Source organism: Sphingomonas sp. PP-F2F-G114-C0414 (assembly GCF_003688595.1).
Classification (GTDB): domain Bacteria; phylum Pseudomonadota; class Alphaproteobacteria; order Sphingomonadales; family Sphingomonadaceae; genus Sphingomonas.
Genome location: NZ_RCWT01000015.1, coordinates 113,853 through 168,420, shown reverse-complemented (window position 1 = coordinate 168,420; position 54,568 = coordinate 113,853). Strand labels below are relative to the sequence as shown.

Sequence of the window (54,568 nt, the reverse complement as noted above, 5' to 3'; positions counted from 1 at the left end):
CTTCAGAAGCCGTTGAGGCCGTCCGCTGCGGTGACACCCCTCTAGGGCCACCCCCCCACCCCGTCAAACACTATTTTACAGTTTTTGGTCGGTTTCCGGAAAAACGACGCCTGCACCCCCTGTGACGCTGGGCGGGGCCGTATCAGCCTCACCGGGGGTGCAACTTGGCCAACGCTATGCCTGCAAGGTTCTGGGCTCGACCGATATGCCGGATGCGTAGGCGCTCGAACCCAATCGATAGCTCCATGAACCTGGCCCGGTGTGCTTCGAGTTCGGTCGAGCGACACCGCGCCGTTCGATTGGCTTGGGTAACGACCAGCGTGGAATCGCCGAACAGCGTGATATCGCGGTCTCCGTTTCGTGCTGCGATCTCCAATGCATGGATGGCAGCCAGCCATTCGGCGTCGCTGTTACTGCCGTTACCGAGATCGTGCCGGTAGTGCGCTACCCCCTTCCGGACTACGGCGCATTCGATTGGGCCAGGGTTTGGCCGGCAACCGCCGTCGAAGAACAGCTTGATCGACCGCCCATATGTCATCAGGCCTTGGCTCGCATTTTTGCTGCCACCTCGTCTGACGCACGTCGCTTCCGGTGCGCCAGTGCTGCGCTAGCGGCGATCAGACAAAGACCCGCGAACGGTGAGCCGCGACGGATCGACCTCAGACCTCCGAGCGCCAGAAGCGATGCTGGTAACCCTGCCTGCATGCCGCTGAGATGGGCGGCGGCCAAGACCCCTACCCTGTCCGGTTCCTCGGGCTGAACAACTGGCTTCGGGTCGATGTCTGTCGCAACCGTATCCGCGACGGTCGCACCGCGCGTTCCCATCGGCGTAGCCCCTCCGGTCGTCGTGTCGCTCGTCGTTTGGTGCTCCAGTTCCGAATTCAGTTCTGCGCCGAGCAGGAAAACATAGGCCGAGAGCCACAGCCATGTGAGGAGCACGATGACCGCGCTCAGTGAGCCATAGGTCGCGCCGTAATTTCCAAAGCGCGAGACATAGACGCCGAACCCGATCGTCGCGCCCAGCCATATAACCGTTGCAGCCAGAGATCCGGGCGTCAGCCACGCCCACTTGGCTTTGTGACGATTGGGGCCGAACCGATACAAGCACGCCGCCGCCGTAACGCCTAGCGAAGCGAGCACGCCGTAACTGACGAGGCGGATCGCCAGCAGCAGGATTTCCGGCGCGCCAGGTATCAGGCTGTCGAGTAGCGCAAACGCCGCGGTCGACAGGGCGGCAACCAATGCCAGCATCACCGCCCCGCCAGTGATCGCGAAGGCCAGCAGGTTCAATACGATGAACCCCCGCGTTTCCTTCTCTTCATAGGCGATGTTGAGCGCGGTGACGATCGACGAGGCACCCTTGGTGCCGCCGTACAAGGCAATCCCCAGCGCGATGACGAGGCCGAAGCCCTTCTTGCCTTCAGACGTGCCGACGACGGTCGCCAGCTGATCGCCGATCACGCGGGCCGCATCATCGGGGAGGACGTTGAAAAGAGCACGGATGTTGGCGACGACGGTCGCGGTATCGGCAACCAAGCCATAGATCAGGACGACCGACGCCAGCAACGGAACGATCGCCGCGAACCCGTAGAACGCGGTCCCCGCGGCGATGAGCCCGATATTATCGTCCGCTGCCTCGGCCCAGGTCCGTTTCAGGACCTTCCACCATTCGCCTGCCGACATGGACCAAGGGCTAGTGGCAGTGTTCGGCAAAGCGGTCATATCGGCCAGAGTCTTGGTCCTCGGAAAACAGTCGTGTCGCGAGGATTGCCCCGCATCAGCCCAACGCCGCGGGTCGCGAAACGTGCCGCATGTTCGTACGCAATCCTCGTCTAGAGCTCGCGAAGCGCGCGTGCGGGGCGCGCGCCGAGAATTGGCCACGCGCCAATCAGTCCGATCGCCATCGTCAGCCCGGCGCCCCCGACCAGCGTCGCGAAGACCACTGCGTAGTCCGGAAGCCATTCGAACGTGAACAGCTGGGTCACGACATACCACGCGCCGCCGAGCCCCAGCAGCAAGGCAAGCAGCGACAGCACGATGCTCAAAAACGCGTATTCAAGCGCCTGAACCGCGAGCACCTGCAACCGCGTGGCGCCTAACGTTCGCAGGATCACGCCGTCGTAGGTGCGCGCCTCGCGTGCGGCCGCGATCGCACCGATCAGCACGGCGATACCGGCCAGGATCGCGACAGACGCCGCCGCGGTGATCGCCATCGCCATCTGCAAGACGATCGCGCGAACCTGTCCCAGCACACCGCGCACCTCGATCACCGAGACCGACGGGAAGCGGGGCAGCAGCGCACGCATCACCCTCGCCTCCTGCCCGGGCGCGAGATCGATCGTCGCCGCGAGATTGTGCGGAGCGTCCTCGATCGCGTTGGGCGAGAAGACCATCACGAAGTTGAAGCCAAGCGTATCCCAGCTGATCCGCCGGAACGATGCGATCGTCGCGGTTCGCTCTACCCCGAGCAACGTATAGCTGAGCGGATCGCCGATCTTCAGATCGAGCACCTTCGCCAGCCGCTCGTCGATCGAGACGAGCGGCGGCCCATCATAGCTTCTCGGCCACCAGCGGCCGGCAGTCAGTTCGCTCCCTTCAGGAAGGGTCTCGGAATAGGTCAGACCGCGCTCGCCGCGCAGTGCCCAGGCGCCCTCGGGCAACGTCTTCAGGTCGGCGACGCGCGTCGTGCCATAGCCGGTGATCGTGCCGCGCATCGCCGGCACCGTTCGGATCAGCGGGTGGGTGGCGACCGCTTCGACGACCCGGCGAAACTCGGCCTCGCGATCAGGCGGGACGTCGAGCGCGAACAACGCGGGCGCGCGCTGCGGCACGGTCCGCTCGATGTTCGCGTCGATGCTGGTGCGGATTCCGGCCAGCAGGACGAACAGCGTCAAGCCCAGACCGAGCGCGACGACCAACGTCCCGGTCCTCGCACCGGGGCGGTGCAGACCGGCGACCGCCAAGCGGAGTAACGGGCGCCGCGATCGAGGCAGCAGCGCTGCCCCGCGACGGATGCTCCATCCGAACAGCGCCAGGATCGCAAGTACGCCCGCCACCGCCGCGAGGAAGCCGGCGCTCAGACCGGGCTGTTCCGCGGTCAGCAGCGCAAGCGCGACGATCGCCGCACCGGCGCCGATCACCCAGGGCAGCGTCCGGCGGAGAGGTACACGACGCTCGCCGAGTAGCCCGCGCAGCAACCCGGCGGCTGGGATACGCCCCGCCTCGATCAAGGGCGGTGCGGTAAAGGCCAGCGCGATCAGCATGCCGTAGGCCGCAGCAAGCGCAAGCGGCGCAACCTGAACGGCGAACCGCGGCGCGACGGGCAGGACGTCGCCGGCAAGCCAGACGATCAGCGGCACGGTCAAGATACCCGCGACCAGCCCGGCGACGATCCCCATCGCCGCGACCACCGCGACTTGCAGGATATAGATCCGCGCGATGATCCCCGAGGTGGCGCCAAGCACCTTCAGCGCGGCGATGCTGCTGCGACGCGCGGTCAGGTAGGACGACACGCCGTTGCCGACGCCGATCCCGGCGATGACCAGCGCGGACAGGCCGACGAGCAGGAGGAACTGCCCCATGCGGTCGACGAAGCGTTCGGCGCCGGGTGCGGCGCGATCGCGCGTCTTGGTTTCCCATCCGGCGGTCGCGAACGCTGTCTTGAAGCGGTCGGTGGCGGTTTGCGGCGACGCGCCTTCGGGCAACCGGACGCGGTATTTGCTTTCGTACAGGCTGCCGGGCTGGACGAGGCCGGTCCGTGTGATCCCCCCGAGCGAGACGATCGCGACCGGACCGAGCGTAAAGCCCTCTCCCAGCCGGTCCGGCTCGCTCGTGACGATCCCACCGACGGTGAATTCTGCGGTGCCGAGCCTGACTCTGGCGCCAGGCGCTATCCCGAGGCGCTCCGCCAGCGCGGGCACGACGAGTACGGTCGTCGCGTCGAGCGGTCTTGCCGATCGGCCACCGCGCAAAGCCAGCGTGCCATAGAGTGGATAGGCGGTATCGACACCCTTGAGCTCGATCGGCACGCTGTTCGTACCGCGCACCGCCATCGCTTGCATCCGCACCGTCTCCGACACGGCACCAAGCCGCGCCATCGCCGCACGTTCGGCCGGCGTGGCGGCGCGCTGCGAGGCCGAGAATTCCACGTCACCGCCAAGGATCGCGCTTCCGCGGGAGGCGAGTTCGGTATCGATCGCCTGGGTCAGGCTGCCGATCGCGGCGAGCGCCCCGACGCCGAGGAACAGGCACGCGAGCAACAGCCGCAGCCCGCGAAACCGCAGGTCGAGTTCGCGTCGCGCAAGTCGCCACGCCAGCCGCCAGTCGTTCACCGCAAGTGGTCCGCGACGATACGCCCGTCGCCCATCTCGACGATCCGGTCGCAGCGCGCCGCGAGAGCGGGATCGTGCGTGATGACGATCAGCGTCGCGCCGGTCGCGGAACGGCGATCGAACAGCAGGTCCATGATCGACGCCCCGGTCGCGGTGTCGAGATTGCCGGTCGGTTCGTCGGCGAACACGATATCCGGACGTGGCCCGAGCGCGCGGGCGATCGCTACGCGCTGCTGCTCCCCGCCCGACAATTGGGTCGGGTAGTGGCCCATACGGTGTGACAGGCCGACGGCGGTCAGTTCGGCTTCCGCGCGCGCGAACGCGTCGGGCATGCCGGCCAGTTCCATCGGTACCGCGACGTTCTCCAGCGCGGTCATCGTCGGCAGGAGATGGAAGGCCTGGAGGACGATGCCGATCCGCCCGCGTCTCGCGCGCGACAACGCATCCTCGTCGAGCGCCCCGAAATCGAGCCCCGCGACCCGCACGCTGCCGCCGCTCGCCTGTTCGAGTCCGGACAGGATCGCCATCAGCGACGACTTGCCCGATCCCGACGGCCCGAGCAGCGCGATGCTGGTCCCGCGGGCGATATCGAGGTCGATGCCCTTCAAGATCGTCGTCGCCGCACTTGCTGCGCCGAGCGTCAGGGTGACATCGCGAATGGTGATCACCATGTCGTCTGCGGCATGATCGGGCACGGCGTCGTGCGCATTGTGAGTCATGGGTGGTTGGAGATCTTCAAATTGGAGCGAAATCGAAAAAGCAGGCGTCGGACACTGTATGGGGTCGGCGCGGTCCTTCTCCAAGTCGGGCTGCTCGCCGGATGCGATCGAAGCGACACGACACCCGCCCCCTCACCTCCCACCAATGCCGTCGCGCCAGCCGTCGCAACGCCAGCGCCGAAAGGTCCGCCGAAGTTGATCCTCGCCTTCGGGGACAGCCTGTACGCTGGGTACGGGCTCGATCGCGGACAGAGCCTGCCGGATGCGGTGCAGGCCCGGCTGCGGCGTGACGGGATCAATGCAACGATCGTCAACGCAGGCGTATCGGGGGATACGAGCGCGGCGGGGCGTCAGCGGTTCGCGTTCGCGCTCGACAACATGACGCGCAAACCCGATCTTGTGTTGATCGGGCTGGGCGGGAACGACGTGCTGCGCCAGATCTCGCCTGCCGAGACGCGGGCAAACATGACGGCGATGCTCGACGAAGCCAAGCGTCGCGGTATCCCGGTTATGCTCACCGGAATGATGGCGCCGCCCAATCTGGGCCCCGACTTCGCCAATCAGTTCAACACCATCTGGCCGGACTTGGCCAAGCGGTACGGTGTTACGCTCTATCCGTTCATTCTCGACGGGGTGATCGGAAATGCGCAGTTGATGCAGACCGATCATGTTCATCCCAATTCGGGCGGGGTCGCCAAGATCGCGGCAAAGGTCACGCCGGTGGTCGAGACTGCGCTCGGGAAGTCCAGTTAACCCTTACGTTTGAGTAGCGCCGTTCGCAGGCATTGGCAGACGATCTCTTCGCGCTGGTTGATCAGGCGGTGGGTGAAGGTGACGATGCCCGCCTCGGGACGCGACTTGCTCGGCTTAAGCTCTGTAACCTCCGTCTCGGCACGCATCGTGTCGCCGATGAAGACGGGTTTGGGGTGCACCAGCTTGTCGTAGCCGAGATTGGCGACGAGCGTGCCGAGCGTCGTCTCGCCGACCGACAGCCCGACCATCAGCGCGAAGGTGAAGGTGCCGTTGACCAGGATCTGCCCGAACTCGCTCGCCTTGGCGGCCTCGATATCGAGGTGGAGCGGCTGCGGGTTGTGGGTCATCGTCGAGAAAAGGAGGTTGTCCGTCTCGGTCACGGTGCGACGGATCTCGTGCTCGATCCGGTCGCCGATGCGCCAGTCGTCGAAATAACGGCCGGCCATCAGGAATCCTTCTCGATGCGGACGAGCATGGTGCCCTCGGTCACCTGCCCGCCCTCGATTGCGTTGAGGTCCGCGACGATGCCGTCGAACGGCGCGGTGAGGGAGTGCTCCATCTTCATCGCCTCCAGCGTGACGAGCTTCTGGCCCTTCGCGACGGTATCGCCCGCTGCGACGTCGACCGCGATGATGCGGCCCGGCATCGGTGACAGGATCGCACCGTCCGCTGCTCCGCCTGCGGCAACACCCGACGCACGCCAAGGCTTGAGCTGCCAAGTCTGGCCCGCTTCGGAGATCAGGACGTCTTCGAACGCCGACGTCGTTCCGGCCTGCCCGTCGAGATCGACCTCGACCGGTTCGCCGTCCAGCAGGAACGTCGCGCTCCGGCGGGGGGCGGCATTTAGGCGGAAGCCCGCGATCGGATCGGCGGATACCAGCGCGCCGGCAGCCTCGGATAATGCTTCCTCAGTCGGATGCGTCGGCGGCATGAGCGCGTCGCCTTCGCGGGCGATCAGACCGGTGTCGAGCGTGCCCGCCACGAAGTCGGGATGGTCGAGCGCCTCGACGAGGAACCCTGCGTTGGAGCGGACCGGCCAGACGACCGCGCCGTCGAGCGCATACGCCAAGGCTTCGCGGGCGGTCTCGCGGTCTTCGCCCCAGGCGATGACCTTGGCAATCATCGGGTCGTAGAAGGGCGAGATTTCCGCGCCCTGCTCTACCCCGGTATCGACGCGAGCGGTGGTGCCGAGGTCGAAGCGTTCGAGCGTTCCGATCGACGGCAGGAAGCCCTTGCCGGGATCTTCGGCATAAAGTCGCGCTTCCATTGCCCAGCCGTCGATCGCCAGTTCGTCCTGACGCTTGGGCAAGGGCTCGCCGGATGCGACGCGGAGTTGCCATTCGACCAAGTCCTGGCCGGTGATCTCTTCGGTGACCGGGTGCTCGACCTGGAGCCGCGTGTTCATTTCCATGAACCAGATGCGGTCGGCGCGGAGGCCTTCGCTGGCGTCGGCGATGAACTCGATCGTGCCGGCGCCGATGTAATCGACCGCCTTGGCGGCCTTGACCGCAGCAGCGCAGATCGCTTCGCGGGTGGCGGCGTCCATGCCCGGTGCGGGGGCTTCCTCGATCACCTTCTGGTGGCGGCGCTGGAGCGAGCAGTCGCGTTCGAACAAGTGGACGACGTTGCCGTGGCTGTCGCCGAAAACCTGCACCTCGATGTGGCGCGGCGAGAGGATGTATTTCTCGATCAGCACGTCGGTGTTGCCGAACGACGAGGCCGCCTCGCGCTGGCACGAGACGAGCGCATCGGCGAACTCGACGGCCGTATCGACGCGGCGCATGCCCTTACCGCCGCCGCCGGCGACCGCCTTGATGAGGACGGGGTAGCCGATCGCGTCCGCCTCGTCCTTGAGGCGTTTGGGGGATTGGTCCTCGCCGAGATAGCCGGGCGTGACGGGGACGCCGGCGGCGATCATGCGCTGTTTGGCGGCATCCTTCAGGCCCATCGCGCGGATGCTGTCGGGATTGGGACCGACCCAGATCAGGCCGGCGTCGAGCACGGCTTGGGCGAAGTCGGCGTTCTCCGAGAGGAAACCGTAGCCGGGGTGGATCGCCTCGGCGCCGGTCTGCTTCGCGGCGGCGATGATGCGGTCGCCGACGAGGTAGCTTTCGCGCGCCGGGGAGGCGCCGATGTGCACGGCTTCGTCGGCCTGGCGGACGTGGAGCGCGTTCGCGTCGGCGTCCGAATAGACCGCAATCGTGCGGATACCGAGCGCCCTTGCGGTGCGGATGATGCGGCAGGCGATCTCGCCGCGGTTGGCGATCAGGAGCGATTCGATCATCGGTTCAGCCGAGTGAAGTATAGAAAGTGTAGACGCCCACGCGATGTGCACTTCGCGTTCGAAACGGCGTCGCAAGCTTGCATATCGACGGTCTGGATCGGCTGTTTCAGCATGGCGATCCCGGCATAAGCCGATGCGGGCGATGTAGGACAGAGCATCTCAGTTCGCGCAGCCGGTGGTCCGCGAGGACCAGGTGATGTTGGCAATCTTCCAGCGGCCAGCGTCGCGAACCATGTCGAAATGGTCGGTGCCGCAGTGCGCGACCTTGCCGTCGATCGTGAAGACATAGGGCGACCAGACCATCGCGATATCGCCGTCGATGTCGACCGCGGGATCGGTCAGCCGTTCGGCGTAGCGTTCAGGGCCGGGCTTGATCATGGCGGCGAACGCTGGCCAGGCCATGCGGCGGACGGTGCGCGTGCCGTCGGGCTTTTCCTCGGCGACGGTGGCGCCGCCGTCGGCGCGGACCTGGGCGAGGATCGCCTGCCCGTCGCGGGCGGCGAGCGCGGCGAAGAGCGCGTCGATCGGGACCATCACGCCCGCCTCTTCGGTCATTGCCGCGGGCGGCAGGCCGGTGCCCTTGACGATCGGCTGGACCGGGGTAATTTGTCCGGCGGCGAGAAGAAGTGACAGCAGGATCATCGGGTTACATCCGGAACACGCCGAACGCGGGGCGTTCGGGGATGGGAGCGTTGAGCGTCGCGGCGAAGGCCAAGCCGAGCACGTCCCGCGTTTGGGCGGGATCGATGATGCCGTCGTCCCAGAGGCGCGCGGTGGCGTACCAAGGGTTGCCCTCGTCCTCGTATTTCTGGCGGACGGGCGCCTTGAAGGCTTCGGCCTGTTCGGGCGTCCAGCTGTCCGCGTCGCGGTGGACGGTGGCGAGGACGGAGGCTGCCTGCTCGCCGCCCATCACGCTGATCCGGCTGTTGGGCCAGGTGAACAGGAAGCGGGGCGAATAGGCGCGGCCGCACATGCCGTAATTGCCCGCGCCGAAGCTGCCGCCGATCAATACCGTGATCTTCGGGACGGTCGCGGTGGCAACAGCGGTAACGAGCTTGGCGCCGTGTTTCGCGATGCCCTCCGCCTCGTACTTGCCGCCGACCATGAAGCCGGAGATGTTCTGGAGGAACAGCAACGGGATTCTGCGCTGGCAGGCGAGTTCGATGAAGTGCGCGCCCTTCTGAGCGCTTTCGCTGAACAGCACGCCGTTGTTGGCGAGGATCGCGACCGGGATGCCCCAGATATGCGCGAACCCGCAGACGAGCGAGGTGCCGTAGAGCGCCTTGAATTCGTGGAACTCGCTGCCGTCGACGAGGCGCGCGACGACCTCGTGGACGTCGTAGGGCGCGCGGACGTCGCTGGGGACGATGCCGTACAACTCTTCGGGGGCAAACTTCGGCGGCTTGGGCTGCTGGAGGTTCACCGTGGTCTGCGCCTGCGGTTGCAGCGTCGAGACGATGTCGCGGACGATCGTCAGCGCGTGTTCGTCGTTCTCGGCGACGTGATCGACCACGCCCGAGCGGCGGCCATGCGTGTCGGCACCACCCAGTTCCTCCGCCGAGATGACCTCGCCGGTCGCGGCCTTTACGAGGGGTGGGCCGGCGAGGAAGATCGTCCCCTGCCCGCGGACGATGATCGTCTCGTCGGACATCGCGGGCACGTACGCGCCGCCCGCGGTGCAGCTGCCCATGACGCAGGCGATCTGAGGGATGCCGAGCGCGGACATGTTGGCTTGGTTGAAGAAGATGCGACCGAAATGATCGCGGTCGGGGAAGACCTCCGCCTGATGCGGCAGGTTCGCGCCGCCGCTGTCGACGAGGTAGACGCAGGGCAGCCGGTTTTCCCGCGCGATTTCCTGGGCTCGCAGGTGTTTCTTGACGGTCAGCGGGAAGTAAGTGCCGCCCTTCACGGTCGCGTCGTTGCACAGGATCATGCACTGGCGACCGGAAACGCGGCCGATTCCGGTGATCACGCCGGCGCCGGGGACTTCGTCGTCGTAGAGGCCGTTGGCGACGAGCTGGCCGATCTCGAGGAACGGCGAACCGGGGTCGAGCAGGCGTTCGACGCGGTCGCGTGGGAGGAGCTTGCCGCGCGACGTGTGGCGCTCGCGGGACTTGGCGTTGCCGCCTAGCGCGGTGCGGGCAACGTCATCGCGGAGGGTTTCGGCGAGCGCGCGGTTATGGGTCGCGTTGGCGCGGAAGGTTTCGCTGTCGGGGGACAGCGCGGAGGTCAGGACGGGCGCGGTCATGCAAATCCTCCCCGGCACGGGGAGGGGGACCGTTCGTCCGCTTGGACGAAGGGTGGAGGGGGGCTTCCGCCGGCGTTGCGTGCGGGGTGAGCCCCTTCCACCGCTACGCGGTCCCCCTCCCCGTGCCGGGGAGGATTTGCGGTGGCCATTACTGTGCCACCTTGGGAGCAGCGCCGATCAGTTCTCTGCCGATCAGCATCCGGCGAATCTCGTTCGTCCCCGCGCCGATGTCGAGCAACTTCGCGTCGCGCATGAACCGCTCGACCGGCCAGTCCTTGGTATACCCTGCCCCGCCGAGCGCCTGGATCGACTCGAGCGACACCTTCACCGCGCTCTCGCTCGCCAGCAGGATCGCGCCCGCCGCGTCGAACCGGGTCGTCTTGCCCGCATCGCACGACTTGGCGACCGCATAGACATACGCACGTGCCGAGCTGAGCGCGACGTACATGTCGGCGACCTTTGCCTGGATCAGCTGGAACTGGCCGATCGGCGTCCCGAACTGCTTCCGCTCGCGCACATACGGTATCACGACGTCGAGGCACGCCTGCATGATGCCGAGCTGGATTCCTGCCAACACCGCGCGCTCATAGTCGAGGCCCGACATCAAGACGCCGACGCCGCCATTCTCGGGGCCCATGACGTTCTCGGCCGGGACCACGCAATCGCTGAACACGAGTTCCGCCGTTGGCGACCCGCGCATACCCATCTTGTCGATCTTCTGACCGATCGAGAAGCCCGGCATGCCCTTCTCGATCAGGAACGCGGTGATCCCGCGCGAGCCTTCGCCGGTCTTCGCATAGACTACGAGCGTATCGGCGTAAGTCGCGTTGGTGATCCAGAATTTCGTGCCGTTGAGGACGTACCCCGCGTCGGTCTTGACCGCCTTGAGCTTCATCGAGACAACGTCGGAGCCCGCGCCGGCCTCGGACATGGCGAGGCTGCCGACATGCTCGCCCGACACGAGCTTGGGCAGGTACTTGGCCTTCTGCTCGGGATTGCCCCAGCGGCGGATCTGGTTGACGCACAGGTTCGAATGCGCGCCGTAGCTGAGCCCGATCGAGGCGGACGCGCGCGAGACTTCCTCGACCGCGACGACGTGTTCGAGATAGCCCAGGCCGAGCCCGCCATATTCCTCCTCGACGGTAATGCCGTGGAGACCGAGTTCGCCCATCGCCGGCCAGAGTTCGCGCGGGAACCAGTCGTCGGCATCGATCTTCGCCGCCAGTGGCGCGATCTTGTCCGCGGCGAACCGCTGCGTGGACTCGCGGATCATGTCCGCAGATTCGCCCAGCGCGAAATCGAAATCGTTCAGCATGCCATCTCCGTGTCGCCTCGCTTGCCGAGGCTGTTGCGCGGCGACTAGCACAGCGTTTCCTCGCGCGAAACCGGCGGTGAAACGGTCATCCCCCCTTCCCGCTGGGCGATGTTCGTGCGAACGATATTTCCTCATGGGGCGTGGACGTAAGGCACGAAGATGCAATTGAGCGGTTTGATCGCGCGGCTGGGTCGACATCTCGACCTGACCGAGGCGGAGCGGGACGCGATCCTGCAGGCGGAAAAGGGCGAGCGACGCCTGAAAGCGGGCGACGTGCTGATGGCGGAGGGTGGTGAAAGCCATGCGCTTTACGTCGTGCGTCAGGGCTGGCTGCATTCGTCGACCAAGCTGATCACCGGCGGACGGCAGATCCTGCGGTTCCATTATGCGGGCGACCTGATCGGGACATCGAGCATGGCGTGGTCGCAGGCGGCGGCGACGCTGACCGCGATCTCCGACTGTATCGTGATCGAGATGCCGAAGAATGCCCTTGGCCAGCTGTTCCGCGCGCAACCGCGGATCGCCGGGCTGCTCTACGCGATCGCCGCCGCCGAGAACGTCGCGATGAGCGACCGGCTGACGACGATCGGCCGCATGGGGGCGAGCGAGCGGCTGTCGACGTTGCTGCTCGATATCATGGCGCGACTGCGGGTGACCGCGGGCGGGATCGTCGACTCGTTCGACCTGCCGTTGACGCAAACCGATATCGGCGATGCGCTCGGGCTGACCAAGGTCCACGTCAACCGGACGATCCGCGCGTTGGAGAAGTCCGGCGTGATCGAGCGGACCGGGCGCCGGGTCAAGATCGTCGACGAGAAAGCGCTCGTCGCGGCGACCGGGTTCGTCGACCGCTATGGCGAGATCGAGACGGCGTGGTTGCCCGCCGCCGCGTGAAATTCAGGTGCGATCGACCACGAACAACGTGACGCGGTCGTACTTGATGTCGCCGGGATTGAAGATCGCGTCCGGAACGAACGGGCGATCGATGACCTCGATATCCTTCAACCCGGCCAGCTTGAACGTGCCGAGCTTGATCTCCTTGGGCGGCTGGCCGTCGCGCTCGAGCGTGATCGCATCGACGAACACGTCGTCATGCTTGGTGTAGAGAATGTGCGGGGCGAGCGTGCAGACCATCCGGTTATACGTCGCGGTGATGCACTGGCGCAGCGCGATCGCCTGCAGCAGCAGGGCGTTCGCGTTGGCGGGCGAGGATGAGTCTGGCGTCGAGGTCATGTTGTGCATCGCAGCATAAGTTTGGGGGATCGGAGCCGTTAGGCCGAACGCGGCGCTCGCGACAAGGCCTAACTTACCGCAAGCGCCGGTTTAGCCCGCCGCTTCGATCTCGTCGGTGTGGACATCGAAGCCGACCAGACGCGCCGGGCCGAAGCTGGTGGTGAGCGCGGTATCGGTGGCGTCCCTGCCCCGCGCCATCAGGATGCGGCCGATCCGCGGACGGTTGTGGCGCGCGTCGAGCGTGTGCCAGGTGCCACCGAGATACACGTCGAACCACGCGGAGAAATCCATCGGTGCATCGACCGGCGGGATACCGATATCGCCGAGATAGCCAGTGCAATAGCGGGCGGGGATGTTCATGCAGCGGCACAGCGTGATCGCTAGGTGCGCGAAGTCGCGGCACACGCCCTGACGCTCCTGATAGACGTCCCACGCGGTCTTGGTCGGGCGGGCGAAGTGATAGCCGAACTCGACATGCTCGTGCGCGAAGTCGACGATCGCCTGGACCCGTTGCCAGCCCGCCGGAACGTGGCCGAACAGCGACCACGCGGTCTCAGACAGCCGGTCGGTCTCGCAATAGCGGCTGCCGAGCAGGTAGATGAGGACCTCGTCGGGCAGATCCTCGACCGCGTGCTGGACCGCGTCGGGGGAGACGGGGTCCGGCAGGCCGCTATCCTCGATCGTGAAGTCGCACGACAGCGTCAAGCCGCCCTTGGGGACGGTGAAGCGCGAGCAGACGTTGCCGAACGCATCGAGATAATCATAGGTTGGCACGTCAGGATCGGCCGCGAGCCGGTGCGGCGTCACCAGATCCTTGTTGCGCGACGGATGCAGGCTCAGCATCGCCATCATCGGCGTCGCCACATCGGTCTCGAAACGAATGTCGTAGCCGGCCCTGATCAGCATCGATGTCCCCCTTGGATGCCCTGGTGTCATGCGGATTGCGATGATGGATGCTGGTGACGCGCGACCTCCGCGTCCTCGTCGACGGTGATGTCGACCGACACGCTCATGTCGAGGAAGCTGCCGGGAAAGCCGCTCCAGGTCCCCGAGACCGGCACCGCCTGATAGATGTCGCGCGCAATCGCGACGCGGACGAGGCCGCGATTGCCGACGATGCCGTTGGTCGGATCGAACTCGACCCAGCCCGAGCCGGGCAGGTACACGCGCACCCAGGCATGCGTGTTGCCGCCGCCGGTGCGATGCTCCCGACGTGTAGGGTTGTAGACATAGCCCGACACGAACCGCGCCGCGAAACCGAGCGCGCGGACCGCCTCGATCATCAGCATCGCATAGTCGCGACACGTGCCCTTGCGCGTGGTGAGCGTCTCGATCGGCGACTGCGTGCCCTTCTCGGGGCGCTGGACATAGGTGAATTCGCGTTTGATCGCGGCAGTCATTTCCGACAGCATCGCCAGCGTATCGGTCTTCCCGCCGGTGCCGACGAAACGCCGCGCCCAGCTGTCGATCTGGCGTTGCGGGTCATGATGCTGGCGCTCGATCGAGCGCAGCAAATCGGGCATTTCCTCGGACGAATAGGTAAACGGATACTGCCGGGCATAGCGTTCGATATCGACCCGCTGCAGCTCCGCCGGGCTGTGGTCGAGGCGAACCGTGCTGTCGATCACGAGGTTCTTCGCGCGCTTGGCGAAGGTGGCGATCGCGACCGAATTGCCGAACACGTCGTGCAGCCAGCGGATGTCGGAGGGCTCGGGGCTGATCGTCAGCGTGGCATCGATCAGGTGCTGGTCGTAGCTTTCGCGCGGTCGGACCATGATCCGGTGCTCACCGAACGCAACCGGTTGGCGATACGAGTATTTGGTTACATGAGAGAGCGTTAGAGATGGCATCGAGGATCCACGTCGCATGAACAGCACTGCCAGCCAAACGCTGCTTGGGACCGAAGATGCCGCACCGGTCATGGTGGTCAACCCCAAAGGTGCGTCATCGTTCCTGTTGATCGGCGATCACGCCGGAAATGCGGTGCCGAAGCGGTTGAACGCGCTGGGCCTGAACGATGTTGATCTGGCGCGGCATATCGGCTGGGATATCGGCATCGGCGAACTGGGCGCGATGTTGGCGGAAAAGCTCGACGCGGTGTTCGTCCGCCAGACCTATTCGCGGCTGGTGATCGACTGCAACCGCAACGAGACCCAGCCCGACCTGATCGCGGACATCAGCGACGCGACGGTCGTTCCGGGCAATGCCGGCCTGCGCGACGCGGACCGGGCGGCTCGGCTGGCGGAGATCCATGCGCCGTATCAGGCGGCGATCGCGGCCGAGTTGGCGCGGCGCGATGCGGCGGGGATGCGGACCATCCTCGTGGCGCTCCACAGCTTCACGCCCGCGATGCGCGGTGCTTTGCGCGACCAGGAACGACCCTGGCAGATCGGTATCCTCCACGACGGTGGCGACACGGGGTTCGCACACGCGCTGCTCGATGTGTTGCGGACCGAGCCCGACCTGATCGTGGGCGACAACGAGCCGTACCGGATGGACCTGATCGACTACACCATCCCGCGCCACGCCTATCCGGCGCGACGGCCTTATGCGGAGATCGAGATCCGGCAGGACCTGCTCGGCTCGACCGACGGCTGCGCGGCATGGGCGGATCGGCTGGCGCGGTTGCTGCCGGTCGCGGCCGATGCGAGTGCGGGGACTCGACATCCTGCAGGTGTGACTGGCGTTCGCTGAACGAACCAGCGACGATCTAAAAAGGGGGGGAGGAACGCCCCCACCCCGTCATCCTGACGAAAGTCAGGACCCAGGGTCACGCGAGATCCAATGCTCAGTTCTGAATCCTGACATTCATCAGCATGACGTCAGGGCGAGCGCTATCCCACTTTCACGGCCGGTCCGTGTTGCATTGCGGTAACAGCCAGTCACCGATGTGCCCGCCTCACCCAATTCAAACTTGATATGATGTATCATATAGTTTTAATCGTCGGTTCATTCAGGGACGACACGGGGAAATTTAATGAAGACGATGCTGTTCGGCGCCACCGCCCTGGCCGCCCTCCTAGCCGCACAAGCGCATGCGCAGACGACCGCCGCGGATCCTGCGACGCCAGCCCCCGCCCCGGCATCGGTCGGATCGACCAACCAGCGCGACATCATCGTCACCGCGCCGATCCAGACCAGCGAGCGCGACGTGTTGCAGGGCACCACCGTCCTCACCGGCCAGGAACTCACGCGCCAGCTGCGCCCGTCGATCGGCGAGACGCTCGCGCGTCAGCCCGGCGTGTCGGCCTCTTCGTTCGGCCCGAGCGCCTCGCGGCCGATCCTGCGTGGCTTCCAGGGTGACCGGATCCGCGTACTGACCGACGGGATCGGCTCGATCGACGTCTCGAACACCTCGGTCGATCACGCGGTCATCATCGACCCGCTGCTCGCCGAGCGCATCGAGATCCTCCGCGGCCCCAGCGCGCTGCTGTACGGCACGTCGGCGGTCGGCGGCGTCGTCAACGTCATCGACACGCGCATCCCGCGCACCGTGCCCGAGAACGGCTACCGCGTGAACGGCATCGCCAATTACGGCTCGGCCGCCAACGAGCGCTCCGGCGGGATGGCCGGCGACGTCGCGGTCGGCTCGCATCTCGTGCTCCACGCCGATGGCTCGTACCTCAAGTCAGGCGACCTGCGCACCGGCGGCTACATCCTGTCGCGCGACGCGCGCGCGCAGGCGCAGGCGACGGCGGCCACCACACCCGTTGATCCGAACGACGCCGAGTCCATCGACTATGCCGCATCGGCGCGGTTGAAGGGCAAGCTGCCCAACACGCAGGCCGAAACCTGGACCGCGGGTGCTGGCGCCTCGATCATCACCGACACCGGCAATCTCGGCATCTCGTACAGCCATTACGACAGCCTGTACGGCGTGCCGATCCGCTACGCGACACAACCCGGCCAGGAACAGGAAGCCCCGCGGCTCGACGTCGTCCAGAACCGCGTCGACCTGCGCGGCGAGATCGATACCGGCGGTGACGTGCTGAGCAAGATCCGCATCCGCGCCGGTCAGGCGAGCTACCGTCATTTCGAGCTCGAGGAAGACAACTCCGTCGGCACCGCCTTCTACAACAAGGGCCTCGAAGGACGCCTCGAAGTCGTTCAGGCAAACCGCGGCGGCTGGCAGGGCGCGTCTGGCGTGCAGTTCTACAACCGCATCTTCAACGTGGTCGGCGACGAAGCCTTCCTGCCGAAGAACGAGACCAACCAGACCGGCCTCTTCACGCTGCAACAATATGAGGCCGGCAAGTTCCGCGCCGAGGGCGGCGTACGCTACGAGATCACCGATCTCGCTGCGCGCACGCCCGAGGACGATCTGCGCTTCTTCCGTGGCAGCCAGAGCTATCATTCGGTTTCGGGTTCGCTCGGTGCCTCCTACGCGCTGACCGACACCATCCGCGTCGGCCTGAACGGCTCGCGGACCGAGCGTGCGCCATCGGCCGAAGAGCTGTTCGCGAACGGCGCGCATGCCGGGACGCAGGCGTACGAACTGGGCAATCCGAACTTCCGGTTGGAGAAGTCGTGGGGCCTAGAAGGCACGCTGCACGCGCATGGCGACGGCTTCAGCTTCGACGCGTCGGCCTATTACAACTGGTTCTCGAACTATATCTCGGAGAACCAAGTGGCATCCTCGGTCTGCCAGACGGCGGCCGATCCGTCGGGCCGCGTCGTCGACCTGCCCTGCTTCCAATACCAGCAGGCCGATGCCCGCTATTACGGGTTCGAGGCGGACGCGTCGGTGAAGGTCGCGCAGATCGGCGGTTATGCGGTCAACGCCGACGTGCTGGGCGACTACGTCCACGCGAACATCGTCGACCAGGGCGCGGTCCCACGCATCCCGCCGATGCGCGTGCTGGGCGGTATCGAAGCGCAGGGCGACCGGATCAACGGCCGCGTCGAGGTCGAGCACGTGTTCGACCAGAACCGCATCGCCGCGTTCGAGACGAAGACCAACGCGTACACGATGGTCAACGCGTCGATCGGCCTCAGCCCGTTCGGCAAGGAGTCGAAGACGACCCTGTTGCTGAGCGCGAACAACCTGTTCGACGTGAACGCACGCCGCGCGACGAGCTTCCTCAAGGACTTCGCCCCGCTCGCCGGCCGCGATTTCCGCGCGACGCTCCGCTTCGGGCTCTAAGCGCGGTCAAGGGAGGTTGGCGTCACTCGCTCGATCCCAACCTCCCAGTCTCGCGATCGGCGCTAACGCTGCTGCAAAGACAGCATCTCGACCGATAGCGCGTGTTCGCCGAGCAGATCAGCGAGCAGTTCGCCGGATGCGAGCGCGGTGTCGCCCCACCAATCGCGCCCGTCGATCCCTTCCAGATGACGCTCGGCGCAGCGCAACGGGACGACGCAGCGCAGACTTGCCTCCTTGCCTACCCGCCGGAACGCTATGGCCCGATCCGCGCGAACGCCGGTCAAGGCCACAGGCTCGTAAGCGCCTTCCGAGAACACGTCGGCATGCTCTCGGCGCAGCGCGAGAAGCCGCTTGATCAACGCCATCTTCGCCGGAGTCTTCGCGGCCGACCGATCGCAAAGGCGCGCATAGTCGACCGGACGGCGATTGTCGGGGTCGACCAGGCTCAGATCGGCCATTTCGGTGCCCTGATACAGGTCGGGGACGCCGGGCACGGCGTAGCGCAGCGCAACCTGCGCAAGGCTGTTCGCGGCCGCGGCCAGCGCGATCCGGCCTACGAACGCAACGATGTCCTCGAGGAACGCGTGAGATCGTGCGGGATCGAGCAACGCCCGCGCGAGGTCATGGCAACGAGTTTCGTACGCATCGTCCGGTGCCTCCCAGGACGAACGAAGCTTGGCCTCGCGCAACGCCTTTTCCTGCCACGCGACGATCCGCTCTGCATACTCCGAAAGGGCCTCGGCGTTCGACGCGTGAAGGTTCGTCGGCCATGCGCCGAACAGCGTCTGGAGCAGCATATAGGTGTCGGCGGGATCGACGCCTTCCGCGTGCGGGGCAGCCAGTTCGAGCCAATGCTCCGCACACGTGCGCCAGAGATCGGGTATCTCGCTGAGCACCGCGAGCCGCGCGCGGACGTCCTCGCCGCGCTTGTGGTCGTGCGTCGCGGTCGCGAGCATCGCTGACGGCCAGTCCCGCGCCCGCTCGATCATCGCGGCGTGGAACGCATCGATATCGAGCGACATCCGCGCGGCGTCGAAACCGACGTCGTTACGCGACAGCAGGCGACCGTAGCGGTAGAAGGCGGTATCCTCGACCGCCTTGGCGGCGATCGGCGCGGAGAGTTGCTGGAACTGCCGCACGGCGTCGGCTGCGAGTGCGGGGTCGCCGGGCCCCTCGCCTGCCAGCCAGGACAGGATTTGGTCGTCGACGACGTCTTCACCGGGGGGGACGAACGCGGCGACGCGCTCGCGGACGGTGTCGCGAATCTCGATGTCTGCTGCCGGTGCGGCATCGCCCGTGCCGTAGGTGCGGTAGACCGGGAAGACCCAGAGCAACCGCTCGATCGCGCGGTGCAGCATGCCCGTTGTCAGACCATCACACTCGACGGCCGTGCGGGCGAGCGCGGCGAACGCCTCGACGCACCGTCGGTGCTGCGCGTCGAACTGCCAGGCGAGCAGTTCCTGCCGCGCGCGCAGTTCCTCGGGCGCGAAGTCGGCGGATCGCCCGCTTATGTCGGCCCAGAGTTCGGCGAGTGGTTCTGCCCCGGCGGGCGCGTGGAGCAAGGCGGTGACCTGCTCCATGAAGTCGTACCCGCTGGTGCCGTCGACGCCCCAGTCGGTGCTGAGCGGTTCGCCGTCGGCGAGGATCTTCTCGATGACAATGTAGGCAGGCCCAGCCGGCGCATCGGCGGGACGTTCGCTCGCGTCGAGGCGCGCCCGGAGTTGCTGGCAATAGCCGGCCGGGTCGGTCAGGCCGTCGACGTGATCGACGCGGACGCCGTCGATCAGGCCCTCGGCGTAGAGGCGCAAATACAGTGCGTGCGTCGCCTCGAACACGACGGCGTCTTCGGCGCGCAGGCCGGCGAGGTCGTTGATCGTGAAGAACCGCCGCCAGTTGAGTTCGTCGTTCGCGACGCGCCATGACGCCAGGCGGTAATGCTGGCGGTCGATCAGCGCGGCGATGTCGTCCGTCGCTGCGGTCGTCTGGTCCTCGTCGCGGAGGGGCATGCGGTGTTCGCCGTATGCTTCGAGAACGTAGCGGTTGCCGAGTTGCTCGACCTTCAGCGCGCCGTTGGCCAGTGTTTCGGCGAGCGGATCGCCGAGGATCGGGAGGACGAGCTTTTCGCGCCAGTCGATGTCGAAGTAGCGTGTAAATTCACTGTCTTTACCGTGTGTTAGAACGTTATTCCACCACCCGTTCTCACCACCGGCGACGCCCATGTGGTTGGGGACGATGTCGATGATGACACCCATGTCGCGCGCGCGGAGGGCGGCAACCAAGCTTCGGAACGCGTCTTCGCCGCCAAGTTCGGGGTTGATGCGGGTCGGATCGACCACGTCGTAGCCGTGCGTGGACCCGCTTCGCGCGGTGGTGATCGGCGAGGCGTAGAGGTGGCTGATCCCGAGCTCGTCGAGATACGGCACCAGCGATTCGGCATCGGCGAAGGTGAAGTCCTTGTGGAACTGGATGCGGTAGGTTGCGCGGGGCGTGGTGAGGGCGGTCATGCGGATCTCGTGGCGTTGAGCGTGTCGATGCGGGCGGCGACGTCGGGGCGAGCCAGCAGCGCCTCGGTCGTGTCGGGCATGCGGCGGCGCCAGTTGGGGTGTTCGTCGATCGTGCCGGGGAGGTTGGGTTGCTCGACCTGCCCGGCGAGGTCTTCGATCGGGATGATGGCGAGCGCGCAGGGCGTGCTGGCGACATGGGCAACGGCGGCGTCGACGACCGGATCGGTGTCTTCGGGGGTTGGCTGTTCGGTGCCGGTGTGGAATGCAGACCAGAGCGCGACGCGGTCCTCGGCGCGGGCGGCGAGGTCCGTGGGTTTGTCGGCAGCGTCGGACTTGCGTCCGAGGTTCCACGTCCAGTCGATATCGCGGCCGCTCCACCAGCCAGCGACGGTGGCAAGGTCGTGCGTACCGGTCATCGCTACCGCGTCGGTCGACCATCTGGCGGGGGGGACGAAGCCGTCCGCGTCGCGCTCGAACCAGAGGACGCGCATGCCGAGCATGGCACGGGCGTCCATCGCCTCGCGGAACCCGTCGGGTACGGTACCGAGGTCTTCGCCGATCACGATCGCCTCGGCACGCTGCGATTCCATCGCGACGATCCGCATCAAGTCTTCGAACGGCATGTCGAGGTATGCGCCCTCCGCGGCAGACGCACATTCGGGGACGACCCAGAGGCGGCGGAGGCCGAACGCGTGGTCGATGCGGATGCCACCGGCGTGTGCGAGCGCCGAACGGATCGTCGCGATGAAGGGGGCAAAGCCGGTGTCGCGCAGGGCTTGTGGGTCGAACCCGGTGATGCCCCAGCTTTGTCCGTCGGGGCCGAGCGGATCGGGCGGCGCGCCGATCGAGAGGCCGGTGAGCAAGTCGCTGCGTCGGCTCCAGCCGTGGCTGCCGCCGGGGTCCATGCCGACGGCGAGATCTGCGATGAGGCCGATCGCCATGCCGGCGTCCTTGGCGGCCGTCTGCGCGGCGTCGAGGTCGCGGCGCGCTAACCACTGGAGGAAGATGTAGAACGTGACGTCGTCCGCATGCTCCGTGACGAAGCGGCGGACGGTAGGGCTGGCAGGATCGTGATACTCGGTCGGCCATTGCTGCCAGCCGCGTGCACCGGTGGTCGCGAAGAAGTGCGCGTGGAGGGCGTCGAACTCGGCATGGCGTTCGAGGCCGTCGCCACCTTGTCGCCTGAACGTTGTCAGGGTTTCTTCAATCTGTGAAAGCGTTTGGTCGAAGCTCTTGCGTAGTTGCGCGAGCTTTTCCGGGATCGCGGCGTGCCAATCGATCAGTTCGGGAAAGTCGCGGATGTCGGACTGTGTACCGAATGCGACCGGGTCACCGTACAGGCCGTTGAGGAATTGTCGGCTCGAGGGTGCGTAGGGGCTATACCGGCTGGCGTCGGCGGGGAACAGCGCGTGGGTGGGGCTGATCGCGAGGGCATCGGCGCCGCAATGGCCGAAGGCTCGGGCGGCATCGGCTAGCGAAACGAAGTCACCGAACGCCTTCGGCACGTCGGTGCGGAGGCTCGGGATCTGGACGGCGGGCGCCCAGAGTTTGCGACCCGGTAGCGCGTCGGCGATCGTGTAACAGCGGCGTGGCGCGACGAGAATGTCGATGACTTCGCCATTGATTTCAAGCTTGTGGTAGCCGCTCTTGCTTATCGGACTTAACTCCCCATCATCGACTGTGACGGAGCGCGTCGTACCATCCTCGAACGTAAGTTCGGCTTCGCCTGATAGCTTTGATGCCAGCCGGATCGGGTCTCCCACATCGATGGACAAGAAACGAACACCCTGCGCGTTTCGCGCTTCGATCGCGGCGAGGCTTTCGGCGATCTGCTTTTCGCTTCCGGACGGATGGCCCAGGCACTCCAGGATCGCCCGCAGCGCATCGTCGGCGACGGTCTGGCGACGATCCGCTGCGTCCTGCCACTCGGGTTGCAGGCCGGCCGCGACAGCGAGTTTTCGGAGGCTGCTCATCGATCCAGCCATACAGCGACGCTAGCAGCCTCCCCGGGTTCGCCATCGGCGAAGATCGGCGAGGTCTCTAGCGCAGGAAAATCAACGACATCGTCGCCGAGGTTGAGCGCGATCGTGAGGATTGCACCGTCACCCATCCGCCAGCGCGCAACGACCGCCCCCTCGCCGATCGCCTCGGCGCCGGTCGCGGTCGTGTCGCGCAGGCGGGGGATGATCTGCTCGTGGCGGATCTTGAGCAGGGTGCGGTACAGGTCCTGCCACTCGGCCGCATCGGCGCCGGGATGCGCGCGCGATTGGAGGAAGGTTTGGTGCGCGTTGGGGTCGGGGATTGCCTTACGTGCTTCGGGGTCGGCGAAGGCGGCGAACTTGGCGAATTCCTTGCGCCGGCCTTCGCGCACCGCGTCGGCTAGATCGTCGTGGAAGTCGGTGAAGAACAGGAACGGGCTTTCGCTTCCGTGCTCGTCTCCGATGAAGATCAGCGGGATCTGCGGGCCGAGCAGGAGCAACGCGGTGGCGGCGCGAAGCTTCTGGCGGTCGGCGAGCAGCGTCAGGCGTTCGCCCATCGCGCGGTTGCCGATCTGGTCGTGGTTCTGGAGGAACGCGACGAACGCGGTCGGCGAGAGGTGCGCGCTAGGCTTGCCGCGCGGCTTGCCGTCGTGGTTGGGCGAGCCTTCGCCCTGGTAGATGAAGCCTTCGCCCAAGCAGCGCGCAAGGCGTTCGGCGGGGCGGTCGGCGAAGTCGGCATAATAGGCGCTGGTCTCGCCGGTGAGCAGGACGTGGAGGACGTTGTGGAAGTCGTCGTTCCACTGCGCATCGAACGCGGCGGGGTGGAGGCGGTCCGCGTCGTTGCCTTCGTTTTCGAGGACGAGGTGGATGTGGCGGCCGGCGGTTATCTCGCGGAGTTCGGCGGCCATCGCGTCTAGAAACGCGTCGTTCGCGATCGCGTGGACCGCATCGAAGCGGAGGCCGTCGAACTTGTACTCGTTCAGCCACATCAGCGCGTTGTCGACGAAATAGCGGTGGACCGGCTCCTGATCGACCGCGACCGCGCCGCCCCAAGGAGTGTCGACGTCGGGGTGGAAGAAGCCCTTCGCATACGCGCCGAGATAGTTTCCGTCGGGGCCGAAGTGATTGTAGACGACGTCGAGGAACACGGCGAGGCCGAGTCCGTGGGCGCGGTCGACCAGCGCTTTCAGATCGTCGGGGGTGCCGTAGCTTTCGGCGGGGGCGTAGGGGAGCACGCCGTCATAGCCCCAGTTGCGGGTGCCGCCGAACGCGTTGACGGGCATCAGTTCGATCGCGGTGATGCCGAGTTCGGCGATCGCTGGGAGGTGGTCCGCGACGCCTGCGAAGCCGCCAAGCGTGCCGACATGGACCTCCTGGATGACCATCTCTTCCCACGGTCGGCCGCGCCAGTCCGGGGTGCGCCACGCGTAGGCGTCGGGATCGACGACGACGCTCCAACCATGGACGCCGCCGGACTGCGCGTGCGACGCCGGATCGGGAACCGCGAGATCGTCCGTCAGACGGAACCGGTAGAGGCTCCCGGCCCCAACCGGCGCCTTGGCGCTGAACCAGCCTTCCGGTTCAGGGATCATGGGGACCGACGGGCCATCGGCGATCTCGACCGTCACTGCGTCGCGATCGGGTGCCCAGAGGCGGAACGTCGTTTCGTCCCCGGTAAGCGTCGCTCCCCAGCTACTCACGCTGCGATCGTCCAGGAGAGCAGTGCCGCGGCCTGTGGGGGAAGTTCGTAGCTGTCCTTGATCGGTGTGGTGCCCTGCTCGGGCTTGCTGCTGTCGATCAGCACGGTACGCTCGACCTCCGCCGGCGGCGGCATGTGGAAGGTCAGCGGACCTTCCGAAGCGTTGAGCAGCAACGAGATCACCTGCACCTCGCCCGACTCCTGCTCGCAGGCGCGGCGCATCACCAGCGCGCGGCCATTGGTGTTCTCCCAATCATCGGGGGTCAATTGCAGGCCGCGTTCGTCCCACCATTCGATGTCCTTCAGCCCCTCGGCCGGCGTATCCTCGCCGTAGAGGAAGTTGCCCGCGCGGAGCATGCCGTATTCGCGGCGCAGCGCGATCAGGCGCGCCGTGAAGTCGATCAGCGCGTCACCCTCGGGGGACTTCGCCTTGTTCCAGTCGAGCCAGCTGATCTCGTTGTCCTGGCAATAGGCGTTGTTGTTGCCGTTCTGCGTGCGACCGAACTCGTCGCCCGCGACCAGCATCGGCGTTCCGAGCGAGGCGAACAGCGTGGTCAGCATCGAGCGCATCACGCGCGCCCGGGTCTCGAGGATCGCGGCGTCCTCGGTCGGGCCTTCGACGCCCCAGTTGCGCGAGCAGTTGTTCGAATGGCCGTCGTTGTTGTCCTCGCCGTTCGCCTCGTTGTGGCGCTCTTCGTAGGCGACGGTGTCGGCGAGCGTGTAGCCGTCATGCGCGCCGAGCAGATTGACGCTTGCCCAGGGTCGGCGCGCGCGGCGATCAAACAGATCGGCCGAGCCGGTCAGCCGCGCGGCGAGATCGGCGCGCTGCGCATGATCGCCGCGCCAGAACTTCCGCACGGTGTCGCGGTACTTGTCGTTCCACTCGGCGAAACCGGGGGGGAAGTTGCCGAGCTGGTAGCCGCCGGGGCCGATGTCCCAGGGCTCGGTGATGAGCTTCAGCCTGCCGAGTACCGGGTCTTGGCGGAGCACGTCAAAGAAGCCTGCGCCGGGATCGAAGCCGGTATCCGTACGGCCGAGCGTCAGCCCGAGATCGAAGCGGAAGCCGTCGATGCCGAAGCTGGTCGCCCAGTAGCGGAGCGAGTCCGCAACCATCTGGATCACGCGGGCCTTGGTGAGGTTCAGCGTGTTGCCGGTACCGGTGTCGTTGATCGAATAGCGCGGGTCGTCTTTGACGAGGCGATAGTAGCTCGCGTTGTCCAGACCGCGCCAGGAGAGCGTCGGGCCCTGCTCGGAACCTTCGCAGGTGTGGTTGTAGACGACGTCGAGGATCACCTCGATCCCGGCCGCGTGGAGGCGGCGGATCGAACGACGGAGTTCGTCGTGGCTGTCGGTCGCGAAGAACGAGCGCTCGGGCGTGAAGAAGTTGAGGGTGTTGTAGCCCCAGTAATTGCGCAGGCCCTTTTCCTGGAGAAAGCGGTCCTGGATGTAGGTGTGGATCGGCAGCAGCTCGATCGCGGTGACGCCGAGGCGCTTGAGGTGATCGATGACTTTGGGATTGCCCAGCGCTGCGAAGGTGCCGCGCTCGGAGGGCTGGACCTCCTCGAACAGCTTGGTCAGGCCCTTCGTGTGCGCCTCGTAGATCACCGTCTCGGACCAGGGCGTGTTCGGGCGAACGTCGCGCGACCAGTCGAAATGGCTGTCGGTCACGACGCCCTTGGGCATCGTCAGCGCGCTGTCGCGCTTGTCGAAGCTCAGGTCCGCGCGCGGCGACTTCACCTGGTATCCGTACATTGCGTCGGTCCAGCGGAGTTCGCCGATCATCTGCTTGGCGTACGGGTCGAGCAGCAGCTTGTTGGGGTTGAAGCGGTGGCCTTCTTCGGGGGCATAGCGCCCATGCGCGCGGTAGCCGTAGACGAGGCCCGGCTGCGCGTCGGGGAGGTAGCCATGCCAGACTTCGTCGGTCCATTCAGGCAGCGGGTAGCGCTTTAGCTCGCGGCGGCCGGTCTCGTCGTAGACGCAGAGTTCGATCTTCTCGGCATTGGCGGAATAGACCGCGAAGTTGACGCCGAGGCCGTCGAAGGTCGCGCCGAGGGGATAGGCCGAGCCGGCGTCGAGCGTGTCGGGCAGTAGATGCAATGCGAGACCCTTTTCGTGTCGCCGGACCAACTTTATCGCGGTGCAGCATTCCTTGCCGTGAAACCCGCCCGCCCGTTCCTATGTTCCGCAAGCAGCAGCGAGTTTTCGCCGCACCTTCTCACAGATCAAGGGACATGCGCATGCCTTCCACCATCCGATCGATCGCCGCATGAGCGGGCCAAAACTGTTCGAGCCGCTCAAGGTCGGCAACCTGACGCTCGCCAACCGGATCGTGATCGCGCCGATGTGCCAGTATTCGGCGACAAACGGCTGCATGAACGACTGGCATCAGATCCATCTGGGGCAGCTCGCGCTGTCGGGGGCGGCGTTGCTGACGATCGAGGCGAGCGCGGTGCTGCCCGAGGGGCGGATCACGCATGGCGATGTCGGACTTTACGACGACGCGACCGAGGCGGCGATGGCGCACGTGATCGAGAGCGTGCGGCGCTGGTCCGACATGCCGATCGCGATCCAGCTGTCGCATGCCGGACGCAAGGCGTCGTGCGAGGTGCCTTGGGAGGGTGGGCTGCAGATCGCGCCGGGCGAGCCGAACGGGTGGCAGACCGAGGGGCCCTCGACAGTGCCGTTCCTGCCCGAAGAGAATGCTCCGGTCGCACTGGACGCTGAGGGGCTGGCACGGGTGCGCGATGCATTCGTGGCGGCGACGGTGCGCGCGGCGCGGCTCGGGATCGACGCGGTGCAGTTGCATGCGGCGCATGGGTATCTGCTGCACGAGTTCCTGTCACCGCTGTCGAACCGACGTGAGGACGAGTATGGCGGCAGTCTCGAGAACCGGATGCGGTTCCCGCTCGAGGTGTATGATGCGGTCCGGGCTGCGTTCCCGGCCGAGCGCGCGGTGACGATGCGCGTATCGGGGACAGACTGGGCCGAGGGCGGTTGGGATTCGGAGCAGACGGTGGCGTTTGCGAAGGCTCTGGAGGCTCGTGGGTGCAGCGCGATCCACGTATCGAGCGGTGGGATCACGCCGGCGCAGCAGATCCCGGTCGGGCCGAGCTATCAGGTGCCGCTCGCGCGGGCGGTGAAGCAGGCGGTGTCGATCCCGGTCGTCGCGGTTGGGCTGATCACCGATTTCGAGCAGGCCGAGGCGATTATCGGGACGGGCGATGCGGACATGATCGCGCTGGCTCGGACGATCTTGTACGATCCGCGCTGGCCTTGGCACGCGGCGGCGCATCTTGGTGGTAAGGTAAAGGCGCCGAAGCAGTATCTGCGGTCGCAGCCTCGGCAGTATAAGGATCTGTTCGAGGGGTAAGCGAACAGACCGTCCAGCGGCGCCGTTCCCGGTCAAACTGAGGGAACGGCGCCAACCTACTGCATCTGCTGGATTACTGTCGGCGAAGCACAGCGCTCAACCCCAGGCGCGGGGCCCGCCATCGTCGAGAGCCCGATCGAGATAGAAGGCGGCGCTGATCAGCGCGAGGTGGCTGAACCCTTGCGGGAAATTGCCGAGGAACGTGCCGTCCTGCGCGATCTCCTCGGCGAACAGGCCGAGATGATTGCCGTGCGCGAGCAGCTTTTCGAAATTGAACCGCGCCTCGTCGAGACGGCCGGCACGTGCGAGGCATTCGACATACCAGAACGAGCAGGCGACGAAGGTCCCCTCCTGCCCCGGCAGCCCGTCGTCGATCTTGTAGCGATAGACCTGCCCGTCGTCTGACAGATCCGCGCCGATCGCATCGAGCGTCGCCAACCATTTCGGATCGGTCGGGCCGATGAAGCGGACCAGCGGCATCATCAGCAACGCGCCGTCGACCGCCCTGTCCGCCGGCGTATCTCCCGTCGCGCGGACGAAGCGCCCCAGCGTCTCGTCCCAGAAATTGGCCCAGATATCGTCGTGGATGGCGGTGCGCGTTTCCGCCCAGCGCACCAGCGGCGCAGGCAGCGAACGCTTCTGCGCCAGCCGCACCGCGCGATCGACCGCGACCCAGCTCATCAGTCGCGAATGCAGATAATGCTTGGTCGGCCCGCGCACCTCCCAGATCCCGGAATCGGGAGTCTGCCACGTCTCGCAGACCTGATCGACGACCCGGATGATGTTCTGCCAGCTGTCATGCGAGGGCGGCTCGCCATATTTGCTGCCCAGATAGACGGCGTCGAGCAGCGCACCGTAGATGTCGTGCTGGACTTGGGTATTGGCATCGTTGCCGACCACGATCGGGCCGGCGCCTTCGAAGCCGCCGAGCTCGAGCTTGCGTTCGGATGCCACCGGGCCGCCGTCGAGCGCGAACATCACGCCGATGCTGCCGTCCGTACACTCAGACGTGCGGTCCATCGCCCAGTGGAGGAAGTCGACCGCCTCGCCCTGATAGCCGAGCCGGAGCAGCGCATAGACGGTGAACGACGAATCGCGGATCCACGTCGCGCGATAATCCCAGTTGCGGACGCCGCCCGGTGCCTCGGGCAGGCCGAACGTCGCCGCCGCCGCGATCGAGCCGTGCTTGCGCGACGTCAGCAGCTTCAACAGCATCGCCGACCGCTCGACCGTCTCGCGCCAGCGGCCGCGGTACATCGATTGCCGGCTCCAGCTCCGCCAATAGCCGATATCTTTTTCGACGACCGCATCGAGCGCGGACGCGCCCAGCGACACGTCGTCGGGGTTGCTGAGTACCAGCGACACGGTCTCGTCTTCGCCAAGCTCGATCTCGGCGACGAGGTCTTGGCCATCGGCAACGAGCGTTCCCTTGCCATGCAACGCCAGCGCGAGCCCGGTTTCATGATCGAACCGGCCGCGTGAAACGCCGGGCGCGCTCCCGTCGTCGTCGACGGTGAACGACGCGGTGACCGAAGCGGCCCGGCCTACTGCGCCGTAATCGAACCGCGGTGCGCAGCGGATGCGGACCGTCGCGCGGCCCCGCGTGCACGTGATCCGGCGAACCAGTCGCGGCGGGACCTCGTTCCGATTGTCACCGACCGGCATCAGGTCGACGAGATCGACGCTTGCCTGCGTCCCCATCCAGCGGGTCATCAGGATGTTGGTTTCCGGCACGTACATCTGGACGACCCGGGCGCCATCGAGATCAGGCTCGATCGAGAAATGCCCCCCCTTTTCGGCATCGAGGAGGCGCGCGAACACCGGCGGACTATCGAGACACGGCCAGCACAGATAGTCTATCGTGCCCGCGGTATCGACGAGCGCGATCGTCTCCAGATTGCCGATCGCGCCGTGGTCGGCGATCTGCGAGACCTCTGGCGTGCCGGACACGTTACGGTCCGACGCGCGGCCGCCCGTGACCGGCCTGGCAGCATCAGCCATTGTCGCGGAAGCCCGGGTACAGCGACATCGCGCCGTCGATCGTGAGCGTCGATCCGACGATATAGTCGGCAGCGTCAGACACCAGGAACAGCGCGGCGCGTGCGACATCGTCGGGATCGCCGACCCGACCATAAGGGATCAGTTCGAGCAGCTTGTCCTGATCGGCCGTCGCATCCGCGTTGATCGCGGTGGCGATCGCGCCGGGAGCGATGCCGTTCACGCGGATACGGTCGCCCGCCACTTCCTGCGCGAGCGTCCGCATCAGCATGCCGCTGCCCCCCTTCGACGCGGCATAGTTGGCGTGACCCGCCCACGGAATGACCTCGTGGACCGAACTCATGAAGAGGATCTTGCCGATCGCCCGGCTGACGCCGCGGTCGCCCTGTTGGCGAAACCGGCGTACGGCCTCGCGCGTCACCAGGAACTGCCCGGTCAGGTTGACGTCGATGACCTGCTTCCAATCGGCGAGCGTCATCTCCGCATAGGCCGCGTCCTTCTGCATGCCCGCATTGGCGAAGACGATGTCGACCCCGCCGAACCGCTCGACGGTCTCGTCGAACATCCGGATCACCGCGGCCTCGTCCGACGTGTCCGCTGCGCACGCGAACGCCTTGCCGCCGGCCTGGACGATCTGGTCGACGACCTCGCGCGCCTTGTCCTCGCTGCTGTTGTAGTTGACCGCGACGGCCGCACCGGCGGCGGCGAAGGCGATCGCGGCGGCGCGCCCCAGTCCCGAGCTCGCGCCGGTGATGATCGCGGCCTGGCCGGTCAGGTCGATGTGCATGATGGATCTTTCGTAGGAAACAGTCCTCGCCCAACGCACCGGGTGGCAACTCTTTCCAATCGCAGACAATCTACCTGATCCTGATCAATCGCGCTGAAACGGACGCAACTCAAACGTATCGCCATGCTTTATGACGTAAACGCAATGGTGGGGCAGGGTGTGACCAAGACTTTCGTTTCAGTGATGCGCGATTGCCGCAGTATCGGTTTCAACACTGATCGACGGAGTCAAAACCGACCGCGTGCGATGACGGCCGCATCATTTTGAAAATTGTCTCTTTACCGCTATTTACGGAGTCAATTGCGTCACAGCGTCGTATTGCGATCGCTATCCCGATCAAAAACGAGGAGCAGCATCTCCCCGCCTGCCTCGCTGCGATCGACCGTGCAGCCGAGGTGTTCGGCGGTCGGGTCACGGTCGTCGCACTGTTGAACGACTGTACGGACGGTACGCTGGAACTCCTCACGCAGTGGCGACCACGATTTGCCGAGGTTTCCTGGCATGCGGTGTCGCTACTTGCCGGCTTTCGTCACGCGGGTTGGGCGCGACGCCTGGCCTGGGATGCCGCGGCCGATCTGCTGGACACCGACGACGACCTTCTGCTGTCGACGGACGCCGATACCAACGTCGCGCCGGACTGGATCGTCCGCACGGTGGCGCATATCGATGGTGGCCATGATGCGGTCGCCGGGCGTGCGCTGACGCTCCGCGGCGACCGCGAGCATCTGGGCACCACGGCGCGGCGACGGCTGGACATGATCGGCCGCTATTATACCGCGCTCGATTACCTGCGCGCCGACGCGGAAGCCTCGCCGCACGATCCCTGGCCTCGGCACTTCTACGAAGGGGGCGCGAGCATCGCCCTGTCGCGGCGGCTGTATCGGAGGATCGGCGGGGCCCCCACCCCGCCGGTCGCCGAGGATCGCGCGCTGTTCGAGCGTATCAGGCAGTACGGCGGTCGCATTCGCCACGCACTCGACGTGAGGGTGTTCACTTCATGCCGCACCGCGGGCCGCGCGCCCGGTGGCATGGCGGACGCGGTCGCCCGCTGGATCGATCAGCCGGAGCACGCGTCGCTCCACGAAACCTACGCGGTAGCCGCCGCGCTCGCCCCTGATCGCGCGACCCGCCGCGACCAACTCAGCTTTGCGACCCTGCCTGCCGCGATCGCCGAAGCGCAGCGCCTGATCAGGCTAGCCCGCCGCGCCAAACCGCCAAAGGTCGAGCCGATACGCGTCGTACCGATCGCTGCGGACGACGGTGACCGCTTCGCCGAGCGCGACCTTGAGTTCGGCGACGGCGTCGTCCCCGCTTTTGGGGTAATCGGTTTCGCCGATCCAGTGCACCAGCAGAATGTGCCCGCCGGGTAAGACCGCAGTCCGCAAATAGTCCGCTAGCCGGCTGATATCGGCGCTGTCCCAGTAATAGACGACCTCCGAGAGCAGCACGAGATCGAAGGCCCCGTCGGGGGCTTCGGCGGGCAGGCGGCGACGTTCGACGCGGACGTTCGACTGCTCCCCACACCGTGCGCGCGCGGCGGTGAGGGCGGTGTCGGACACGTCGACCGCCAGGAGAGAGTCGCAGCGCTGCGCCAGGCGCGTCGTCAGGACGCCGTTCGCGCACCCGACTTCCAGTGCGCTGCCGAACCGATCGCCGGGCAACGCGGCGAGCGTCGCGTCATATTTCGCGGCTTCGTAGGCGCTGGTCTCGAAATGCCAGGGATCGCCCCGATCCTTGTAGAGCGCCTCGAAATAGGCGGGTTCGATCGAGTGTTCACGACGCAAGGCGGGTCTCCAGCAGCACGGTATTGGGGCGATCGATCAGGCGAAGCATCGCCCGGGGGAGGCGGAAATTCTCCCGCGCGCCGACGATCCGGCCGCCGCGCTGGCTCCGGTGGCACGCCATCGCACGGCGTTGTTTGGGCCGCCCTGCCTCGCTGTCGACCGCCAAGGCACGGATCCCCCGCAGGCGCTGCCTTAGCGCATCGACCGTCCAGCCCCAGACCAGATAGTCGTAGAGCCGACAACGAAGCCGCGCTGCGACCGCCGCCGCCAGTGCCGCTGCGGCCTCGTGATCGCAGTGCGGGTCGCCCGACCACGTCACCGCGATCTGTCGAATGCCGCGTCGCCTGCACCACGCCACGAGCCGGTCGACGCTGCGGGCGAACACCGGGTCGCCCGGTTTGGCCGGCGTCGCATCGGGCCAGTCGAGATGCAGCAGGTCGGCCACGCCGCCAAGGATGCGTACCGCGGCCTGCGCTTCGCGGCGGCGCAACCCGGCGATCCGCTGCGCGCTCCAGCCGGGTGCATCGGGGTGCGATCCCGAGCCATCGGTCAGGAACGCGGTATGGACCCTGCCCCCCGCGGCGCTGACCGCCGCGATCAGCGCGCCGCAGCCCAGCGTCTCGTCGTCGGGATGCGGTGCGAGCACGAGCCACGGCCCCTGTCGCGCCGCGTCCTTCGCCGAGATCCGCCTGGCCCGCCGCGTCACCGCACGCCACGCGTCCCCGCCGGGCGCTACCACCACCGATCGTCGCCCCAGCAATCCTCCTCGAGCCACGCCGCCGCCGCCCGGTCGCGCGCCTGATCGGGTACCGGCTGACGCAGGTACAGCCCCAGATCGCGCGTGATCCGGTCGATCCGGCTTTCGGCGAAGAACGACGCGGTGCCGACCGATCGGGCAGCCGCCTCCATTGTCCGCAACCCCGCCTCCTCGACGATGCCGCGGGTCATGAGCACGAACGGGATCGCTTCCGCCGCCTGCGTTTCTGCCAGATGCGCGGCGCGCCGAACCCAGAGCCCTGCGCTGCGCGTCTCGGTGAGACAGGTGGCGAACCGCGCGCGCTGGATCGGATCGGTGGCCTTGCCGGTCGCGACGAGGTGATCGCGCAGATGCCGCACTAGCGCTTCGACGGCACCGAGCTGCACCGCGGTGAACCGCCACGCGCCGGCACTGAACCGCGGCTCACGCTCGTAATCATTCGCCGCACCGATCACGCCCTCGCGACCGATCGTCATATCGGAAAAGTCGAACGCCCCGCTGCACGTCCCGCGCATCCCGCGAACCTGCCATCCGGCGTTATCCGCGCGGTCGGTTTGGCCGGCGATCGGCACGAGGACCAGTTGCTTGCCGCCGGTTTCGTCGCGCGCGGTGACGAGAATGCGGTCGAGATGCCCCGCGCCGGTCGCGAAGCTCTTCGCGCCATCGAGAGTCCACCGATCGTCGCCAACCTTGCGGATCGCGAGACCAGGGGCTGGCTCGGTGTTCCAGACGCCAAACGTCCGTCCCGCCACAAGATCGCGGTCCAGCGTCGCGCGTTGCTCCGCGTCGCCGTAGGTCGCGATCAACTGGACCGCGTTGACATGCCCCTCATACACCCGTCCGAGACTCAGATCCGCCCCCCCGATCGCACGCAGCACATCGAGCAACGCATCGGTCGCCCCCCCCGCTGTCACAGCTTTAAAAGCTGCCAGCGCTCCCGCCTCGAACAGCGCATGGAGCCGCTCGGCGGGAAAATCTTCGTGCGTGTTCTCCTGGTCCCACGATGCCGCGAGGTGGCGGACGGCTTCGAGGACGGACCAGCCTGATGGATATTGCGTCAGTGGATACATCCCGGAACATCCGGCTGCGGGAGCGCACCGGTCACGAACAGACAACGTCGGACGCGCGCGAGCGTTGCGAGTCGCCGTCCGCCGCCGTTCAAACAGTTACGCAGAGGTAAAACGCATGCCAACCATCGGTTAACGCTTGGCCGGCATACTTGCACCATCGGATAGGACGAGATCGATGGCAAGCACACAGGACGTCTTCACGCTGGTCGGCAAGCGCATGCGCGGCACTCTCGGTGAGCAAGGTCATCGGAGTCGTCCCGTCGAGATGCCGCCGATCGCCGAACTCATCTGCCGGATCGATCGCGCACTGCAGGATCGGCGCGCCGCCTGATTCTGTTCTAGTCGGATCGGTCCACGGCGGCGATCGCAGACGCGTACATCGCAGCCGCCCGCCGCTCGCGTAGATCCTCGAATGCATCGCGCGGGTCCGGCGCGTCGCCGGTCGAGCGCAACACCGCCCACAAGGCGAAGCGCCGACCGGGTTCACGCTCGGTGCCGAACGCGATGGCGACCTTCTCCCGTCCGTCGTCGATCGCGCTCTGATCGAGCGCATCGATATCGGCCGTGCCGAAGAAATGTCGTAGTACCGCGTCGAGATCCATTTCGCTTCCTGTAGCCCGCGTTGCCGAAACGCAACCGGTCTCGCGCCGACCCGCGGCTCGAAACGGTTGCGATCCCGCCCCCTACCGCTTAGACGCCCGCCGATACACGCGTATCCCGGACGGGTGGCCGAGTGGTTTAAGGCAACGGTCTTGAAAACCGTCGTAGGGGTAACTCTACCGTGGGTTCGAATCCCACCCCGTCCGCCAAGCGTGATTTCCAGATCGTCTCAAAAGGTCTCGTAAGCCCCGGTTTTACCTTGGCTACCCGGTTGCGGTTTGTCTCACCGGGCGTCATTGGACATCGATGCAGCGCAAGCAATCAGGGGGCACTTTCGGGGCACCGGCTCGGGCACGTGGGGGCACCGAATGTTGACGGATCGGGCGTGTCGGCAAGCGAAGGCTGCCGAGAAACCGTACAAGCTGGGCGATGCTCACGGGCTCTACCTATTCGTGTTGCCGAGCGGATACAAAAGCTGGCGGTGGAAATACCGAGTTGGGGGCAAGGAGAAGCGGATTGTGTTCGGGGCTTACCCCGACGTTTCCCTGCAGGAGGCCAGGGATCTACGGGAGGCCGCGCCGCGCGAACTTCGCCGTGGGTCAGATCCGGCGGTCGACAAACGGCAGAAAGCAGCAGCGCAGATCGCGCGCGCGGGCAACTCGTTCGAGGTGATCGCTCTCGAGTGGCATGCAAGCCAGAAGCCGACCTGGTCGACGCGACACGCGGCGCTTGTCCTCAGCACGCTTCAGAAGGACGTATTCCCGAAGATCGGCAAGCTTCCGATCGACTCGATCACTACGCCCTTGGTGATAGAGGTACTGCGTCCGATCGAACAACGCGGCGCGATCGAGACGGCGCATCGCGTCCGGCAACGGATATCAGAGATTTTTGCAAGAGCGATCGGGGTTGGCATAGCTACGGCCGATCCAGCGCTGGTTGCGGGCAAAGCTCTTGCGCGAGTGCCGAAGGGCAAGTTTCCGGCAGTTCGGACGGTCGAAGCAGCTACGGCGGTGTTGCTTGCGGTAGAAAGCACACCCGGCCATCCGCTGACGAAGCTCGCCTCTCGATTGCTGGCGCTGACGGCAGTTCGCGCGGGTGTGCTTCGCTTGGCCGAGATCAGCGAGTTCGAGGACTTGGACGGCCCCTCCCCTCTGTGGCGCATTCCTGCTGCCAAGATGAAGTTGGTTTTGGAACGCAAAGAGGACGTTGCCTACGAGTTTCTGGTGCCGTTATCGCACCAGGCCGTCGCGACGGTGAAGGTGGCGATGGCCTTCTCGGGCAGCGCTTCTCTAATCTTTCGGAGCATCCGGCACCCGCGCAAACCAATCAGCGACAGCACTGTGAGCAAGGCCTATCGGGACGCGGGCTTCGCAGGTGTGCACGTACCGCACGGTTGGCGATCGACGTTCTCGACGGTGATGAACGAACTGGCTGGAGAGCAGAACCGCGTCGGCGACCGGGCGATAATCGATCTGATGTTGGCGCACATTCCGACGGGAATCTCCAGCAACGAGGGCGCGTACAATCGAGCAGCATACATGCCGCGTCGGCGCGAGCTGGCGCAGGAATGGGCGGATTTGCTGATCCGCGATTTAGCTTCCCCGGAGGGCTTGCTGGACATCCCTCGACGCTGATCGCTTCGGGAGGCGCACGATGACCGCGCGCTCCTTCAGCGAGGTTACGACCGGCGTGCGTGACCGCGCACGATCGAATTCGCCCGTGCGCCGCAACAGCCACAATGCCGGCGGCTCCGAGGTGTCCCTGTGGCGCACGCACAACACGTTCCCGAAGACCGAACACAATGCGCGTATGCGCGCGGCCGAAGCGTTCGAGCATGAGACCAAGCTGCCGGGGAAGCGCAACGGTGCCCTCGGTTCGATCGGGCTCGACGTCCTGCGCTGCCTGCTGCGCCTGCGCGGCCGTAAGGACGGCCGGCTCGATCCGACCTACCAGTGGATCGCTGACAAGATACACAAGTCGCGTAGCGCCGTTGTAGAGGCCGTCGCGCGCCTGAAGGCATGCGGCTTCCTCGACTGGATCCGGCGGTGCGTACCGATCGAGGACGCCCTGCCCGATGAGCAGCAGAGCGAGCAGATCTCGAACGCCTTCATCCTGCTACAGCCACCAACGGTGCGTGAGTGCGTCCGCCGCATGCTGCGTAAGCCGAGCGAGTTCGTCCGCGCTGTCGCCGAGAAGCTTGCGCGGCAGAAGAAGCTGGACACTGCGACGGTCGACGACGTGATCGCCGAAGTCCAGAGCCCCGAGCTGCGCGCCATCCTCGCCCGCGTCCGCGCCTTTGTTGATAGTGCAAATCCGCCGAGCGGTCACACAGAGGCCCTGTAAGATCTAAATATAAAAGGAACGCCTATGGCGTGCGCCGTTTGAAGCTTCACCAAGGCCCCGAAGCCCCGAACCCAACGGGTTCAGCATCCAGCGACCGCGGGTGAGCGTGCCGGCTTGCGCCGTCCCGTGCATCCTGGGGAGGATGCGCAAATTCGGTGCCGTTTTGCCAATTCACGTCACGCCCGTTGCCGGGCCGCGTAAGCGGACGGCAGATATAGTAAAGAGATTGGTCGGGCCGTTAACGGGGGACACGCCGGAGTGAGTAGGCATTAGTTCCCGTCACGGGGCTGCTATTCAAACACCCGCTGGCGTCTTTAGCATTGAGCACGCCAAATCGCGGATCGGCGCCGAAGTACAGCCACTCAGGCCTGCCCAAACTAGGTCGCACAAAAAGACATTTGGCTCTGTCTGCTCTTATTCAACATTCAGATTTGAACCGAAAATATAGCCTTCCGTGAATTCGCCGACATATCGGAAACGATCAGCGTTTATTATTCGATAAGACCTAATGCTTTGTTCTATCAAGCCATCTTCAGTAAATGATCTTAGTGCTCTATTGACATGCGCAGGTGTAATTCCAACGCTATCGCCGATTTGCTCCTGCGACATGGGCAACTCAAAGCTAATCCCGTCGCCGATTCCACGCGCCTTCGTTCTAAAAGCAAACTCATTTAAAAAATGTGCTACGCGAGTTCGTGCAGATCGACCGCTGATATTAAGAATCCACTCTCTTAATTGACGGGAATCCGCAACCGAGCTTAAGCTCATCGCCAAGCTTACGCTTCCGCACACATTCAGTAGTGTGTCGAAATCAGATCTCGATGCATACGCGACCAAAGACCTCGAGGCGCATTGGACGTTATAGTCCAAACTGCTCACGTAGCGATTTTCGGGATTTATAATATCACCGGGTATTATCATAGATAGTATTTGGCGATACCCGCCTATAGTTTGCTTTTGTCGAAAAGAATATCCAGATATCGAAAATGCATAGTCGGAATTTAATATACCTTCGCGAAATATATAGCTTCCAGTTTCAAATATCCGCGTTTTAATTCTTAGCGCCATCAGCGCTTCAATATCTTCGTTCGTTATCGCCGAGTATGCAGACAGTCCGGCTATGGTTAATCCAATATTATTGAGAGAGGAGTTCAAAATATATTCCCGTCTGATCGGCGGGAGCATTTTCACTCTCAGTTGCCCCGGGCCGCGATAGGTCAGCAATAACGCAGCTTAACATAGAAACCACCCTACACCTTTGATCTATGTTAGATCAGACATGTGGCCCATCGCATCGGAAATGTACGGCGAACCAGATGCTATATGCGCGTCAAGCCAGGGCACAAACGACCGCTTATCGCCGGCTGGATGTCAATATATCCAACGTATGAACGATGTAGAGGGCGAGCACGTCAGCCCCTTCCGCTTTCTCGGCGATTGCCAGTGCCTCTAGGAGAAGCGCTGTCAATTGGTCATGTTGGTCGAGCGTCATCTCGGCCCCTCTCTCGTATCCCACAGCGTCCGATGACGCTCAGCATTCCTAACCTAGATCAGACAAGGTATCTGACGCTAATCATTTAAAATTAATCAAAGTTAAGCGCGCCGTGCCTGCGATGGAGCGTGGTCGGCCACGATCTGAGCTTATCGAGACACCGTCGATCGGGATGGCGTGAGGTTCCACTATTGGAGCACCCGTTGGCGCTGCCCTTAAGCGTTCTGGTTGGGCGAACTGCACCAAAGTGCACCGGCATCAAAGGTTCGAAAAGGGTTATTCGGCCTAGGACCTGGGCCGGTTTCTGCCTGCAATGAGATCGCACCCTTTGAGACACAAAAAGACCGCAGGCGAGGTGGGGGGAAAAGCGTGTTTCTCGGGGTCGCCAGACACATCGCTGGGGCCAAGCCGACGCCCCACCACACGCTTGCTCCAAATCAGATGTTCCCTTTGTGTTCCGTTTCGGGTTAGGTGACGCTCCTGAGTCGACGGAACCCCGCATGCCCCTTCTCCAACTGCACGACGTCCCATTCGATCTGATACCGCTCGAGGTCCCTCTCCTCCTGTCGCGGACCCCCGCCGGCTTTCCGTCGCCCGCGCAGGACGACATGGAGGAACCGATCGACCTCGGCGCCTGGCTCGTCCAGCACCCGGCCGCGAGCTACATCATGCGCGTCGACGGCCATTCGATGCTGGGAGCCGGCATCAACGACGGCGACCTGATCGTCGTCGACCGATCGAAGGCGCCCCGCCCCGGCGCGATCGTCGTTGCGTTGGTCCACGGCGACCGGACGTTGAAGCGCCTGCGGCATATGGACGGCCGCCACTGGCTGGTGCCCGAGGCCGAAGGCTACCCGCACACCCTCGTCGACGAGAACGTCGAGATCTGGGGCGTCGTCGTCGGCGTGGCGCGGCAGGTCCGGTGACCGGGCCGATCGCCCTTATCGACTGCAACAACTACTACGTCTCGTGCGAGCGCGCGTTCGATAGCAGCCTGATCGGCGTGCCGGTGATCGTGCTGTCGAACAACGACGGGTGCGCCGTCGCGCGTTCGGCCGAGGCGAAGGCGCTGGGCATCAAGATGGGCGAGCCCGTCCACCTGCTGCGCGACAAGATCCGCGCGCACGGCATCCGCGTGCTGTCCTCGAACTACACGCTCTATGGCGACATGCAGCGCCGCGTCGTCGCCGCGTGCGACGCGTTCGCTCGCGACTTCGAAATCTACTCGATCGACGAGACGTTTCTCGACCTGACAGGCTTCGAGAACCGCGACCTGGTCGCGCACGCCAATGCCATGCGCGCCCAGGTCCGCCAGTGGACGACGATCCCGACCTGCGTCGGCATCGGCAACACGAAGACGCTGGCGAAGCTGGGCAACGCCGCGGCGAAGAAGAACCCCATGTTCGACGGCGTCGCCGATCTGCGCGACGACGCGGTACGCAAATGGGTGATGGACCGTTTCCCGGTCGAGGACGTCTGGGGCGTCGGCGGATCGACCGCGCGAAAGCTGCTCGCGCTGGGCGTGACGAACGCAGGCGCCCTGCGGGACATGCCGATGAAGCAGGCCCGCGCCGTCGGCACGGTCGTGCTGGAACGGCTCGTCGGCGAGCTGCGCGGCGTACCGTCCGACGCCGTCGAGACGATCGTGCCGCAGCGGAAGGGAATGGCCGTCACGCGCTCGTTCGGGACGCCGGCGAGCGACTTCAATACGCTGTTCGGCGCGCTGTCCCAATACGCCATGCGCGCCGGCGAGAAGCTACGCGCGCACGGTCTCGTCGCCGGGCGCCTCACCGCGTTCTTCCATACCAACCGGCACAAGCCTGACCGGCCGCAATATGCCGGATCGCGGACAGTCACGCTGCATCCGATGACGAGCGACAGCCTCGAACTGATCGCGGCGGCGAAGCGCGGCGCCACCAGCGCCTGGCGCGAAGGCTATGCGTACACGAAGGCGGGCGTCATCCTCGACGAACTCGTATCTGCACAGTTGCGGCCACGGACGCTGTTCGAGGGTGACACGGCGAAGCGTGATCGCCTGATGGGCGCCATCGACGAGATCAACGGCCGCTTCGGTAAATTCGCTGCGGTGCCGGCTTCGCAAGGGTTCCGGCGGGAATGGAAGATGCGGTCCGAGATGAAATCGCCGGCATGGACGACGATGATCAGCGACGTGCCAACTGTTTCCGCGAGGTAGTCTTCCGCAACGGCCGGATGTCCGGGTTTGCTGGGTTCCTGACTGAACGGTTTCAGGAGGATCCAACGCGATAGCTGCCGCTATCTTCGGTGTCAGCGGCGCGGTAATTACTGACCAACTCCAGCCGTTCCGCGGTTGACGCGTTTAAGGCCGTCCTTGCAGGAACCAGTCTTTCGTTTGGCATCGCGGCTGCCGGGTCAAGGCGCTAACTTATACACGGCCGCCCGGAGCGTCGTGAAGGTCCCTCGCGAGCGGCGAGGAAACAACCCCTCAAATTTGGTGCTTTCCGCTAGGGCGTTCCACGACGCTCAAATCATTCACCCTCGGTGATCGAAGACTGCGGCCTGGCCAATTCCTCTTTGCTCAATACCAGAAGATCGATGTAGGTCAGGACATCGCCCGGGTAGCGGGCACTTCTTCGCCACTTGTTCAGAGAAAATACGAGCCTCCGCGTTCCCGTATTCTTATCCGTTCGGGACGCAAAGAACTCCTGGGCGTTCTCCCGCGCCCACTCCTCAAAGTCCGTGTAGAGGACGCGCGCTTCCTCGATCGCGCGTGGAAGCCAATCCGTGACGCCCTCTCTCTGTCGCCTGAACTTGAACGCCCGCACGAACATCGCGAACGCCAGGGTATTGATGGTCCTGTCGGCTGCGTCGGTAGGCGCATGATGATCCGACACCTCGGTGTAGATGTCGTACAGGTCGGAAAAGACATCGACCACGCCGTCGTCATCGATCTCTGGGATGACGCCACCGGTATTCTTCATCATTTTCCGCTGCGTGGCGGTCGTGTATCTTCCACTCGCGATATGGAGAATCCTCGTGAAGAGGGTTCGGTCGATGACATTGGCCTTCTCGATGTACTTGCTTCTCAGAGCATCGGAATACTCGCCGCGCTTTGGTTCATAGAGGAGACCAGTCTTCTTGAAGACGATCTCCGCGATCTCCCGGTTATGATCGTTGCTTGCGGTACGGTCGGTCGAAGACACCGCCGTCTGCGAGTTCGTCGCGGATGAGATACTAAGAATAAGATTCTTCTTAGACTCTTCGTCGATTTGTGGCAGCGTAATGATTCTGACCATCACTTCCTTGCCAGAAAATAGGCGTTCGCGATCGATGTCAGAGCTCTCGTCGAAGATCCGCGCAAGGGTATACGCGGTCTGTCCGCCATTGATAATCTGAGGATTAACGATCTCTACCTGAGCCCGGTTCTTCGACCCGACACGCTCGTTCACGTAGGTTTCGTCAGAGACAATGGTGATGCCGTTATTCAGGATTGCAAACTCGCCGGTCTCGATCTCGACGATGCTCTGGTGGATCCCCTCGTTCGTCCGCTGCTCTCTAAACTCGAGATAGGACCTCGGGTTGTAGCGCAGGATGGAGTTCTTGTACCTCGACATGATCTTGGCAATCTCGAGAGTCGGCACAAGAACGACTGTGACCTCGCTAGGGCCGTGCGCCGTGATGATTTCTGCACTTAGGCGGGAACTGTTGGACTTGTTGCTTAGATCTATCTGGAGCCGCATGCTCGAAGTGTAGTGCTGCTCGCCGCGGATGGTCGGCATGACTAGCTCGCCGTAGCAGCGATCGAAGTTGACGATGTTCGTCTCGTCCCCATGAAAGAGGCGCTCGACAAGGGCATATTGCTCCGCCTTGACGTTTGCGAGAATCGTAACCCGTGTCTTGTATCGCGCGATGTCCGGGATCTTCTGCAGCTTCTCGATGAACGCCAAGATGCGGCCATTGTAGCTCCGCCCGTCGGTGCTCTCGCGATGGCCATTAAGGATCCGGTCCAGATCGATCGAAAGGATTTCCTCCGCCGATATGTTCTTGGACTCGAAGTTGCTCGACCCGACCCTGAACTTAGACTGGATGATTTCAAGTATCTTGTTCTCGGTGTCGATGTGGTAGGCATCAATCCCACCATCATAGCTCCCATCCGTGATCGTTAGCTCACGTTCTTCGAAACTCAAAATTCCATAGGTTGCGGCCAGATAGAGATGGATGAACGCGCGAGCCCTCGCCTGATTTTGCCGTTCCTCCGTACTGTCGTCGAACAGAGAGCTACGCTGCCTGACACCCTTCCCTTCCCGCACGTATTCATCAAGTATATGCGTCAGGATGGTGTACTTTCGCGCCTGTCCCGTATTCATTCAAGCTCCCCCTTCGAACTATATTCGAAAGGCCTTGCGAAACAGCGCGATCCGAGTCGGACAATGCCGCTTGGAAACAGAATTCCGCCGCGCTCGGTGGTCCTGTGGAAAACCCGTACGCAAACCCGGCGAAAACGGAATAACCGCGCAAGACCTTTCGACGACGTCTCATCAATTTTGCAACCCGTGTCAACGCGGCGTGCAGCTTCGCAACGTAACGACCAGCTTGCCCGGCCAGTCACCATTCGCTTTCCGTTGATTTTGATACCGGCAACGCAAAACATCTGATGTGGGCTCCAGATAAGAGCCGCCGTTCAAAATACCGGCCACGAATAGGGACGTTGTACCAATTCGTGCTCCTTAGATCTAAATGAAAGAACGACCCGCTATCGGCATGGCGGTTGACCGCAACAACAGCGGCTACCGCCCGCTCCGGGTTGGGAAGACCGGACCGCGGACCGTTATCTGTTCCGCCGGATATGGCCGTTGCAGCGCGACGATGTCATCATAGCCCCCGGTGAGCCATTGCTCGTGGTCGTTCGGATGCAGGATGGTGATCATCGCCTTGGGATGGATCGGCGCGACCAGGTCGTTCGGGTCGCACGTCAAGAAAGATCCTCGTCGGTTTTGCCGGGTTGCAGCCCGGCATCCCCCGCCCGGCTATGCCGGACGTGAAAGCCTAGCTGGCCGGCGCAGGCGCCTTCCGCGGCGCGAATGCGACCGCCTCGACGCCGACCACAGCATTGATGTCGAGAAGCCGCGCCTGGATCGGTTCGATCTCCAGCTCGAAAAACATGTCGACCGCCTCGCTAGGTTTGCCGAGCGTCGAACCTTGCGCCGGCACGATTCCGAGTAACACCGGGGGCGTGCGGTGCGCCGCCAGAACGTCATCGCGGGTCGCGTTCTTGATCCCCATGAACTCGTCGTTCGCACCGACCTGCGCGATTGGCAGGATCTTGATCCCGCCATCCTTGCCGCCTGGCTGGTGGACGAACAGATTGCGAAAATTCCCTGGCCCCTTCGACCGCTTCAGCGCGTCGCGGATCGCATTGACGTCTCCATCGGAGAACTCACCGGTCGCATGCAGGATGAAACCCGCGTGGCTACCGTTCAGATAGTATTTGCGGCGAAACAGGGTGGCGGCTTCGTTGAGCAACGCCGATTGCAGCGCGGAAATATACTCCGGCACGCCGTAAATCTCCTGGTTGATATCGGGCTGCATGATCTGGATGACGCTGCCCGGCCGGAACTCGAATTCCGTCGCCAGGTTCTCCACAAAGAAATACCGGCCCTCTTCGATCCCGCGACGGGTGAATTTAGCCAGAGAATGATCGAGGCGCATCAGCCCGCCAAGAACGCTGCGGCGTTGCTCAACAAACCCGAACCCGAACACCAGATAATCGAACACCAGCTTTTCGAACGCGCCGCGGGAGAGCCACGGCGTCGGCATGAACGATCGCACCAGCAGATTGCGCTTGAGCAAAATAGCCGAGCTGTGATGCGGGCTGGCGCGAAATGAACGGGCCAAGCCCTCGACGCTGATCGGCGGTTCGAACCATCGCCCGTTATGCGGACATTCCAGCATATCGAGAATCTCGCGCCGGCTGTTGACCGGCTCTGGATCTCCGAAGGAAAACGCTGCGACCGACGTCGACTTGTCCGGCGTCGCGACGATCGCGCCGGCCCGGCCGGCCTCGTGACGGCCCATACGGCGTGCCTTGCCCATTACAGGATCTCCATGGTCGACTTGGGCGCTTCGCGGCCGTCGAGCGGTTCGTTGTTGAGAATGTGCATGATCGACCACGCGAGATCCGCATGGCCGTCATCGCCGCCCCGGCCGGCCTTGAACGTGACGTTCCGGCCGCTGGTGGTCAGCGTTTTCTTGATCGATACGAAGGACGAGACGACGTCGAGCCAGCTCGCATCGAACGCCATGCGTCCGCGCGAAACGACGTTCTGCGCCTTCATGATCATCATCGCCTTCACCTCGAGCGAATATTCGATCTTGGTGACGCCCTTGATTCCGGCATCCGGCTTGGCGAGCAGCTGATAGACACCGGCGCCGACGCCGGACGCGTCGATGCCGAGGAACGTGCAATTGTACCGCGACAGCATGCCCTTCACGAAGGTGGCCTGCTGCTCGAAATCGAGACCGCGCAGCGGGTGACGTTCCAGCAAACGGAACGCGCCGCCTTGGACGAGTGGTGGGGCCATGATCGAGAGCGAGGCATTGTCGCCGTTTTCGCTGTTCTGCGGATCATAGCCGGCCCAGACCGGGCGCTCGCCATACGGGCGGGCGGCTTCCGGATTGAAGTCCGTCCAGTCCTCCATGGAGTCGCAGCCGCATTTGATAAGATCGTTGAACCGGAACGCGGACAGGCTGTCGTCAACGAAGTCGCAGTCGAACAGGTTGGCGAACTCGTCGGGTGCATATTCGTCGCGCAGCTCGTCGATGTCGAACAGGTCGCACCCGGCTGCCTCGGCATCGGTTATCGTCACGATATGCCGCCAGACGCGATCCGGCCCCTGCGCGCCGTCTTTCAACGCCCCGTGGCTGACATCGATCTCGACGCGTTCGGCTTTGGAGCGACGCCGATTGCGACGCTCGCCAGTCCAGTATGGATAGGCGGCATGCGCGATCGTCGACGGCGTCGAGAAGTAGGTTTTGCGCCACTTCTTGTGCGTCGCCATGCCCGAGGCGACCTTGTTCAACTCTTCGAAGCTATGAACCCAAAAGAATTCGTCGAAATAGAAGTTGCCGTGGCGGCCCTGTGCCGTGCGAAAATTCGTACCGAGGAAGTGCAGCTCGGCCGCAGCCTCTTCGGCCGGACGCAGATCCGACGTGATATTCATCGGATCGCCGGCAAGGCTGACGCCGACCAGCTTGGCAAAACTGACGATGTAGCTGCGGAACTGGTGAGCCTGCGCCTTCGACGCCGACAAGAATATCTGATTGCGGCCGGTCTCGATCGCGTCGATCAAAGCCTCAAAGGCGAAATAGTAGGTCGCGCCGATCTGGCGCGACTTCAGGATCATGCGCGTGCGGAACGATAGCGCCTCGAACCAAGCCTCTTGATAGCCATAGAGCTGGTCGAGGAAGATGGCCTTCAACTCGGCCGCCTGGTCGGCGGTGAAGTGGTTCTTCTTCGCCTTCTTCTTTTCACCCGCGTTGCGGTTCGCGACACGGTCGTTCAGGTCGCCGGAATGACCGCCTGGCGCTTCATAGCGGCGCACCTTGGCCAGACTCTCGACTTGGCGGCGTAGTGCTTCCAACTCGGTATAGTTGTCGCCGGTTTTCTTATCCTTGCAGATGAGCACCATCAGGCGCGTCTCAAGGCAGTCCTCCAGCTTGCGGATCGACGGCGCATCGTCCCAATTGTGCCGGCGCGCCCAGCTTTTCACGGTGTCGTATTTTACGTCCAGTTCGGAGCTGATCTGCGCCAGGCTCCACCCGCGCCAATACAGGCTGCGCGCCGCGCGGATCCGTTCTTCGACGGGCAGGGAGAGAGGGTCGGCAAGGATCGACATGGTACCGCTAGCCTAGCCACGCCTGCGGGCCGGCCGCCCCCCACCGCTCTTGTAGAAAGCAATTCTACAAGAGCGTGCGCTTGAGGATGGCACCGTATTCGGTCCCTGTTCGACCTCGCTAACGGGCGCTTGGCGCGCCGCAACCGACCGAACCGAGGACCAGCCGCCATGGGCACCAAGAGCAAGCCGTTTCGCATCTTCGTCGAAGGTGAAACCATCAGCGATGGCCGCAAGGTCACGGCCGAGATGATCGACGAGTGCGTCGCCACCTTCGCACCCGACACCTACAGCCCACGCTGCAACATCGAGCATGTCTCGGGCTACAGTCCCGAGCCCCCGTTCAATGGCTATGGCGACGTCGTCGAGCTTGAGGCCAAGACCGACGATTTCACGATCGCCGGCAAGGTCGAGAAGCGCCGCGCGATGTACGCCATCGTCGATGGTAACGATCAGCTGGTTGCACTCGCCAAGGCCGACCAGAAGCCGTTCCCCTCGGTGGAGCTGACGCCCAGCTATGCCGGAAGCGGCAAATTCGGCATCATCGGCCTCGCGTTCACCGACACCCCGGCGTCGATCGGTACGCAGCGCCTGCAATTCTCGAACCGCGCGCCTGGCACCGTATTTGCCTCCGCGACCGACGCCGTCACGATCGAATTCGAGTCCAAGAAGGCCGAGGATGAAAAGGTCGAGAGCATCGTCGATCGCCTGTTTTCGGCCGTCGTTGCCAAGTTCAAGCCGGCCGAGCCCGAGAAGCCCAAGGACGAGCCAAAGCCCAAGCCGGCCAACGATAACTTCGACGCGGCCGGGTTCGCGACTGACATGCAGACTGCCTTCAGTGGCGCTCTGACCGCGGCGCTGAAGCCGATCATCGCAACGCAGACCGCGCACCAGCGCGACTTCGCCACCCTGAAATCGAAGCTCGAAAATACCGAGCAGCACGGTTTCTCACGCTCGCCCGCGTCGGGCGGCGGGGATGACGCCGTCACCGACTGCTGATCGTCAGCCACCCGCCCCGACCGCATAGATCTCACAGGAATCGCCCCAATGCTCAACATCACCCGCAATAAGTACGACGCCTACACGCAGCAGATCGGCAAGCTGAACAACGTCGCCGATCCCAGCCGCTCGTTCGAGGTGCTGCCGTCGGTAGCGCAGACGCTCCGCGCCAAGCTGAAGGGTTCGAGCGACTTCCTGTCGAAGATCAACATCATTCCGGTGGTCGCACAGGAAGGCGACAAGGTCGGTGTGGGCGTCAAGGGCACGATCGCCAGCCGCACCGACACGCGCAGTAAGGATCGCGCGCCGCGCTACCCCGGCGATCTCGACGAGACGCGCTACCGTTGCGAGAAGACCGATTTCGACACGCTCGTTCGGTACGAGACGCTCGACGCGTGGGCACACCAGCCCAATTTCCAGACCCTGCTGCGCGACGCCATCATCAGCGCCAAGGCGACCGACATCATCACGATCGGCTTCAACGGCGTGAAGGTCGCCAAGGATACCGACCCGGTCGCGTTCCCTCTGCTCCAGGACGTCAACAAGGGCTGGCTCCAGCACATCCGCGAAGACGCGCCCGAGCGTCATGCTGCCGGCGGTGACCTGAAGCAGGAAACCCGCGTTAACGGCGTCGTGACGGTGGCAGGCGCGATCTACGTCGGTGTTGGCGAAGTTGGCGAAGAGGTCGACTACGTCAACATCGACGCGCTGGTGTTCGCCGGTATCGAGCTGCTGCACGAGAATTACCGCGAGGACACCGACCTGGTCGCGATCGTCGGCCGCGAACTGGTGAACGACAAGTATTTCTCGATCGTCAACGCGTCGGGCGACAAGGCAACCGAGCAGCTCGCGCGCGACGTCCTGCTCTCCGACAAGAAGATCGGCGGTCTGACCGCGGTCCGCGTGCCCAAGTTCCCGAAGAGCGCCATCCTCATCACCACGCTCGCCAACCTGTCGGTCTACGAACAGATCGGCACCGAACGGCGCAAGATCGAGGACAACGCCAAGCGCGACCAGGTCGAGAACTACGAGAGCGTCAACCACGCCTATGTCGTCGAAGACATGGGCAAGGCCGCGCTGATCGAAAACATCGTCATGGGCAAGAAGCCCGCCTGACGGCCGGGCATCTAAACCCTTCCCCCCGTTCCCGCCCCCACAGGACACGCCATGAGCTTCGCTCGACGCCAGGAACAAATCCTAGCCATGAAAGCGGCGTCTGCTCCTGCATCCGGGGGCGGGCACACCCGCACCGCCGCGGTCGTAACACCGACCGCGGCGGACCAACTCCCCGTTCCCACCGGCAACACGCCAGCCGCCCGCGCGGCCGCAACCGTTGCCATGCGATTCCGCCACGATCGGCAACGTCTCAAGCAGATCAAGTCGAATGAAATGAAGGTCGCCGCCAAGCGCCAGATGCTCCCCGAGTATCAGGCCTGGTGCGATGGCCTGCTGGACGCCGGCCACGGTGTCGAGGGTCGGCAACTGGAGCCGACCGGCGCCGACGATGTGCTGCCGAGCATCATGGTTTGGTGCCTCGACGTTGGCGACTGGACGCGTGGCCTGATGCTGGCGAGTTTCGTCCTTCGCTTTTCGATCCCCATGCCGAAGCACTTCGTGCGCGATGCCGCGACATTGGTCCTGGAAGAGATCGCGAACGCCGCCCTGCGGGCACAGGCACGAAGCGAAGCATTCCCACTGTACGTGCTGGAGGCCGTCGAATCGCTGACGGACGGCATCGACATGCATGACGAACCCAAGGCCAAGCTCTTCAAGGCGATCGGTGCCGAGCTGGTACGCGCGGCCGGTGAGGCAACCGGCGACGCGATCGTGCCGACGATCGAGCGCGCGATGGCGGTGCTGACGCGTGCCCAGGACAAGAACGAACGCGTCGGCGTGAAGACGATGCTGCGCGGCCTGGAAAAAGCGAAGGCGGCGGCCATCAAGAACGCTGCCGGCGATCCTGAAACCACCCCCGGCGACACCGCTGATGCGACCGCCACCACCGAATCACAGGCTGGCAAAATCGCCAGCTGACCAAGCTCGCCCCCGGCGCTCGGGGACGGATCACGCGCGACGGGAGGCCTCCGGGCCGCAGGGCCGTCGATCGACCTGATCCCCACCCCCGTGAACTTTTGAGGACTGACAATGCCCGGCTTTCTCGCCAGCACCCTGATCGCCTTCGTCGGCGTCATCGAAGTGATCGGAGCGATTGCGCTAGCCGGCGTCGGCCTCGTAGTGCTCGCGATCGAGCGCAAAGGCGATCGTCCCATCGAGCTTTCGCCGCGGACCTTCGCGCTTGGCGCGATCGTGCTGGGGACCTTGATCGGCACCCAGGCGCTCGATCTCATCGGCATCGCGTCGTGACCGACCTGATCGCAACCGTCCTGCCCGACGAGGATACGCCGCCACCGGCGGTCATCGTCAACGACGGCTTTTTTCCTGACATCGATCCTGCAATGTTCCGCGAGCAGCATCGTATTCGCGATGCGGTAACGGCGGAACGTGCGCGCGAGGCGCTGATCGCCGCGATGCTGGCGGTGTACCGCGATCTCGCCGCATGGTCCCTCGGGCACCGTGCGGCCGGGGTGAAGACGTTGGCCGACGTTCGTTTGTCGGACGGCTCGATCTCGACGATCGACGGCACCAACACGCTTGTCCTTCTGTACCGGCGGGCCGTGTTCACGGCCGCCAAGGCCGAAGTCGTCGAGCGCTATCGCGATGTCGACCTCACCGGTGCCGGGCAACGCAAAGCCGAGGATCTGGAGCCGAGCGTCACCGAACTGCGGCGCGATTCGATCCACGCAATCCGCGACATGCTCGGCGTCACGCGCACGGCGGTCGAACTGATATGACCGCGCCGTTGGAAATGGTCCGCGCACGCGACGGCGATACGCTGGACGCGCTGATCTGGCGCGAACGCAACCTCGGCCCTGCGGATCTGCAAACCGTCCTTGCCGCCAATCCCGGTATCGCCAGCCTCGGCCCCATCCTCCCGAAGGGTCAGCCGATCAACCTCCCCGCCATCGCCGTGCCGGCCACCGCCGTTCGCGCCGATGTCCTCAACCTGTGGGACTGACCGCATGAAGGATCTACTCCACGAATTCGGGGTGTCGCTGCTGGCATTCCTGTTCGGACTTACGCCAGCCGCACTCGGTGCCGCGGTCAGCCTTGCCTACGAGACCGGCCTGACCTGGTCGCGCCGCTTCCTGCAAATGTCGGTCGGCATCGTCGTCAGCTATTTCGCGACCGGCGTCATCCGCGTGCTGTGGCCGTGGGGCCAGCCCGACCCGTTCGTCATCCAGGCGGTCGGCTTCGTCGTCGGCATGATCGCCTTCAAGGCGACGCCGAAGTTCATCGCCGGCCTCAGCGAGCGCGTCACCGATATCCCAGCGGCCTTTTTCGACCGCTTCTTCCCCAGAAAGGACCGCCTGTGACCGCCGCAACGCCCGCCCCAACGCCGAAGCCGAGGACACCGGCAAAGACCCTCGCCGGTGTCCTCGGCAGCGTCGGTGCAGCGCTCGCGCTGTTCGGCATGATCCCGGCCGAAGAGAGCGGCCGGACCGTCAAGGCGACGGTGGCCCCGACCGGCGCGATCACGATCAAGCACGTCTCGGGCAAGCAATATTTGAAGGCGTATCTCGACGCTGTCGGCGTGGCGACGGCCTGCGACGGCATCGCGACGAAGGATATCAAACTCGGTCAGACCTACACCGAGGCGCAGTGCACGACGATGCTCGAGCGCGAGCTGATCGTGCACGCCGAGGGCGTCATCAAGTGCATCCCCGGCGTCTACGGGCGCACGAACCAGGCCGTCGCGATCGTATCGCTTGCCTACAACATCGGCGTTTCGATGGTCTGCAAGTCGAGCATCGCCCGGTTCTGGAACGCTGGCCAGTGGCGCGCCGGCTGCGATTTCTTTCCGCGCTACCGACTCGCGGGCGGGCGCGTCCTGCCCGGCCTGGTCGCCCGCCGCGCGCGCGAGCGCGCCATCTGTCTGAAGGAGCTGCCGCGATGAAGACCCTGTTTGCCAAGCTGCGCGGAGACTTCGCGTTCATCGTTCTCGTGATCGTCGGGGCCGTAGGCGCGTGGCAATATGTCGAGGCCCGCCAGGCGCGCGCTGATCGCGACGATCTCCAGCACACCGCGCAGGTCATCTGCGCCGGATCCGGCACCGGTTTTGGTGCGGCCGGCAAGACGCCGCGCGGCGAGGCCTGCGCCGCCACGGTCGCGGCGCTGGTCCGGTTCAAGGCGAGTAGCGACCAGCTCGCCGCGGCAACGCTCGCGAAGGCGATGGCCGACCATGACGCCCGACAGAACGAAGACACCCGCGCCGCGCGCGCTGCTGCCGAGGCAGCAAGCTCGGCCGCACAACGAATGGAGATGGCAGATGCGAAAGCTGAACGGACGAACATTGTCGATAGCGAGTGGTTTCGCGCTGTTAATGGCGTTGCCGGCCTGCGCCCGGCACGCTGACGCCCCGCCCGCGACCGTGTCGACGCCGATCGTGGTGAAGGTGAAGGACACGCCGCCCGCCGAGCTGCTGCACTGCGCAGACCGCCCCGCCGGCCTGCCCGAGGATCCCGCGCTGATCGCGCAGATCCCGACCAAGATCCGCGCCGGCATCATTCGCCTCGCGCGCGCCTTCGCCGGCAACGCCGATCGCGGCGACCGTCTCGTCAATTGGAATGCGCCCGGCACCTGCCCGGCTGCGAACGCAAAGTGAAAGGAGCCTCGGTGAAACTCCGTCTACTCGCCCTGCTGGCAATCCCTGCGCTGCTGGCGTCTGCCAGCGCGCACGGCCAGGCCAAGCCGATCTATAACGACCAGAGCATCACCGTGCTTCAAGGTCTCGCCTTCGGACCGCTGCGTAGCGAGGCAACCCCGGTCGACGACGCGCACGGCCTGCCGATCCGTTGCATCTCGGGGTGCAGTGCCGCTCCCAGCGAAGGCACGCCGACCGGCGCGGCTGGAACGCCGAACGCCAAGGTCCTGACGATTCAAGGCATCCCCGGCGCAACCGCTATTCCTGTCTCCGGCACGTTGAACCCGGTCACGCTGGCGGCGACGTCGACGCCGATCGCCGGCACGTCGTCGGCCGCGCAGGTCGTCGGCCCGTTCGTGCCGCAGCTCGGCCGCGCGATCACCGTCGCGCTGTCGGCGGCGACCTGGCCGGGCGGAACGGCGCAGCTCCTGCGCTCGACCGATGGCGGCACGACGAAGCTGCCGCTCACCCCGGCCGGCGTCGTCCTCGGCACCTACACGCAACAGGGCGTCGATCAGCCGTGGATCGAGACGGAAGCAGGCGCGATCTTCTACCTGTCCCTGCCGGCGTCCGGCATCGGCTACCGGGTGGCTCAGTGATGCGCGGCATCTTCATGCGCGCACTGCTCGCGCTCGCCGCCTTCGGTATGATCACGACGCCGGCAACGGCACAGAACGATCCAACGGCGCTTCAGGCGCGCGGACTGGCAGTGCGGGCGCAGCAGCAGACCGTGACGCTCGCCCGCGAGGCGAGCATGCAGGGCGCATCGCTGACCAGGTGGCGGACCTGCCGCGCCAAACTTCGCCTCGCCCTCGTGTCGACCTGCAAGATCGCGTTCCCCGGGGACAGCAAGACGTTCGGCGCGGGTGCCGGCACCGGCACCAAGTTCACGGCCAACGCCTTCGGTTTCTCGCGGCCGTCGCGCCTCGCGGTGTTGCTCGGCCAGTCCGGTCTACCGACGCGTACGAACAGCTGGTTCGGCACGGGCGGCATGGCGTCGATCGCCGACGTCCTCGCCTATGATCCGCGGCGAAGCGGGTTTTCGGGCTGGTCGGGCGGTGTCGTGTCGCTCGGCGGCCCTTCGCTTGCCACCGGCAACACGAACCCCGGCACGTTCCAGCCGTCCGTGGCGGTCGATCGCGCCTCGATCTTCTACGTCCAGCGTCCCGGCGAGGGGATCTTTACCGTCACCAAGGGCAGCGAGACCTTCACGATCAACGCGCAGAGCGCGACGAACGCGATCATCCGCAGCGAGATCACCTTCGCGACGAAGGACGCCAGCCCGATCAGCATCACCCGCACGTCCGGCGGGTATGTCGAGATCGCCGGCATGATCGCATGGGATAGCGCGGTGCCGGGAATCGAGATCAGCAACTTTGCGGTGTACGGCGTCGTCAGCGGATACCAGGCCGATGCGACCGCCGCATGGACGCCGCTGAACGCGCTTGCGGCTTACGCTCCCGATCTGACGATCATCAACCTGTGGACCAACAACCTCAACACGGGCGTGCCGCTGGCGACGTCGGTTGCCGACCTGCAGGCGATCATCACCAAGGCGAAGGTGACCGGTGACTGCATCCTCGAATGGCCCTCGATCGGGGGGACGTCACCGTCCTATGGGGCCGACGCGACGCGGGCTCAGTGGAAGTCGGCGCTGGTGACGCTGGCGTCGTCGAACGGCTGCGCGTTCCAAGACGATGAAGCATTGCTCGGCGGTCGCGTCGGCGCGGTCAGCAATGGCCTGACCGCTGACGGCGTCCACGAAACCGGGCCGGGCTACGATATCGAGGCGCAGACGCTGCAGCGGTACACGGCGCAATAGGGTCTGGTGTCGCAGCGCCGCTCACCAAGGCAGACCGACGCCGCGACGCCGCTCCCATACCATGCCTACAGCCAATTTGGATATCGTCATGAAGAAGCTCGATAGCCTGCGGACGCACCTTCTCGCATCTGTTCCCGAAATCAGGAACAGCCCGGAGAAGATGGAGATATTCGTCGATAAGGGCGATGTCGCGGTGCGCGCGGGGTCGCTGTCGTTCGAATATAGCTACACCGCATCGCTGTGGGTGCAAGACTTTTCCGCCAGCGTCGACAAGCTGTTGGTGCCGGTCCTGGCGTGGATCGCGGCAAATCAGCCCGATCTGTTCGAGAAGGGCGACCGGAAGCCCTTTACGTTCCAATCCGATCTACTCGATGCCGAGACGTGCGACATCACGATCTCGATCAACCTGACGGAACTGGTCCGTGTCGAGCAGCAGGCGAAAGGACTGAAGGTCACGCACCTACCCGAACCCGTCATGCTCGATCAGTTTGACGGCGTTCCGACCGGCACCAAGCTATGGGCCGGGCTGATCGAGGACGTCGCCGGCACGATCGAGACGGTCACGCGATGAACGACTTCGCGCCGATCGAGCAGCTTTGCCGCGATTTGCTGCTGCGCACGGCCGCGCCCGAGCGCGCGCGTCTCATGCGCTCGATCGGCCGCGAGATCCGCAAGAGCCAGTCCGACCGCATCGCGGCCCAGCGC

50 protein-coding genes, 1 tRNA gene and 2 pseudogenes (1 of these 53 running past the window's edge) are annotated in these 54,568 nt (G+C 64.8%); 26 read left to right on the top strand and 27 right to left on the bottom strand.

Translation table 11 applies throughout. The features are described from left to right. Positions 1 to 148 precede the first annotated feature (148 nt). The 4 genes from C8J47_RS17760 to C8J47_RS17745 all read right to left on the bottom strand — a co-directional run bounded on the left by C8J47_RS17760 (position 149) and on the right by C8J47_RS17745 (position 5,050). Positions 149 to 538 carry a reverse transcriptase-like protein gene (locus C8J47_RS17760; RefSeq protein ID WP_121886785.1) on the bottom strand — a complete coding sequence of 130 codons (390 nt, stop codon included), beginning with the start codon at positions 536 to 538 and terminating at the stop codon, positions 149 to 151. Continuing rightward, positions 538 to 1,683: a YihY/virulence factor BrkB family protein gene (locus tag C8J47_RS17755; RefSeq protein ID WP_259467631.1), complete on the bottom strand. Its 1,146-nt coding sequence runs from the start codon at positions 1,681 to 1,683 to the stop codon at positions 538 to 540. The genes C8J47_RS17760 and C8J47_RS17755 overlap by 1 nt, the downstream gene beginning before the upstream one ends. Positions 1,684 to 1,832: 149 nt before the next feature. After that, on the bottom strand, positions 1,833 to 4,331 hold the full coding sequence (locus tag C8J47_RS17750) for an ABC transporter permease (RefSeq protein ID WP_220683398.1): 2,499 nt from the start codon (positions 4,329 to 4,331) through the stop codon (positions 1,833 to 1,835). After that, on the bottom strand, positions 4,328 to 5,050 hold the full coding sequence (locus tag C8J47_RS17745; RefSeq protein WP_404969295.1) for an ABC transporter ATP-binding protein: 723 nt from the start codon (positions 5,048 to 5,050) through the stop codon (positions 4,328 to 4,330). The genes C8J47_RS17750 and C8J47_RS17745 overlap by 4 nt, the downstream gene beginning before the upstream one ends. Positions 5,051 to 5,245: 195 nt before the next feature. Here C8J47_RS17745 and C8J47_RS17740 point away from each other — a divergent pair, with 195 nt between their 5' ends. Then, on the top strand, positions 5,246 to 5,803 hold the full coding sequence (locus C8J47_RS17740) for an arylesterase (RefSeq protein WP_310886143.1): 558 nt from the start codon (positions 5,246 to 5,248) through the stop codon (positions 5,801 to 5,803). On the opposite strand, the gene C8J47_RS17735 is transcribed toward C8J47_RS17740, so the two are convergent. The 5 genes from C8J47_RS17735 to C8J47_RS17715 all read right to left on the bottom strand — a co-directional run bounded on the left by C8J47_RS17735 (position 5,800) and on the right by C8J47_RS17715 (position 11,650). Beyond that, positions 5,800 to 6,249, bottom strand: coding sequence for a MaoC family dehydratase (locus C8J47_RS17735; RefSeq protein WP_121886782.1), 450 nt, complete (start codon positions 6,247 to 6,249; stop codon positions 5,800 to 5,802). The two genes, C8J47_RS17740 and C8J47_RS17735, sit on opposite strands and share 4 nt — an antisense overlap. Beyond that, complete coding sequence (locus C8J47_RS17730; protein ID WP_121886781.1) at positions 6,249 to 8,087, bottom strand: acetyl/propionyl/methylcrotonyl-CoA carboxylase subunit alpha; 1,839 nt, start codon at positions 8,085 to 8,087, stop codon at positions 6,249 to 6,251. The genes C8J47_RS17735 and C8J47_RS17730 overlap by 1 nt, the downstream gene beginning before the upstream one ends. A gap of 159 nt (positions 8,088 to 8,246) precedes the next feature. Further along, positions 8,247 to 8,729 (bottom strand): DUF4440 domain-containing protein, encoded by a 483-nt coding sequence (locus C8J47_RS17725; protein ID WP_121886780.1) that lies wholly within the window; start codon positions 8,727 to 8,729, stop codon positions 8,247 to 8,249. Between the two features lie 4 nt (positions 8,730 to 8,733). Further along, on the bottom strand, positions 8,734 to 10,335 hold the full coding sequence (locus C8J47_RS17720) for a carboxyl transferase domain-containing protein (protein WP_121886779.1): 1,602 nt from the start codon (positions 10,333 to 10,335) through the stop codon (positions 8,734 to 8,736). A 148-nt stretch (positions 10,336 to 10,483) separates the two neighbouring features. Further along, a complete protein-coding gene (locus tag C8J47_RS17715) occupies positions 10,484 to 11,650 on the bottom strand; it encodes an isovaleryl-CoA dehydrogenase (protein ID WP_121886778.1) in 1,167 nt (388 codons plus the stop codon). A gap of 165 nt (positions 11,651 to 11,815) precedes the next feature. Here C8J47_RS17715 and C8J47_RS17710 point away from each other — a divergent pair, with 165 nt between their 5' ends. Next, the gene (locus C8J47_RS17710; protein ID WP_162237258.1) at positions 11,816 to 12,544 is read left to right on the top strand and encodes a Crp/Fnr family transcriptional regulator; all 729 of its coding nucleotides are present in this window, start codon (positions 11,816 to 11,818) and stop codon (positions 12,542 to 12,544) included. Between the two features lie 3 nt (positions 12,545 to 12,547). On the opposite strand, the gene C8J47_RS17705 is transcribed toward C8J47_RS17710, so the two are convergent. The 3 genes from C8J47_RS17705 to C8J47_RS17695 form a co-directional block, all read right to left on the bottom strand. After that, complete coding sequence (locus C8J47_RS17705) at positions 12,548 to 12,892, bottom strand: hypothetical protein (protein ID WP_404969294.1); 345 nt, start codon at positions 12,890 to 12,892, stop codon at positions 12,548 to 12,550. Between the two features lie 81 nt (positions 12,893 to 12,973). Then, a complete protein-coding gene (locus tag C8J47_RS17700; protein WP_121886777.1) occupies positions 12,974 to 13,789 on the bottom strand; it encodes a transglutaminase family protein in 816 nt (271 codons plus the stop codon). A gap of 26 nt (positions 13,790 to 13,815) precedes the next feature. Continuing rightward, a complete protein-coding gene (locus tag C8J47_RS17695) occupies positions 13,816 to 14,733 on the bottom strand; it encodes a transglutaminase family protein (RefSeq protein ID WP_121886776.1) in 918 nt (305 codons plus the stop codon). Between the two features lie 16 nt (positions 14,734 to 14,749). Here C8J47_RS17695 and C8J47_RS17690 point away from each other — a divergent pair, with 16 nt between their 5' ends. Further along, a complete protein-coding gene (locus tag C8J47_RS17690) occupies positions 14,750 to 15,577 on the top strand; it encodes an N-formylglutamate amidohydrolase (protein ID WP_121886775.1) in 828 nt (275 codons plus the stop codon). A 283-nt stretch (positions 15,578 to 15,860) separates the two neighbouring features. Beyond that, complete coding sequence (locus tag C8J47_RS17685; RefSeq protein WP_121886774.1) at positions 15,861 to 18,026, top strand: TonB-dependent receptor; 2,166 nt, start codon at positions 15,861 to 15,863, stop codon at positions 18,024 to 18,026. Between the two features lie 62 nt (positions 18,027 to 18,088). Here the strand turns inward: C8J47_RS17685 and treY are convergent, their stop codons facing one another. From treY to glgX, 4 genes are read right to left on the bottom strand one after another with little or no spacing between them, the layout of a single operon-like run. Further along, positions 18,089 to 20,530 (bottom strand): malto-oligosyltrehalose synthase, encoded by a 2,442-nt coding sequence (gene treY, locus C8J47_RS17680; RefSeq protein ID WP_121886773.1) that lies wholly within the window; start codon positions 20,528 to 20,530, stop codon positions 18,089 to 18,091. After that, entirely contained in the window at positions 20,527 to 22,503 is a 1,977-nt protein-coding gene (malQ, locus tag C8J47_RS17675) for a 4-alpha-glucanotransferase (RefSeq protein WP_121886772.1), read from the bottom strand. Before malQ ends, treY begins: the two co-directional genes overlap by 4 nt. Beyond that, entirely contained in the window at positions 22,500 to 24,209 is a 1,710-nt protein-coding gene (gene treZ / locus C8J47_RS17670) for a malto-oligosyltrehalose trehalohydrolase (protein WP_121886771.1), read from the bottom strand. The genes malQ and treZ overlap by 4 nt, the downstream gene beginning before the upstream one ends. Next, entirely contained in the window at positions 24,206 to 26,305 is a 2,100-nt protein-coding gene (gene glgX / locus C8J47_RS17665; protein ID WP_121886770.1) for a glycogen debranching protein GlgX, read from the bottom strand. Before glgX ends, treZ begins: the two co-directional genes overlap by 4 nt. Positions 26,306 to 26,474: 169 nt before the next feature. Between glgX and C8J47_RS17660 the strand changes: the two genes are divergently transcribed. Then, the gene (locus C8J47_RS17660) at positions 26,475 to 27,578 is read left to right on the top strand and encodes an NADH:flavin oxidoreductase/NADH oxidase (protein ID WP_121886769.1); all 1,104 of its coding nucleotides are present in this window, start codon (positions 26,475 to 26,477) and stop codon (positions 27,576 to 27,578) included. 96 nt (positions 27,579 to 27,674) lie between these two features. Here C8J47_RS17660 and C8J47_RS17655 read toward each other — a convergent pair whose 3' ends face one another. Both C8J47_RS17655 and C8J47_RS17650 read right to left on the bottom strand, forming a co-directional pair. Continuing rightward, positions 27,675 to 29,579: a glycoside hydrolase family 15 protein gene (locus C8J47_RS17655; protein WP_121886768.1), complete on the bottom strand. Its 1,905-nt coding sequence runs from the start codon at positions 29,577 to 29,579 to the stop codon at positions 27,675 to 27,677. Beyond that, positions 29,572 to 30,363 carry an SDR family oxidoreductase gene (locus tag C8J47_RS17650; RefSeq protein ID WP_121886767.1) on the bottom strand — a complete coding sequence of 264 codons (792 nt, stop codon included), beginning with the start codon at positions 30,361 to 30,363 and terminating at the stop codon, positions 29,572 to 29,574. Before C8J47_RS17650 ends, C8J47_RS17655 begins: the two co-directional genes overlap by 8 nt. Before the next feature lie 263 nt (positions 30,364 to 30,626). Here C8J47_RS17650 and C8J47_RS19640 point away from each other — a divergent pair. Continuing rightward, positions 30,627 to 31,055: pseudogene (locus C8J47_RS19640) on the top strand (glycosyltransferase); the annotation flags it as partial. 501 nt (positions 31,056 to 31,556) lie between these two features. Here the strand turns inward: C8J47_RS19640 and C8J47_RS17640 are convergent. The 3 genes from C8J47_RS17640 to C8J47_RS17630 are packed head-to-tail and all read right to left on the bottom strand — an operon-like array spanning position 31,557 to position 33,974. After that, on the bottom strand, positions 31,557 to 32,147 hold the full coding sequence (locus tag C8J47_RS17640) for a class I SAM-dependent methyltransferase (protein WP_121886765.1): 591 nt from the start codon (positions 32,145 to 32,147) through the stop codon (positions 31,557 to 31,559). Next, positions 32,137 to 32,889 (bottom strand): PIG-L deacetylase family protein, encoded by a 753-nt coding sequence (locus C8J47_RS17635; protein WP_259467629.1) that lies wholly within the window; start codon positions 32,887 to 32,889, stop codon positions 32,137 to 32,139. Before C8J47_RS17635 ends, C8J47_RS17640 begins: the two co-directional genes overlap by 11 nt. Beyond that, entirely contained in the window at positions 32,880 to 33,974 is a 1,095-nt protein-coding gene (locus C8J47_RS17630) for an acyl-CoA dehydrogenase family protein (protein ID WP_121886764.1), read from the bottom strand. The genes C8J47_RS17635 and C8J47_RS17630 overlap by 10 nt, the downstream gene beginning before the upstream one ends. 175 nt (positions 33,975 to 34,149) lie before the next feature. Between C8J47_RS17630 and C8J47_RS19270 the strand changes: the two genes are divergently transcribed. After that, complete coding sequence (locus C8J47_RS19270) at positions 34,150 to 34,305, top strand: hypothetical protein (RefSeq protein WP_165899589.1); 156 nt, start codon at positions 34,150 to 34,152, stop codon at positions 34,303 to 34,305. Positions 34,306 to 34,312: 7 nt separating this feature from the next. Here C8J47_RS19270 and C8J47_RS17625 read toward each other — a convergent pair whose 3' ends face one another. Further along, on the bottom strand, positions 34,313 to 34,576 hold the full coding sequence (locus tag C8J47_RS17625) for a hypothetical protein (RefSeq protein WP_121886763.1): 264 nt from the start codon (positions 34,574 to 34,576) through the stop codon (positions 34,313 to 34,315). A 117-nt stretch (positions 34,577 to 34,693) separates the two neighbouring features. Here C8J47_RS17625 and C8J47_RS17620 point away from each other — a divergent pair. The 3 genes from C8J47_RS17620 to C8J47_RS17610 all read left to right on the top strand — a co-directional run bounded on the left by C8J47_RS17620 (position 34,694) and on the right by C8J47_RS17610 (position 36,917). Next, positions 34,694 to 34,783 (top strand) — tRNA-Ser (locus C8J47_RS17620). A gap of 159 nt (positions 34,784 to 34,942) precedes the next feature. Continuing rightward, entirely contained in the window at positions 34,943 to 36,208 is a 1,266-nt protein-coding gene (locus C8J47_RS17615) for a phage integrase central domain-containing protein (protein ID WP_121886762.1), read from the top strand. A gap of 19 nt (positions 36,209 to 36,227) precedes the next feature. Continuing rightward, positions 36,228 to 36,917, top strand: coding sequence for a hypothetical protein (locus C8J47_RS17610; RefSeq protein WP_121886761.1), 690 nt, complete (start codon positions 36,228 to 36,230; stop codon positions 36,915 to 36,917). A 414-nt stretch (positions 36,918 to 37,331) separates the two neighbouring features. Here the strand turns inward: C8J47_RS17610 and C8J47_RS17605 are convergent, their stop codons facing one another. After that, on the bottom strand, positions 37,332 to 38,102 hold the full coding sequence (locus C8J47_RS17605) for a Crp/Fnr family transcriptional regulator (protein WP_121886760.1): 771 nt from the start codon (positions 38,100 to 38,102) through the stop codon (positions 37,332 to 37,334). Positions 38,103 to 38,909: 807 nt separating this feature from the next. Between C8J47_RS17605 and C8J47_RS17600 the strand changes: the two genes are divergently transcribed. Together C8J47_RS17600 and C8J47_RS17595 are read left to right on the top strand one after the other, a co-directional pair. After that, a complete protein-coding gene (locus tag C8J47_RS17600) occupies positions 38,910 to 39,335 on the top strand; it encodes a LexA family transcriptional regulator (RefSeq protein WP_121886759.1) in 426 nt (141 codons plus the stop codon). Then, positions 39,332 to 40,603 (top strand): Y-family DNA polymerase, encoded by a 1,272-nt coding sequence (locus tag C8J47_RS17595; protein ID WP_121886758.1) that lies wholly within the window; start codon positions 39,332 to 39,334, stop codon positions 40,601 to 40,603. The genes C8J47_RS17600 and C8J47_RS17595 overlap by 4 nt, the downstream gene beginning before the upstream one ends. Before the next feature lie 313 nt (positions 40,604 to 40,916). On the opposite strand, the gene C8J47_RS17590 is transcribed toward C8J47_RS17595, so the two are convergent. The 4 genes and pseudogenes from C8J47_RS17590 to C8J47_RS17575 all read right to left on the bottom strand — a co-directional run bounded on the left by C8J47_RS17590 (position 40,917) and on the right by C8J47_RS17575 (position 46,283). Beyond that, entirely contained in the window at positions 40,917 to 42,755 is a 1,839-nt protein-coding gene (locus C8J47_RS17590) for an AIPR family protein (protein ID WP_121886757.1), read from the bottom strand. A 420-nt stretch (positions 42,756 to 43,175) separates the two neighbouring features. Next, a pseudogene (locus tag C8J47_RS17585) lies at positions 43,176 to 43,370 on the bottom strand (DUF159 family protein); the annotation flags it as partial. A gap of 64 nt (positions 43,371 to 43,434) precedes the next feature. Then, complete coding sequence (locus C8J47_RS17580) at positions 43,435 to 44,481, bottom strand: phage portal protein (RefSeq protein ID WP_259467628.1); 1,047 nt, start codon at positions 44,479 to 44,481, stop codon at positions 43,435 to 43,437. After that, positions 44,481 to 46,283, bottom strand: coding sequence for a terminase large subunit domain-containing protein (locus C8J47_RS17575; protein ID WP_121886756.1), 1,803 nt, complete (start codon positions 46,281 to 46,283; stop codon positions 44,481 to 44,483). The genes C8J47_RS17580 and C8J47_RS17575 overlap by 1 nt, the downstream gene beginning before the upstream one ends. 168 nt (positions 46,284 to 46,451) lie before the next feature. Here C8J47_RS17575 and C8J47_RS17570 point away from each other — a divergent pair, with 168 nt between their 5' ends. The 14 genes from C8J47_RS17570 to C8J47_RS17505 all read left to right on the top strand — a co-directional run. Next, the gene (locus tag C8J47_RS17570; protein ID WP_121886755.1) at positions 46,452 to 47,279 is read left to right on the top strand and encodes a GPO family capsid scaffolding protein; all 828 of its coding nucleotides are present in this window, start codon (positions 46,452 to 46,454) and stop codon (positions 47,277 to 47,279) included. Between the two features lie 48 nt (positions 47,280 to 47,327). Next, a complete protein-coding gene (locus C8J47_RS17565) occupies positions 47,328 to 48,395 on the top strand; it encodes a phage major capsid protein, P2 family (protein WP_121886754.1) in 1,068 nt (355 codons plus the stop codon). 51 nt (positions 48,396 to 48,446) lie between these two features. Continuing rightward, positions 48,447 to 49,313, top strand: coding sequence for a phage terminase small subunit (gene gpM / locus C8J47_RS17560; RefSeq protein WP_310886142.1), 867 nt, complete (start codon positions 48,447 to 48,449; stop codon positions 49,311 to 49,313). Between the two features lie 111 nt (positions 49,314 to 49,424). Beyond that, entirely contained in the window at positions 49,425 to 49,643 is a 219-nt protein-coding gene (locus C8J47_RS17555; RefSeq protein ID WP_121886752.1) for a hypothetical protein, read from the top strand. Next, positions 49,640 to 50,131, top strand: coding sequence for a head completion/stabilization protein (locus tag C8J47_RS17550; RefSeq protein WP_121886751.1), 492 nt, complete (start codon positions 49,640 to 49,642; stop codon positions 50,129 to 50,131). Before C8J47_RS17555 ends, C8J47_RS17550 begins: the two co-directional genes overlap by 4 nt. Next, positions 50,128 to 50,355, top strand: coding sequence for a tail protein X (locus C8J47_RS17545; RefSeq protein WP_121886750.1), 228 nt, complete (start codon positions 50,128 to 50,130; stop codon positions 50,353 to 50,355). The genes C8J47_RS17550 and C8J47_RS17545 overlap by 4 nt, the downstream gene beginning before the upstream one ends. A gap of 4 nt (positions 50,356 to 50,359) precedes the next feature. Continuing rightward, positions 50,360 to 50,713, top strand: coding sequence for a hypothetical protein (locus tag C8J47_RS17540; protein WP_121886749.1), 354 nt, complete (start codon positions 50,360 to 50,362; stop codon positions 50,711 to 50,713). Continuing rightward, positions 50,710 to 51,294 (top strand): lysozyme, encoded by a 585-nt coding sequence (locus C8J47_RS17535; RefSeq protein WP_220683397.1) that lies wholly within the window; start codon positions 50,710 to 50,712, stop codon positions 51,292 to 51,294. Before C8J47_RS17540 ends, C8J47_RS17535 begins: the two co-directional genes overlap by 4 nt. Continuing rightward, entirely contained in the window at positions 51,291 to 51,752 is a 462-nt protein-coding gene (locus C8J47_RS17530) for a hypothetical protein (protein WP_121886748.1), read from the top strand. Before C8J47_RS17535 ends, C8J47_RS17530 begins: the two co-directional genes overlap by 4 nt. Positions 51,753 to 51,768: 16 nt before the next feature. Then, positions 51,769 to 52,002, top strand: a complete 234-nt coding sequence (locus tag C8J47_RS17525; RefSeq protein WP_259467627.1) for a hypothetical protein — start codon at positions 51,769 to 51,771, stop codon at positions 52,000 to 52,002. Positions 52,003 to 52,013: 11 nt separating this feature from the next. Continuing rightward, positions 52,014 to 52,640: a hypothetical protein gene (locus C8J47_RS17520; protein WP_121886746.1), complete on the top strand. Its 627-nt coding sequence runs from the start codon at positions 52,014 to 52,016 to the stop codon at positions 52,638 to 52,640. Then, positions 52,640 to 53,863: an SGNH/GDSL hydrolase family protein gene (locus C8J47_RS17515; RefSeq protein ID WP_121886745.1), complete on the top strand. Its 1,224-nt coding sequence runs from the start codon at positions 52,640 to 52,642 to the stop codon at positions 53,861 to 53,863. The genes C8J47_RS17520 and C8J47_RS17515 overlap by 1 nt, the downstream gene beginning before the upstream one ends. A gap of 88 nt (positions 53,864 to 53,951) precedes the next feature. Further along, complete coding sequence (locus C8J47_RS17510; protein ID WP_183129159.1) at positions 53,952 to 54,434, top strand: phage tail protein; 483 nt, start codon at positions 53,952 to 53,954, stop codon at positions 54,432 to 54,434. Continuing rightward, positions 54,431 to 54,568, top strand: partial view of a phage virion morphogenesis protein gene (locus C8J47_RS17505; RefSeq protein WP_121886743.1) — the beginning only. The gene runs 318 nt beyond the window's last position; 138 of the gene's 456 nt are visible here — the first part of the coding sequence; its start codon is at positions 54,431 to 54,433; its stop codon lies off the right edge, out of view. The genes C8J47_RS17510 and C8J47_RS17505 overlap by 4 nt, the downstream gene beginning before the upstream one ends.

Bases quoted from the DNA above. Each gene is read 5' to 3' on its own strand.
- C8J47_RS17760 (WP_121886785.1), bottom strand. From the start codon at position 538: ATGACATATGGGCGGTCGATCAAGCTGTTCTTCGACGGCGGTTGCCGG.
- C8J47_RS17755 (WP_259467631.1), bottom strand. From the start codon at position 1,683: ATGTCGGCAGGCGAATGGTGGAAGGTCCTGAAACGGACCTGGGCCGAG.
- C8J47_RS17745 (WP_404969295.1), bottom strand. From the start codon at position 5,050: ATGACTCACAATGCGCACGACGCCGTGCCCGATCATGCCGCAGACGAC.
- C8J47_RS17735 (WP_121886782.1), bottom strand. From the start codon at position 6,249: ATGGCCGGCCGTTATTTCGACGACTGGCGCATCGGCGACCGGATCGAG.
- C8J47_RS17730 (WP_121886781.1), bottom strand. From the start codon at position 8,087: ATGATCGAATCGCTCCTGATCGCCAACCGCGGCGAGATCGCCTGCCGC.
- C8J47_RS17725 (WP_121886780.1), bottom strand. From the start codon at position 8,729: ATGATCCTGCTGTCACTTCTTCTCGCCGCCGGACAAATTACCCCGGTC.
- C8J47_RS17720 (WP_121886779.1), bottom strand. From the start codon at position 10,335: ATGACCGCGCCCGTCCTGACCTCCGCGCTGTCCCCCGACAGCGAAACC.
- C8J47_RS17715 (WP_121886778.1), bottom strand. From the start codon at position 11,650: ATGCTGAACGATTTCGATTTCGCGCTGGGCGAATCTGCGGACATGATC.
- C8J47_RS17705 (WP_404969294.1), bottom strand. From the start codon at position 12,892: ATGCACAACATGACCTCGACGCCAGACTCATCCTCGCCCGCCAACGCG.
- C8J47_RS17700 (WP_121886777.1), bottom strand. From the start codon at position 13,789: ATGCTGATCAGGGCCGGCTACGACATTCGTTTCGAGACCGATGTGGCG.
- C8J47_RS17695 (WP_121886776.1), bottom strand. From the start codon at position 14,733: ATGCCATCTCTAACGCTCTCTCATGTAACCAAATACTCGTATCGCCAA.
- C8J47_RS17690 (WP_121886775.1), top strand. From the start codon at position 14,750: ATGAACAGCACTGCCAGCCAAACGCTGCTTGGGACCGAAGATGCCGCA.
- C8J47_RS17685 (WP_121886774.1), top strand. From the start codon at position 15,861: ATGAAGACGATGCTGTTCGGCGCCACCGCCCTGGCCGCCCTCCTAGCC.
- treY (WP_121886773.1), bottom strand. From the start codon at position 20,530: ATGACCGCCCTCACCACGCCCCGCGCAACCTACCGCATCCAGTTCCAC.
- malQ (WP_121886772.1), bottom strand. From the start codon at position 22,503: ATGAGCAGCCTCCGAAAACTCGCTGTCGCGGCCGGCCTGCAACCCGAG.
- C8J47_RS17660 (WP_121886769.1), top strand. From the start codon at position 26,475: ATGAGCGGGCCAAAACTGTTCGAGCCGCTCAAGGTCGGCAACCTGACG.
- C8J47_RS17655 (WP_121886768.1), bottom strand. From the start codon at position 29,579: ATGGCTGATGCTGCCAGGCCGGTCACGGGCGGCCGCGCGTCGGACCGT.
- C8J47_RS17650 (WP_121886767.1), bottom strand. From the start codon at position 30,363: ATGCACATCGACCTGACCGGCCAGGCCGCGATCATCACCGGCGCGAGC.
- C8J47_RS17630 (WP_121886764.1), bottom strand. From the start codon at position 33,974: ATGTATCCACTGACGCAATATCCATCAGGCTGGTCCGTCCTCGAAGCC.
- C8J47_RS19270 (WP_165899589.1), top strand. From the start codon at position 34,150: ATGGCAAGCACACAGGACGTCTTCACGCTGGTCGGCAAGCGCATGCGC.
- C8J47_RS17625 (WP_121886763.1), bottom strand. From the start codon at position 34,576: ATGGATCTCGACGCGGTACTACGACATTTCTTCGGCACGGCCGATATC.
- C8J47_RS17615 (WP_121886762.1), top strand. From the start codon at position 34,943: ATGTTGACGGATCGGGCGTGTCGGCAAGCGAAGGCTGCCGAGAAACCG.
- C8J47_RS17610 (WP_121886761.1), top strand. From the start codon at position 36,228: ATGACCGCGCGCTCCTTCAGCGAGGTTACGACCGGCGTGCGTGACCGC.
- C8J47_RS17605 (WP_121886760.1), bottom strand. From the start codon at position 38,102: ATGCTCCCGCCGATCAGACGGGAATATATTTTGAACTCCTCTCTCAAT.
- C8J47_RS17600 (WP_121886759.1), top strand. From the start codon at position 38,910: ATGCCCCTTCTCCAACTGCACGACGTCCCATTCGATCTGATACCGCTC.
- C8J47_RS17590 (WP_121886757.1), bottom strand. From the start codon at position 42,755: ATGAATACGGGACAGGCGCGAAAGTACACCATCCTGACGCATATACTT.
- C8J47_RS17580 (WP_259467628.1), bottom strand. From the start codon at position 44,481: ATGGGCAAGGCACGCCGTATGGGCCGTCACGAGGCCGGCCGGGCCGGC.
- C8J47_RS17575 (WP_121886756.1), bottom strand. From the start codon at position 46,283: ATGTCGATCCTTGCCGACCCTCTCTCCCTGCCCGTCGAAGAACGGATC.
- C8J47_RS17570 (WP_121886755.1), top strand. From the start codon at position 46,452: ATGGGCACCAAGAGCAAGCCGTTTCGCATCTTCGTCGAAGGTGAAACC.
- C8J47_RS17565 (WP_121886754.1), top strand. From the start codon at position 47,328: ATGCTCAACATCACCCGCAATAAGTACGACGCCTACACGCAGCAGATC.
- gpM (WP_310886142.1), top strand. From the start codon at position 48,447: ATGAGCTTCGCTCGACGCCAGGAACAAATCCTAGCCATGAAAGCGGCG.
- C8J47_RS17555 (WP_121886752.1), top strand. From the start codon at position 49,425: ATGCCCGGCTTTCTCGCCAGCACCCTGATCGCCTTCGTCGGCGTCATC.
- C8J47_RS17545 (WP_121886750.1), top strand. From the start codon at position 50,128: ATGACCGCGCCGTTGGAAATGGTCCGCGCACGCGACGGCGATACGCTG.
- C8J47_RS17540 (WP_121886749.1), top strand. From the start codon at position 50,360: ATGAAGGATCTACTCCACGAATTCGGGGTGTCGCTGCTGGCATTCCTG.
- C8J47_RS17530 (WP_121886748.1), top strand. From the start codon at position 51,291: ATGAAGACCCTGTTTGCCAAGCTGCGCGGAGACTTCGCGTTCATCGTT.
- C8J47_RS17515 (WP_121886745.1), top strand. From the start codon at position 52,640: ATGCGCGGCATCTTCATGCGCGCACTGCTCGCGCTCGCCGCCTTCGGT.
- C8J47_RS17510 (WP_183129159.1), top strand. From the start codon at position 53,952: ATGAAGAAGCTCGATAGCCTGCGGACGCACCTTCTCGCATCTGTTCCC.